Genomic DNA, 57671 nt, shown 5'->3' with positions numbered 1-57671 from the left:
ATTTAAAAACCTGTTTGAGTTGGAAATAAATAAATATAACTTACATGTAATTGATGCAACTGAGGGGGGGGCATATATACAACGCACCAAGAGAATGCCCTTAAAAGAAACTATTGATAGTTACTGTAATGTGCCGATTAATGTATACCAAACGCTTGAGAAAATAGAAAAATATAATATAGATTCTGAGGTAGTTGGAGAGAGATATAAAAAAGAGCTAGCCATTCTGGATGAAATTTGTACAGAAGCAAAAAGGATAGGAAGTATGTTAAAGTTAATAAAGATAAATAAAAGTGCATCTGTTTTAAAGTTGAAACAAGCCTTAGAAAAAATGAGTAAGACAGATTTACTTTTACAAACAGTAATGCGTCATCCCTTATACATGCACAACTTACAATCATATTTTGTTCTTACCTTTAATAAATTTAATGCAATTACAAATGAGCTTACATATCAAAATGTATCTCGGAATCTAGACATACAGTTAGATTTATGTGAGACAATAGAAACTGTAGGGGATTTGATGATTAAAACTATTGTATTAAATCAGAGCTTGATAAAGGAAGATTTATATACCGATTAATTCATTACTATTTATTAATTGGCAGTCTGTTTGAAATAAGTTTAAGGTGTGGATATTTATGATAAAAAATAAAACAATTTTAGTAACTGGTGGAACAGGTTCTTTCGGTAAAAAGTTCATCTCACGTATTCTTGCTGAAGACGTGAAAAAGGTAATTGTTTTTAGTCGGGATGAATTAAAACAATATGAAATGAAACAAGAATTCACAGACTCGCGGATTCGTTTCTTTATTGGGGACGTGCGTGATAAAGATCGGCTCTACCGTGCATTTGATGGCGTAGATATAGTAATTCATGCAGCAGCAATGAAACATGTCGATGCATGTGAATATAATCCTTTTGAAGCCGTAAAAACAAATATTCACGGGGCACAGAATGTAATTGAAGCAGCAATTGACAAAGGTGTGGAGAAAGTAATCGCCCTCAGTACTGACAAGGCAGCAAGCCCGGTTAATCTGTACGGTGCGACCAAACTAGCTTCAGACAAACTGTTTGTAGCCGCAAATGCATATGTCGGAGAAAAACACACAAAGTTCTCTGTCGTTCGTTATGGCAACGTCGTAGGGAGCCGGGGAAGTGTAGTGCCATTCTTTAAGAAGATTAGAGAGACAGGGAAGGTACCAATTACGGATCCACGCATGACACGCTTCTGGATTACGCTTGATCAGGGTGTACAGTTTGTAATAGATAATCTTCAAAGAATGCAGGGGGGAGAAATCTTTGTGCCTAAGATCCCGAGCATGAAGATCACAGATCTAGCTAAAGCAATTGCGCCAGATTGTGAAATGGAAATCGTGGGTATTCGGCCGGGGGAAAAATTGCATGAAGCGATGATTATGGAAGATGATGCTCGGCATACGGTTGAGTTTGAAACATATTATGTGATTCAGCCTGAATTTCCGTGGTGGTCTGACAGTATTAAAGCTGCAAAGAAACTTGACGATGGGTTTAGTTATAGAAGTGATTCTAATGGTGAATGGCTATCAATTGGTGAACTCAGAGATTTGGTGGATTTAATTTAAATAAGACTCGAGGGAAGTTTTTATGCATGTTCTTTCAGTGGGAGCAGGTCCTGAGCAAACTGCAATTATACAGTTTGCTAAAGACATTGGTTTATATGTAATAGCAATTGATGGACGTCAAGATGCTGAGGCGGCTCACATAGCAGATGAGTTTGTTTGTATTGATATCAAGGCAGAGAAAGAAGTTATTAAAGTAGCTAAAAGTTTTAATGTTAAATATGTTCTTCCGTCTCCTTTAGGCAGATATTTAACAACTGTAGGTGCTATTAATGACGCTTTGGTACTTCCGGGTCCATCTAAAAAAGATATTGAGAATTTTGTGATTAAAGATAAATTTATTGAATATTTACGTGATAATAATTTTTATACTCCTAGACAAGTAGTGGTGCCTTGGCATTGTCAAAATAGACTATTTAAAAAAATTGAAGAAATCGGGTATCCATGTATTGTGAAGCCTGTAGAAGGATCTGGAAGTCGCGGTGTATACGTTATAAAGGATTCCGCTGAAACAGCAAATGGTATTGAACAAATATTGCTTAGCTTAAAGAAAAATGAAGCAATAATAGTAGAAGAATTTGTAACAGGCAAGGAATTTGGTGTAGATGGCTTCTGCAAAAATTCTGAAGCTGTGATTGTTGCTATAAGAGAAAAAAGTATGACAGCTTTACCATATAGACAAGAAACAGGCTATGTGTATCCCCCAACATTATCTCTCAAAATGCAAGAAAAGATTTCAGAAGAAGTAATAAGGCTGTTTGAGTCTAAAGATTCCAATAACTATTATTTTCATGCAGATGTTATTGTTTGTGAAAATGAAGTTTTTATTGTAGAAGCTACAATGAGACCACCTGGTTTAAACATAACAAGTTTGATGTATAACCACATATTCGAGACGAATCCTTTGCATGATTTTATTCGTTCAAATACCTATGGAACTGAAATGCAAGTTGAATTTAATAGATTAAATAATAGTTACATTGGATTGTTTTTCTTTGATTTGCCTTTTGGTTCTGTTACTCATATCCCAGAATTCAGTGATTTTTATGATGAATCCGCTGAAGTAATTTATATAGAAAGTAAAATAACGAAAGATTTAATCTTACATCCTGTTAAAAATGGAATTGACCTAACCTCAAGAGGACATTTTATAATTAAAGCCGCAGAATGTAGCGATATGATTAAACTTAAAAATAAAATACTTAACTCATTTGATATTAGGAGATGAAATAAATGTATACACAAGACACATTGGACCAATTCAATAAAGACGCATGGGGAAAGGCCATTAGAAATAATCAGATGCTCTATCCTAGTGAAAAAGTAGTTGCATTCTTGGCTAGAAATTTTAAAGATTTAGCGAGTAATGCAAATAAGAAAGCCATAGATATAGGTTTTGGATCGGGAAGACATTTGAAAGTTCTTTTAGACTATAATTTTGAGACATACGGGATTGATTATAGTGAAGATAGTGTGAAAACAGCCAAGAGTTTATTGATGAAGGATGAGAGATTAATACAACTCAAACAGCAAGATTTAGCTAAAACAGACTTTGAAAATGAGTTCTTTGATGTGATTGTTTGTTATGGTGTGCTCTTTTTTAAACCTTTTGACGAAATGAAAGCAGATTTGAAACGGGTTTTCAAGCTACTAAGTCCCGGTGGTAAATTATTATTAAACTTAGCTACTAAAGAAGATAGCTTATACGGTAAAGGAGAAAAAATAGGCGATAATACTTTCTTGTTAGGAAAAGAAGCTAACGAATACGAAAATATGGTGTATACATTTTTTGGAGAGAAGGAAGCTGTTGAATTTGTAGAAGCAATTGGTTTTAGAGTTTCTTCTTTGGAACGGGAAGATTATTGGAAGAACAATCTGGAAAATCATCGTAGCTGGTGGATTATGTCTTTGGAGAAAGCGGCTATCCATGAAAATTGACGGTAAATCTATCGACTATTATTCACCTACATATATTGTTGCCGAAATAGGTGCAAATCATAATGGCGATATTGAATTGGCAAAAAAGACGATTGAAGCAGCAGCTGAAGCAGGTGTTGATGCGGTGAAATTTCAGACTTATTCTGCTGAGGAGCTGTTATCCGATCCAGAAAGAATTCTAGAGTATGGAGAAGAAGGACATATAGTTAAAGAAAAAATAGGGGGAATGTTCAATCGGATAGCATTACCGAGAGAGAAACATAGAGAACTTTTTTCATATGCTAATCAATTAGGTTTAGCAGCTTTTTCTACGCCTTTTAGTCCGAGAGGTGTTGATTTTCTTGAGAAATTAGATGTCCCTTGTTTCAAAATAGCGGCTTCTGACGTTAATTATGCAGAGCTATTAAAGAGTATTGCAGAAACAAAACTACCTGTAATGCTTTCACTTGGAAAATGCACTATCGGAGAAGCTGACCAAGCAATAACAACTCTTGAGAAATACGGGACAAAAGAATTAGTTGTTATGCATTGTATTGCTCAGTATCCTTCTCCAATGGAAGAAATGAATTTACGAGTTATCAGTACGTTGCATTCTATGTATCCTGAGCATATCATTGGGTTTTCTGATCATTCCCTCGGTGTTACAGCTGCTTTGGGTGCTGTAGTCCTCGGTGCCAGAGTAATTGAAAAACACTTTACTTTAGATAAAAAACTGGAAGGACCGGATCATTGGTTCAGCTTAGACCCAAAAGAAATGAAAACACTTGTAAATGAAATAAGAAATATCGAGCTGGCACTAGGCACATCACGGAAAATGGTTTTTCCTTCGGAAGTGGAAGAAAGACAAACTTCTATTCGATCTTTAGTACTGAAAAGAGAAATTAAAGCAGGAGAGAAAATAAAAGTTAGTGATCTGAAAGCTACTCGTCCGGGCGGCGGCATATCGCCTTTCGATGAAGACAAAGTTGTTGGGATGTCACCAACCTACGATCTAGATGTAAATACAGTATTGACTTGGGATCACTTTAAATGATAATCATTCATACTCTTGCTTCGGAGCAAGCTGGACTAGGTAACTACTTCCGATGCTATACTTTGTTTAGAGAATTAAAACTGAGAAAGCTTAAAGTTCTCTTATTTGTTCTCTTTGAGGATAGAGATATTGAGGTTATTAGTGAAAATGGAGTCATCTTTTTTACTGATATAAAAGAACTGTATAAGAGGATAAAATCATTTAGTGCTGAGATAAAAGTTTTTATAATAGATCTGCCTGTAGTGAGAACTAAAGATATAGAGTTTTATAATAATCTTTCTGGTCAACATTTAGTCACTTTAAACGACGCTCAAGTGAATGAGTTGAAACCGGATATATATATAAATACGGACCCTGTAGTTAACGGTAAGCTAAAAAATAGTAATGTTAAGTGTTATATTGGGGAAGATTTTCAAATTGTAAGAGAAGACTTGCAGGATTACCGACCAAATAGTTTTCAGGAATTAAAAAAAATCCAGAATATCTTAATTATGTTTGGCGGCAGTGATCCTGGTAATCTAACAGAAAGTTTTCTTGGGATAGTCGCATATCTACCTCTTGACTGTCAATATAAATTTGTTTTAGGACCTGGAATGGATATACGTAGAAAACAAAGCTTAATGGCAAAAGATTATAGGAATGTATATATGCTTAGCGATCCAGATATTCCAAAAACTCTCTCTTCTGCAGACATAGTGATCACAATGGGCGGCATGACCTCATATGAAGCTATGTATTTAGGTAAGCCTGTATTAGCGATTGAGTGGGAGTATATGGGGAAATATGTTGAGTACTTAGATTCATTGAAAATGCTTAAGTCATTAGGTAGTATCGACAGAGTTAACAGTAAAATTCTTACTCACGAATTATCTTCTATATTACAAATCAATGAGATAGGAAGGACAGGTTTTAACAAGATAGATGGTCAGGGACAGAAAAGAATTGCTGATATCATCGAACAAGCAATGCTGGAATAAAAGAGGTGATCTATTTTGAGATACGTAGTAATTATTCAAGCCAGAATGGGATCATCCAGGCTGCCTGGTAAAGTACTTTTGCCCTTAGGGAACAGTACGGTTCTATCATATGTGGTGGATCGCTGTAAAAATATTGAAGGAGTTTGTGATGTTGTGGTTGCTACTACAATATCCAAAAGTGACGATGTTATCTCTGAATGGTGTCACCAGAATAACATCAACTGTACACGTGGTTCAGAAGAAGATGTACTAGATAGGTATATTAAAGCTGCAGAGGAGTTTCATGCAGATTATGTAATAAGAGTAACGTCGGACTGCCCATTTGTAGACTACCAATTAGCTTCGCAAGCGGTAAAAAATATGGAAGAACGGCCAGCTGATGTTTTGCAGATTATTGGAGACTTACCTAGAGGTCTAGCTGTAGAGATAATTTCATTTTCTTCATTAAAAAAAATTAAGAAAGCTGCTTACGCATCTAGACACACGGAACATGTAACATATTATGCATATGAGCATCAACAAGATTTTACGTGGGTCAATTTAAAAGTCGCAGCTTTTCTAAACCAACCTGAATATCGAATTACTCTGGATACACAAGAAGACTACATTCTATGCAAAGAAATAGCCAATCGCTTTATCGGTGATAAATATGTTTCTTCTAGAGATATATTAAAATTTCTGTCAAAAAATCCAGAAGTCGCTTTTATAAATGCCCATATTCAACAGAAACCAGTAGAGTGAAGGTGTGTTTGAATGAAGAAACGCGATAGTTTTTTATCTTATAGTAAACAAAGTATATCTGAAAATGACATCGCGGCGGTAGTAGCTACACTACGGTCGCCTTTTTTGACACAAGGACCTAAAGTAGCAGAATTCGAACAGGCGGTGGCTGATTATGTCGGTGCCAAATATGCCGTCGCCTTCTCAAACGGCACAGCAGCTTTGCACGGCGCCTGCTATGCCGCAGGGATCAGCAAAGGTGACGAGGTGATCACTACGCCTATTACCTTTGCCGCCACCTCGAATGCGGTGCTGTATTGCGGTGGCACTCCGGTATTTGCCGATATAAATCCAGTGACCTACAATATCAATCCGGCAAGAATAGAGCAATCTATCACCGCGAAAACAAAAGCTATCATTCCTGTCGACTTCACAGGGCAGCCGGCAGATCTGGACAGCATAATGGAGATTGCTGAAACTCATGACCTGGTAGTCATTGAAGATGGAGCCCATTCACTTGGTGCGAGCTATAAAGGAAGAAAAGTCGGCTCACAGGCGGATATGACCATGTTCAGTTTTCATCCTGTCAAACCCATCACGACGGGTGAAGGCGGTATTATTACTACTAATTCAGAAGAATACTACGAGAGACTGAAATCCTTTAGAAGCCATGGAATTAACAAGACTCCGTATGCACGGGAGCAAGGTGACTGGTATTATGAGATGACGGATCTTGGTTACAATTACCGGATGACTGATTTGCAGGCGGCTTTGGGTTTGTCGCAGTTGAACAAGCTGGACAATTTTATAAAGCGGAGACGGGAAATAGCTGAGCTCTATAACAAAGCTCTTCGTAGCGTGCCGGGTGCCATTCTCCCTAAACAATTGCCGGATACAGAATCTGGTTGGCATTTATACATGATTCAGCTGGATGAAAATGTATTTAAGAAAAGTCGCAAAGAAATTTTTAATAAGATGCGTGAAATGAATGTAGGGGTACATGTTCATTATATTCCGGTTTATTGGCATCCATATTATCAGCAGCTAGGGTATAATAAGGGAATTTGTCCGATGGCAGAGCTGTGGTATGAGCATGCGTTAACGTTGCCTAATTTTCCGGGGATGAGTGATGAGGATGTTGAGTATGTGGTGGAGAGTCTAGCAAGTATTATTTAGCTAATAACTGAATCAGCCTGTAAGTAGCTAAGGTGAATATAAAGTAATTTTAGAATACTCAGCTAGTTTATTGGAGCTAATATTAACAAAATAACCCCTTTAAATGGGGTTATTTCACATTACGATTTAACGTTTTTTGTAACAAAAATTGGCTTGTCACATGCAGTGCAATGAGCTTGATAAGTTTCTTCCCTATACTTGCCATATTGACCTTTCTTGTCTTGTGAATCATAGTACATCCCAAAGTATTGATTATCACACGTATCACAAGAAACGATGACCTCTGTCAAATTAGTGTTCTCCTTTCTCAATTTGTATATTGCTAATATAACATAAAGTTACTTTGTAAACATGAAAGACAGTATTTTTAGATTTATGAGTTAATTTTATTATCCTATTCACTTAAGGTTTGAAAACATCAAAAAAGGAGTACCTCCCTAAGTCTTGTATAATGGTGTCCACTAAACCATCCCGAAAGAATGCAGTACTCTCGTTGCCCGTAATACGACATTAGAGCCAGCAGCTCATTTTTTCGCGGTTGAAATTCAATGTGTACAGTATGACACTCGGCATACAATAGACAGTCTGGTTGTGTTCATTAAACCGTAGGAAATCGTCAGGCTGCCGTCATCTAGATACAAGGCAGCAAGGAAAATAGGATGCGTGCAGCGGGTCAGGAAGAATTCTGTCAGTGTCTTTCGGACTTTATACAATTTGGCATGCAGTTGCTTGAAATACGTGTGGCTGGCAGAGCGCAAATAGTTGCCGTTGATACTGAATGGCAGATCGCTCAGCTGAGATAGCTTCCATTCACGATATTCTCTTCGACTTTCCCCGAAATGCTCTTGATAATGGTAATTCACACTCCTTGCTGCCCCTGTGCTGATATAGCCGTCACCGAGCAGGCTCCCTAATAGCAGTTGCTCCTGTATATCAGAAGGCTCCAACGATCCCATACTGCCCTCAAACCAGCAACGCCGGTCTTCGACGAGCTGCTTCTTTAACTGTTCTCTGTATAGTGGACACTTTTGTACTTGATGTTCTTTGCCAAAGAACGTACCTGAGTGATTGTCAGATTGACTGCTTTCGCCACGGATTCTGTCAGCGTGTTGGGGAAGTGGCTTTTTATATAGGCTATTGTTTCTTCGGTTGGCATATCGGTATACCCTTTTCAGAATTATTTAATGGAACATTTGTTTCTTTTATAGCATTCCTAGGCTGATTAAGTACATTCCTTGCCATAAATTAGCATCAAAAAAATCATAAAGTAAAAAACCCCCTTTTCCATCCGATATAATACCTATCAAGCAAACGTTCGTAAAGCCTGCAGTTAGAAAATTAACAACCAAGAAAGAAGGCATCCAGGCAATGATTATTAACAATGGACCATTCGGCTTTCAACGGAATATCAATCAAGCCAATTTACGTCTGGAAAAAGCTATGGGGAAACTGTCGAGCGGGAAACGGATCACTTCTGCAGCTGTTGATGCGTCCGGCTTGGCAATCAGTGAAAAGTTACGGGCATTACAGAGAGGTTCACAGCAGGCGATCCTTAACGTTCAAAATGCACAGTCACTCGTACAGACGGCGGATGCAGCCATGCAGGATCTTACGGATGTGGTTCAGAGAATCCGGGAATTGACGATACAGGCGATGAACGGTACAAATACAGATTTATCATCCGGTGATTCTGCAGATACACTTATCATTCAGAATGAGATCGATGAGCTGAAGAAAAATTTGGGGGATATCGTACATAACACGGAGTTTAATACAAAGAAAATATTAACGAATACGAATCCGGGTGAATATGTAACGGCAGACAGGAGTATATCGGTGAACCGGGCTGCACAGACTGTTGAATCTTCTGCAGCTGCATTGACAGGCATGAATACGGTTAGGACAGAACCTACCGATTATGTGAATTCGGCAAAAGTCGTATCTGCTTTAAGGGAGGTCAATGTCGTTCCTTCAACGTCCTCACCTCTCAGCGGGAAAGCGACAACCGTCAGGGATTATAATCCGCGTTGGTCAGCAGATGGCCAGACAATAGTGTTTGACTCTACCCGGGATAACGGCCGGTATAGTGTGCCTGCTGACAATAATAGTAACCCGATTGAAGACAGCAGTACTGCAACAGCAGCCACCCGTAAGGAAATGGGAGACTATCGATTGACAGTAGATCTATATGATCGCCTTGTACTGCAGGAAAGGTCAGGGAATGGATGGAGCACTAAAGCTTCTTACGATAATCTCAGTCTATCAGACAGGAACGGTTATTCATTCGCGCCTGTGACAGACCAAAACGGGAACCTGTCCTTTGCATATTCGAATTCAGACGGCAATATTTCCAAGGTGACGATTAATACAACAGACAATACAGTTGGCCCGTCCATCTCTGTCATTCCGAATACGGACAAACTGAACTTGCCGCCAGTCAATAATACGGTTTCTCTTAATGGTACTCCTGATCTGTATCGGATGAATGAAGCTAACCCTTCACTGATTGTGCATAAAGTGACGGACAGCGGTTCGCATCAACTAACTTACTGGGACGGTACGGGAAAAGAACCCGATACAGGATATTACACGGTGAACGAAGGCAATGTGACATTCCACAAAGATGCCATCATCGGTTTCGATTCGAACAGTGAGGACGATGCGCAAGACTATTATACGTTCGGCTATATAAGAGGGAATAGTTCTTCATTTCACACAGAAACCATTCCATCGTCTGCACAGCTATATAACATGCACGGAGAGCAGGGACCCATGTCTCTGCGGATTGAAATCGGCAGCAAGACAGTAGCCAGGGAACAGTATCTGTCTGAGCGGCCGGCTGATCACGGCGTTACGGGTGTCTATATCGATAAGCTATCCGGTAAAGCTGAGTTTTACGGTGATTTGCGGCCTGCCTATAATGAAACAGTGAGAATCAATTATGTGCCTGACAACGATCAGGACCGCACTGTGCAGACCTATGTACTGCCAGAGAAGATAGATACGTATAATCTGCAGTCCCATGATACCGGGTTGCCTAAATCCCTGGAAGTCTACGTAGGATCACGGAAGATCAGCTATGATGAAACGGGTACCAATGGGTATACGTATGACCCTGCTACCAGGCAGATCAGTATCTATGGAGACAGCCGACCTGATGTATTGAGCGGGAAAAAACTTCGATTTGAATACATCGCGGATACAAGCCAGACGAGCAATGAAGTGTATGGTATTTCACTAGGGACTACGAAACCGGAGATATTTAATCTTGGGGAAACTGGTGCGCCGAACTCGATCCGTGTTTTTCGCGGCAATGAGGAGATTATGTATTCGGCAACAGACGGCTTTCAATATAATGCTGAAACTAACACAATCGAATTGTTCGGAAACAGCCGTCCGAATGTTGGGGATGAATTTACTGTCAGAATGGTGGCAGTGCAGGAAGATCCGAAAAAACATGATAATAAATTAGAGATCAAACTGAACGGCAGGCCGGAACTTTATGATCCCGCTAACGCTGATTATCCTTCAACCTTACAGGTAAAAATCGGAGGAAGAGTCATTGCATACGACGAAACGAAACAGGATGGCTTCTACTATAATAAAGAAACAAACTCAATTGAAGTGTACGGCAACAGCCGTCCCGATGCGAATGATCTCCAACTTGTCAATCCTGAAGTCTCTGTAAAGTTTGTAACCGAAAGCGAAACGGTGAACCTTTATAACAATTCATATGATATCCGGCTTGCTCCCGGAGCTTCTTCCTATGGTATCGAAGGAGACGGCAATGTAAAGGGATTAAAAGTGTTTAAGAACGTCAGTGAGGAAATCCCTTATGACGCTGAAAACGGCTATACGTACGATCCAGACACAAAGTTAATTTCATTGCACGGCACATACCGGCCTACCAAAGACGACGCGGCAGCTGACATCCGTGTCTATGCTGTGCCAGAAGCTGCCCTCAGCCGTACAGTGCCGGCAGGTTCAACTGTCCACAAGGTGACTGTCAGTGGAAGAGAGATTCCTCCTGCGGAAGACGAAAACGGTAACGGGTATCTAGTCGAAGGGGGAACAGTACGGCTGGTGGGAGACGGAAGACCGGACGTCACTTTCGGAACACCTTCCTACAAAATGGAGGTATTGTATACCGAACCGCTCAGCCTGGACTTGCCGGTACATCCATTGCTCACAGGAGATCATTCATATTGCGACCATGAAACCGGCACGGCTCTTCCTGACGCTGAGATCGTTCCTGATTCTCAAGTCATCCGTCTCAATGGACAAATTCTTTCGCGGGATCAGTACGAAATCAACGGAGGTCATATCACACTGATTAACGAGGCAGTAGACCTCTCTGCTGGCAATCATACACTGAGCGCCGAGTATCAGATCCGACAAGGAATACATTACAAAGATAACTCCTACACCTTTCAAGTAGGCGGCAACGCAGGCAATCATAAAGTGCTGGATATCGCATCGTTCGATAACATGCTGGTAGATATGAGCGCAGTCTGTGTGCGTACAGCAGACCATGCGGCACAAGGACTTGAGATCATAGACAAATCAATGAATTTCATTTTGGGCGAACTTGGCAATATCGGAGCTGCCGAGAACAGTCTGGAGCATATTACAGCTAATTTGAAAATAGGCGAAGAGAGCTTAACCTCTGCGTTAAGCAGGATCGAAGATGTGGATATGGCGAAAGAATTAATGAACAGCACAAAACAGCAGATGCTGCTGCAAGTGGGGCAGACATTGGCAGGACATGAAAAGCAGAGAGCCGAGAGTGTGCTCAGCTTGTTGAAATAATTAGCCCGTGAAATATGTAAACGTCATAGGGAAGGTAATTGCTATGCTTCCTTCTGAATACATCAAAGAATTATTTTTCGCTGCTAATATTGGTCAGAGAATTTACATGAAACGAAAAGAACTCCAGAACTAATTTTGCTAAAAGGTTTAATATTTCAGCTCATACATTGGCTAAATATGAGAAATGTGAAGATGCTCCAGGACGGGGCGTGCTGGATACTATATTTGAAATTTTAGATATGAAAATTGAAGACTTCATGACAGAGAGGCATAAAAAAATATTGGAAGTCCGGTTGCTGTTAAAAGATGAAATTAAGATGATCAACGAGCGGATTAGCGAATTAGAAAGCATGACCAGATATTATGTAAAAGAAAATATAGAGCTCAGGAATTATTGGATGAAGATTGTTCTTTTGCAACTGAATATCCTGATGTAGCGGTAGAAGATCTTTTCTCTTGGGAAGATCACTGGGTGTCAGAAAAGATTTATTTACCAAAGGGTGTATATATCTTTGATTTGGAAATTGACTCCTCTGAAAGTAAATATGCTGAAATTAATTTGTATAATATCGTGAAGGCTAAAGAGCTGTCGGTTTTGTATGAAAAGGTGTCCGGACAACTGAAAATACCTTATATACTGGAGAACTCAGGGTATTATTTGCTGCAGATAAATCGTATACAAGAAAAGTGGAAGCTTAATTACCATAAAAAAGTTATCGGATGATATCCGCACTGTCGGAGTAAAAGGAAACTCTGGAAATCGATTTAGGAGGATCTCACATTGACAACAATTTTTAATCAACTGAAGGAAGCATTATCCGGCCGGGAAGGGCAGATAATCACGCGACAGGAAATTCATAAGTTAATGAAGGAGAAGTATGGATAGGCTACACTTAGTTGGACAGAAAAATTAAGGTCTTGTAGAATACATCTAACAGAAACGGAGAGATCTACAATGACTGAAAAAAGACCAAGAAGAACCTATACCCAAGACTTCAAAAAACAAATGGTTCAACTTTATGAAAACGGTAAGCCAAGAGCAGATATCATACGGGAATACGATTTGACCGCATCAGCTTTCGATAAATGGGTGAAGCAGTCTACAACCACCGGCTCATTTAAGGAAAAAGATAACCGGACACCGGAAGAGAATGAGTTGCTTCAGCTCCGAAAAGAAAACCAGCAGCTGCGGATGGAGAACGATATTTTAAAGCAAGCAGCGCTGATCATGGGACGAAAATAGATGTGATCCGCAATAACGCCCACCTCTATTCGGTATCAGCAATGTGCGACGTCCTCAATATTTCAAGAAGTACCTATTACGCCCGGATCCAGGCAGAAGCTCAAGTGAAACTAGAAGAAGATGAACAAAAACTGGTGAAACTGATCCGTGAGATCTTCTTTACGAGCCGAAAGAACTTCGGTACTCGAAAGATTAAGGTTGAACTAAAAAAGAAAGGTCATATTGTCTCCAGAAGGCGGATTGGCCGGATCATGCGCGAGGAAGGGCTTGTTTCAAATTACACGATCGCCCAATTCAAGCCGCATAAAAGCAAGTCTAATGAAGAAAAAGTGGAAAACGTTCTGAACCGGGAGTTTAACGGGCAAGAGGAACTGGCTGTCGTTGTCAGCGACCTTACATACGTCCGGGTCGGCTACAGGTGGCATTATGTTTGTCTATTCACCGACCTTTTTAACCGGGAAATCATCGGCTATAGTGCCGGTCCACATAAGGATGCCCAGCTTGTCTATAAAGCCTTGTCACGTATTGATCGTCCGCTCAATTCCATTCAACTGTTCCACACCGACCGTGGGAGTGAATTTGACAATCAACTCATCAGCGAAGTGCTGGAAACATTCAACATCAAGCGATCGCTGAGTATGAAAGGATGCCCTTATGATAATGCGGTCGCTGAGGCAATGTTCAATGTGGTAAAGACGGAATTTATCAAGCAAATGCGTTTTGAAAGCCAGCAGCAATTGGATCTGGAACTTGATGATTATGTGAACTGGTACAACAATTTTCGCATACACGGCACCCTTGATTATCTGACGCCAACGGAATACCGTAAGGCGGCCATAGGGAGCTAAGCGGATATCGTGCAAGGGGCGTTGCGCCTTTACAGTGAGGGGCAGGCATGATAGCCTTGGGGGCTTGGCCAGATACCTTTGAATCTGGCGTCCTGGCCGGAAAGTCATGCCTGCAGAGGCTCGCTGTCAAGTCGCAACATCAAATGGGCAAGGACCTTAAAAATTTTGTGCGGTTTAGTGTTGACAATCCAGTATGGAAGAAATCCTGACAGTGTGATGCCGACAGATTACTGTTATAACCGTTTGAATAAAGGGATTTCTTTTACGGAGCATCTATTTGAATATTTGACGCGCAGTACATATAAATATCTTGGTGATCACGCTTCTTATACGGGTGTGATTTACCAAAAAAGCCGCGAGACACATGAGGAAGAGGCTGTTGGGGAGTGGATAAACGGCGACAAGGTGCTATATGACAAAGACGGCAGTGAACGAATCAGTGGGCAGCAAATCCAACAGTTGTATGAGGAGTACTTGCGGATTTTGAGATATGAGCTATCCTTGCTAGGCTGCAAACCGACTGAACTCCGCCATCTGATTGGACGAATCGGTGAATTGCTGTGTGCGATACAAATCGGCGGACAACTGGCAAGGGAGACGAATCAACATGGATTTGACGTCATTAGCTCTGGCTCCCGGATTAGCGTGAAGACGACTGCCCAGCAAAACGGCGGTTTTGTGTCATTCAACCGAAACACGTTCCAGGAGATTGATGAAATATTTGTCGTTCAGTATAAACACGACGATTTCTACGTGATTTACCATGGTGAGAAAGAGCCGGTAGAGGAAATAGCTCGCATTTATGATGGAAGATATGAAGTAGATGTTGATAGGTTGAAAACGCTCGGGAAACACGCTGTATTAGCTTAGACACAGATGATAGAATAGGATTTGGGTTTTTTCATCAAGACAGCATTTAGTCCTTCTCGTTAGAGTGATGGCATGTTACCTTTCTACTGGCCAGAATATTAAGGTGCAGTATGTTAACACTCACTTCCTATGCACCTTAGAATAATTCGATGGTAATGGTTGAGTGTCAGGCAACGACACCCATTTAACAAGTAAGACGTGAGAGCACGATTTGAGTGCTCTTATTTTGCTTTTAAACATGCATTCGATCAAATCTCATCATATTTAATCTGGTAAATATATCTTTTTAATAACTACGACTACCTTAACCTTATGGCTCAATCACCTCCTGATCAACAACCGCCTCTATCTCTAACCTAGGCAAAAACTGCTCCTCCGATTGATTCACAATCCCTATACATCTTCACAAACCGCAGCTCGTCGATGCTGCATTCTCAAGTTCCATCTGCATGTGTTCATGATGCAACCTTTCCCTGCAAAACAAGTCAGATTAATCGAGTCTAGGATGGAAGTTAGGTTTTCAAATTCAGTAGGGGGCACATATGAGGAAATTGATTGATACCTATAAAGGGTTAGTGCTATTCATGTTCGGTTATTGGGGCGTCTGCTTTGTCATGTTTTTTCAGGAGCCCAATTTCCTCTATTTCATGCTGCCTTGGAATACGTTGTTAGCTTTGCTGCCATTGGTATTCATCATGAAAGCGGAAGCGGCCATGGGGCGGAGCAGAGGTGGCTGGACCGGATTCTGGGTGATTTGCTGGCTGCTCTTTTTCCCGAACTCGGTGTACGTGATTACGGATTTCATCCATATTACAAATGACAAGTTCTTGTGGCTGGCAGACGTTTCGCCGTATTCGGGGGAGTCACGGGTCGTGTACAGCCATGATAGCCGGCTGTGGGCTAAAATGTTCATCATCGGAGCAGGCTTCTTTTTTGCTTTGGTGGCAGGGCTGGAATCCCTCGTTATCGTAGAGCGGATGAGCCGGAGGAAGTTCTCAGTGTTGATCTGTTCAGCCGGATTGATCCTCCTCTCCCTGCTGACGGGGGTAGGTGTGTACATTGGCCGTTTTCTGCGTTTCAACAGCTGGGATGTGCTGGCCGATCCGGTTCAGCTTATAAAACAAGTCGTGTTCGGGTTGGATGCGTTTGCCATGCAGTTCATCCTCATTTTTGCCGGTTTTGTGGCTGGCGTGTATTTCCTATACAGGTCAATCAGGCGTCCGGCAAATTCAACGATTGACGGGTAGGTACGTATTACTGAGATTTCAACACAGTTAATCGCGATTAAGAACATAGGTTCGTATGTTTGCTGGACGTCCTACCGGTATTCGGGTATACTACAGGTACTACATTCAAGTAAGGAGGCTGTCCAGGTGGAAGAACGGATTTTGCAATTGCTTGAAGGATTGACGGTTGACGTGCAGGGGATAAAGGCTGACATGGGTGGCATGACTTCGGAAATGACTGACGTGAAATCAGGAATGAACGACATGCGGTCAGAGATGAATGACATGCGTTCAGGAATGAATGAGATGCGGTCAGAGATGAATGACATGCGGTCAGAAATGAATAACATGCAATCAGACATGAGTGGTATGAAGGTAGAGATGAGTGGCATGAAATCTGATATAGGCAGTTTGAAATCTGATGTAGGCAGTTTGAAGTCAGAGATGGCTAGCGTGAAATCGGAGGTAGCCCAGCTAGGTGGAAAAGTGTGACAAATTCGAAACGGACATGCATGGCAGGTTCGACAGAGTAGATGAACCGCTTGACGGGATTGGCGGGCAGTTTTGATGAACATGCCGCCCGCCGGATTGATGAATCGGATCTTGTAAAGAAAGAGTTCCAGGTGGTGAAATCCCGTATCTTTGATTTGGAATCAAGGACAGCGATTGGTCGTTAAACAATCGGCCTTATAAGATGAATTAAGCGAAACAAGAAGCCGATCAAGCGCCTGAAAGGCTTCTTTGCATAAGCTATATCCTTTTCTACTGTGGTTTCTTGCCACCAAGATCTAGCGCGACATTCAGCCTCTCCGTCTCTTCATCACCCATACCGCAACCAACAAACACGCAACCGCTGTCCCGGCCAAGTAGAGAACACTGAGCAGCGGCGTCACGGCGTGGCCGTGAATTTCGAAAGCGACGCCCATGTTCTGCCTGAACTCCTCGGCCATGCCTTCCGGTGCTCCTGCGAAGGCTTCCGTGATATACGGGCCCATGAGCACTTCGCGGAACAGGAGGGCGGCGTGCGAGACGGGGAGGTACTGGATGAGTGTCTGCAGGTAGCCGGGCAAGTTGCCGATCGGGATGTAGATGCCGGCGAGGAAGCCGATGGATGTGCCGATCAGGGTGCCTGCCGCGGCGAACGCGTTGGATGTCTTGAAGAATGAGACGAGCAGCATGACCATGGAGCCTGCGGACAGGACGGAGAGCACGATGACGCCTGCCGTCTTCAGCAGCTGGCTGGCCGTTAGGAGCGATTCTCCCGACAGCTTTAGCATCAGGACGGCGGCGAGGAGTGCGGCGAGGCACATGATGACTCCGACTGTGATCGAGCTGAGCAGGTAGCCGGCTGTCAGCGAGGATCTCTTGAGGGGAGTGACCTGGAAATCGAGCGCCGTCTTGCGGGCCCGGTCCTCGACCATGATGCCGAACGCGCCGAGCGTCGTTGTGACGCTTGCGACGGCTAAGATGCCTGCGATGATCCAGGTGAGCAGAAGCCCTTGTTTTGCCGGAAATTCAGGCAATCCGTCCGCAATCAGATCTCCGAGGAAAAATACATAGACGGCGATGAGGATCGCGACGGACAGCAGGGAAAAGAAGACGGCCGCTTTGTCGCGGAAATACAGCATCATATTACGCTTCGCAAGTGTCAGCATGGCGGGCGGCCTCCTTTCTTTCCTGCACGCGCAGGAATACGTCTTCGAGACTGGACTTTTTCACTTCGAAAGAGGTGATGAGCGGGCCGTATTGATTCAATAAAGGGACGGCTGCAAGCGTCGTAGCCAGTTCAATCGTGAAGATGCCGTTCTTTTCCTGGAAGGGAAGCTGGTCGCGGATGAAGCGGTCCCGCAGTTCACGGGGCGACGCAGCCGAGAGCAGCAGGCGGTCTGCGGAGTGCTGCGTCCTCAGGTCGTCCGGCGTGCCGCTTGCGATGATCTTGCCGGCCCGGAGGATGACGGCATAATCGGAGTTGTCGGCTTCTTCGATGTAATGGGTCGTGAGGAAGACAGTCAGGCCGGTCTCCTGCTGGAGCGTCGTGATCGTCTTCCAGAGGTTCTGCCGGCTTTCCGGGTCGAGGCCGGTCGTCGGTTCGTCGAGGATCAAGATTTTCGGCTGATGGAGCAGGGCTCTCGCGATATCGGTCCGCCGCTTCTGCCCGCCTGATAGTTTTCCGTACTTGCGAGCAAGGATGTCCGTGATGCCGGTGCTGTCCGCGGTGCGGCGGATGGCGTCCCGCGTCTCCTGTTTCCCCATTCCGTACAGCCTGGCGCGAACCGCCAGATTCTCCCGGACGGTCAGCAGCGGGTCGAGCAGGCTTTCCTGAAAGACGACGCCGATCTCGCGGCGCGCCTCCTCCCCATGTTTCCGCACGTCCTTGCCATTAATGAGCACGGTACCGGCGTCCGCTTCCAGCAGCGCCAGCAAAATCGAGATGGTCGTCGATTTTCCCGCGCCGTTCGTCCCGAGGAATGCAAACAGGCTTCCTTTCTTCACGTGGAAACTGATGTCGTCCACGGCACGCACTTTTCCGAACGATTTCTTCAGTCCGCTTACTTCAATGCTGTTCACCACTAGCCCCACTCCGTTTCTTCGCAATGACTTCATTGATTTTCCGTTCATCGGCTTTCGTGTTCAGGTAAATGAGCGCGATGACAAATGCATAGGCGAGCAGCCCCGACAGCAGGACCGTCGACCAGTGGTACAGGTCAAGCGGGAACATATCGAAAAAAGCTCCGCCGGCTGTCAACACCAGTACGATGCAGAGTACTTCCAGGAAATGGACGACGAGCGGCTGTTCAAACGGCAGCAGGTGCGTCAGGTACATGAAACAGGTGATGAGCGCGGACACGAGGAAGAGGGTGATGCTCATCCGTTCCGTAAGCGGCGGGAATATGCCGAGCTGGCGGAACAGGAGATAGAACAAGGAACTGAAGGTGAATGCGAAGCACGCTGCGCTGATGTAAATCAAATATTTTTTCATGTGAATCCTCCTTATTCCAGGAAATATGTCTTGAACGCTTTGGCGTAATGCCGGTTCACGACGGTCTTCTCGCCGTTTTGCAGGACGGCCTCGAAACGGCCGTTGATGAGCGCGCGGACACTTTCGATTTTGGCAGTGTTCACAATCAAGTGCTTGCTGATACGCAGGAAACGGGTATGCTTCAGCTGTTCTTCGTATTCGTACAGCTTCAAGGGGCTTTCGTACACGTCCTCTTCCGTGTACAGGAATGTCGCATTATCCACGGATTCGATGTAGTAGACGGATTCCGTTTCGAGCGTATGGTGGACGCCGTCTTTCTGGCCCGTGAAGGAGATCATCATCTGCTCGATCTGCCGGATGATGCCGCGCAGCCGGTCGTCCACTGCCGGGCATGTGATGGTGATTTCGGTCTCCGTGGCAGCCGGAGACTCTTGGATCGTCAGTCGGATGGTAGTCACCGCCTCTGTCTGTTCGTCTTGTTTGAATCGTATCACGCAGTTCCCTGTTCCACAATCACCCATCCGGTAAGTTGCACATGGGAGCTGGTAAGTTGCAGAGGGGGCCTCTTCTCGGGAATTTGAACTTGCTGCTTCCGCAGGAAAAGATCTTTTTCTTACATTCTTTTCTTTCTTACATTCTTTAGTAGTTGTTATCCGTCTGTTAGCGCTCTGTTGATGCTTTGTAAGTTTCTTTGCCAATAAGATACAGGCGAGTCACGCAAACGCCCCGTTACCAAGGGCTGGGAGCAATGATTGCTTTGTTGGGGACTGTGTCAGTTTTTCGATCTTCGTTTTTTCTTTTCCATTTGATGTTTTGCCTGTTTTTCATGAAATCTTTATGGTGCTTGCTATATTTCCTCCCTTATTAGATATATAGAAAGTTACAGATAAAAAGGATACATTTTGTTGAAAAATATTTTTATCGACGGCTGAAACACCTGACAGATTTCCACAATCCGTTACGCTTATTTCCGTTTTTATGGTAGAATGAACAGACGAAGTTGAATCTTTCTCGATTAGGATATATGACAACTGATGATTTGCATAGATAACATAAAATTAAGGAGGAGTGCGGCATGGGCCAGCCAGTCACGCAGGAAGTGATCCTGCAAGCGATTCTGGAATTGTCTACGCAAGTGAAGGAGAACAGGGAAGAGTGGAAGGCGGATATAGCCGAAATTAAAGAGTGGATGGTGAAGACGGACGAGCGTCTTGAAACGATCGATGCGAAAATGGACGTCTTCACGAAAGGGCTGCTGGATACGCAGGCGGAGGTTGTGAAACTGAAGAAGGCTGTGTTTTACAACTGAGGAACCTAGGTGTAAGGCAGATTGTAAATCGTTGAAACTTCTTTATCGAACACTATAAGAAACGAAAAAGCGGATTGCCCTCTACCCGGACAATCCGCTTTTCCTTATGCCTGTTTACCGCTCACACGCAAACCCATCCTTATCCCGGTCCATCTTCGCCTGGTATGCGGGATGGCCTTCGGGCACGCCGCTCGGATATTTCTTGCGCAGCTCGGTGCAGTTCTGGAACCATTCCGTGCCGCTCGCGTTCGCGACCGGCTTTTTCGTGCTTTCTGCTGGCTTGATCGCTGACGAAGATGCAGGCGGTTTAGCGGCTGGTTTCTTCACTGGAACCGCGCTGCTGTCAAAGCCTGAATCCGTCGCATAGTTCTCGACCGACCAGATGCCGATGCCTTTCTTTTTCGCCGCTGCCTGAGATTCCTCGAACGGCGTCAAGTGCCGGGTGTTCGGGGGGTAGACATACGCGACGCGGGCGAGGCCGGCTGCGAGCAACGATTTCTGGACGCTTTTGCCGTCGACATAGACATAGGCGAGGAGACGGTCATATTTGTCGAACCGTTCCCCGACGTCGAATTCGAGTGTCAGTTTGCCGCTGTTGACGAGCTGCCGGTTCATCTCTTTGGCTTCTTCGCCGAACGGCTGCTTGCCGAGGCGCGGGTGGTTCGTCTCCGGCGTGTCGATGAGCAAGTAGCGGACGTTCACTTCCTGCCCGTTGTATAACACTTTGATCGTGTCGCCGTCGATCGTTTTCACGAGTTTAACGGGGACTTGCGCAGTGGTCCCGGACGTCTCGACTTTCTGAGAGCTTGACGGTTTATCTGCTCCGGCTGATTTTTTGCTATCGGCAGACGGTGCAGCTGAGCCTGGCTGTTTTGACTGTTCTTCAGTGGCGGCAGGTATTTCTTCTTTTGTCTGTCCGTCCTGTTCTTCCTGCATGGAGGAAACTTCAGGTTTCCCTTGTATGTCGGCTGGAATGGAACAGCCGGCCAGAACTGCCAGCAGGCTGCTGCATAACAGGGCTGTTGCGCTTGCTCTCACGTTTTTTGATTTGTGTCTGATTCTCCATATTGCTGTCCAAACATAAAATAGGCTCATTAAGTCTTTCAATCTGTCATCCTCCTGGTTGCTGTCGTAAACCTATCTGAAATTCTAGCAGGGAATCCTATGTAAGTATAGCGTGAATGTATCTATGTGCGATCGGCTTCCGGCTAAATTAAGGATGGGGAAAGATCTTTATTAGCAAAAGATCTGGCTGCACTATATACTACATATAATAAGACATTGAGAACGGAACAGACAGAGAGGGGGTGTGCTGGATGGCTGACAAATTAAAGGTCAAATTAGAAGGACAACATCTGGATGGCGGGCGAATTCCAGTGGATATTCTGTCGAGAGTCCTCAAATCTGTTCAAACTGCCGTCTATGCACTCGGAGAGTATGAGCAGTCAGAGAATGCCTCGGTGCGCCAACGCGGGCCTGTACCTAAGAGAATAAAGGATCTTTATACACTTGAACTGATCAATACGGAGAAAGGATCGTTTATTGCTGAGCTGGACTTTCCGGCGGACGCGCAGGGCAGCAGTCATTCCGGCACGTTTTCCCTCTTTTATGATGCATGGGAAGCAGCCGGTTCAGCAGATCGAAAAAGGATGAGTGATCTATTGCCTGATCGTGCAGTGAGAGATCGCTTTACGAAGTCGGTCATTGAAATGCTGCCAGCGAATGATGACTATACTATTTCCTTCGCTCAAGGGCCGCGCGGATATACGGCTCCTCTTTCTGTTTCACGCAAAGCAGAAGTAAGTCGATTACTGAGCAAACCTCTTGAGGGGATACGTGAAGTTGTAGGTAAAATTGTTGAAATGAAAATCTTAGGCGACTCCTATATTGGTGTTTATCAAAACTCAAGAATCATAAAATGCTTTTCGTCCGACCTTGACAGTCCTGCATACCAGGCAATTGGGAAAGAGGCCATCATTAAAGGGGAAGCTCTCCTGAACCAGGACGGGACAATCAAGGAACTTATATCAGTTCAAGATATACTGGTAGCTGAACCAGGCAAGTTGCATATAGAGGATTTTATCCGAAATGGCAAGCACTATAAAATGTGTGAGAATTTCTTCGTTGAACTGGATTATTCCGAAGATTACTGGAATATTGAGCATGATCTTCTTGGCATCTATATCAGTGAGCCCAGTTTGTGTAACACAATGGATGCCCTTTATGAGGAGATCGAATTCTTGGTCAATGAATACTTGGATAGTCCTGAGGCAGAACTGACACTGGATGCTGTTCAATTGAAGGAGACCCTCCATCAGTTCGTGGAAAGCGTGGTGGAGATGCAGTGACCACTAGAAAAGTGAAAGAGATAGAAGCATCGTTAGGAAAGAAGGGGTTTCAACTCATTCAGTCCCATCATCGCTTTTACGTATTATATGTGGATGGTAAGAAAACGTCGATACGCACACGTTTGAGCCATGGAGCGAAAGAATATGATGATCACTTGCTCGGCCAAATGGCCAAGCAAGTGAAATTGCCGAAAGAGCAGCTGATTGCTTTAATCGACTGCCCATTAAGCGAAGAGGATTATAAAACGATTTTACTAGAGACCGGGAACTTGAAATTGAAATAGGACAAGCAAATCGCCATGCATTCGGTAGCACATCGCCGGATGCTTTTTCTTTTGTTTCGTAAGCCGAAATACCTCTATCCAACAACCTTGGAATCCATTATACTTAAAATAATCAAAACATTACATAACCGACTGGGGGAACTGCAAGTGGATTATTTATACAACCCGTATCCGACTGTCCGGCATGCCGCTTTTGCGCGCAAAGGGATGGTCGCGACATCACAGCCGCTAGCTGCACAGGCTGGCATCGAAATCATGCAGAAGGGCGGCAATGCGATTGACGCGGCGATCGGGGTGGCGGCCGCCTTGACGGTTGTCGAGCCGACGTCGAACGGCATCGGTGGAGATGCGTTCGCGCTTGTCTGGGTGAACAATGAGCTGCATGGGCTGAATGCTGCAGGGCCTGCGCCTGAAAAGATGACGCTGGAAGCCATGAAGGAAGCGGGGCACGAAAAGATCCCGACATACGGCTTCACGCCGATCACGGTGCCTGGGGTGCCGAAAGCATGGGCGGAGCTTGCGAAACGGTTCGGCAAATTGCCGCTCATCGAGTCGCTCGCCCCAGCCATCCGCTACGCGGAAGAGGGATTCCCGCTGACGCCGATCCTCGGAAAGTACTGGCGGATCGCCTACAATAAATTCAAGGCGCAGGAGTCCTCGGATTTCGATGAATGGTTCCGGACGTTCGCCCCGGACGGCAGACCGCCTGAGACCGGGGAGATGTGGAAATCGCCGGGACACGCGCGGACGCTGCGCTCGATCGGCGAGACAGGCGGCGAATCATTCTACACAGGAGAGCTTGCGGACAAAATCGCTGCCCATGTCGAGATGAACGGCGGATACTTGGCGAAGTCGGATCTCGAGACGTACAACGTCGAGTGGGTGAAGCCGATTTCGACGGATTACAAGGGGTATGACGTCTGGGAAATTCCGCCGAGCGGGCAGGGGATGATCACGCTTATGGCGCTGAATATCTATAAGGAATTAAGCCCCGCCGTCCCGAATACGGTGAAGACGCTGCATGAGCAGATCGAGGCGATGAAGCTCGCATTCATCGACGGGAAGGCGTTCATCACGGAAGAGGCGGACATGCCGGTTGAGACGGAGCATTTATTATCGAAGGACTATGCGGAGAAACGGGCGGCGCTCGTCGGGGAACGGGCGGCGCTGCCGGAGCCCTATGAGCTGCCGAAAGGCGGGACGGTGTATCTCGCGACAGCGGACGAAGAGGGCAATATGGTGTCGTTCATCCAGTCGAATTACATGGGCTTCGGCTCAGGCGTCGTCGTGCCGGGAACAGGGATTGCGCTGCAGAACCGCGGCGTCGATTTCTCGCTGGATCCTAGCCATCCGAATGTGCTGAGACCAGGCAAGCGTTCGTATAATACGATCATCCCGGGCTTTTTGTCGAAGGACGGGGAAGCGATCGGGCCGTTCGGGATCATGGGCGGTTTCATGCAGCCGCAAGGGCATTTCCAGGTCGTCGTCAATACGATCGATTATGGACTGAACCCGCAGGCGACGTTAGACGCGCCGCGCTGGCAGTGGGTGGAAGGCAACCGCGTGCATGTAGAACCGAATTTCCCGAACCACCTGGCGCAGGCGCTCGTGCGGCTCGGCCATGAAATTGTCCCGACGCTTGATAACGGCTCGTTCGGGCGCGGCCAGATCATCTGGCGCAACCCGGAAACAGGGGTGCTCGCCGGAGGGACGGAGTGCAGGACGGACGGAACGATCTCGGTCTGGTGATCGCTGTTGACTATTCCTCCCCTTCTATTATAGTAATAAGAACGTATGTTTCCGTTTTACATGAAGCGAAAGTATTCTTTTCGTGTTAAAATGGAGATACGGAAAAGGGAGAGGGAGGATCATTCATTGAACAATGAATTGAAAGAGATGCTGGAGTCGGTCATTCATACTGCCTTGGAACCTGTTATAGAACGTTTGGACAAACTGGAGGGCCGGTTTGATAAGCTGGAGGGCCGGTTTGATAAGCTGGAAGATCGCTTTGATGCGCTGGAAGGCCGCTTTGATAAATTGGAAGTTGAATTCAGCTCTTTCAGGACAGAAGTGAACACCCGCTTTGACAAGCTTGAAGAGAAAGTGGACGGCATTACGAAGCAGGTCGCTTCGAATACGGAAGTAATTAGCGAAATCCGAGGCCGGCTGGCGCAACACAAGGACCTGACAATCCCTTTTGAGAAAATGGAACAGCGGATGGACGAGTTCGCTTTGGATATGAAAGTATTGAAAAAAGCAGTCGCTTATTAAGCGGCGAGCCCGGAAAGGAGGGTGACGACGGTTGCAAGAGAACGTGAGCAATGAAATGATCCTGCAGGCAATCATGGAGCTGTCCGGCCAGATGAGTGAGATGCGGGCGGATATCACGGTTTTGAAACAGGACGTCGCCGAGCTGAAAGAGAACTACAACCGGCTTGACGAGAAGGTCTCCCGGTTCGATGATAAGCTAGAGCTATTGACGGATGATATTATCGAAGCGAGAGTCGAGATCAAACGCCTTAAGAAAGCGAAATGAAAAAATCCCGCCCGGCTGCTGCCGATGCGGGATTTTTCTCTATTACACAGTAAACCGTTCGATCGCTTTGCTCAGTTCCTCGCTCAGCTCCGTCAGCGTCACCGCTGCATCGGTCACCGACTGGATGGCGCGGAGCTGCTCGTCCGTCGATGCGCTCACTTCCTCGCAAGCGGCCGCCGCTTCCTGGGCTGCGGCTGCCATGCCTTGGATCGTGCCTGATACTTCGTCTTTATGGGACGAGATGTTTCCGATTCCGGCGTGGACCGCTTCGATCGACTCGCGCATGGACGCCATGAGGGAAGACAGTTTGCCGAACGTCGTTTCAGTGTCATGCACGACGATGCTCTGCTCATGGAACGTCTCTTTCGTCTCGGACATCTGGGTCGAGACGAGCCTTGATTCATGCTGAAGCTCCACCATTGCGGCTTTCACTTCCTCTGTCGCGCGTGCCGATTGTTCGGCGAGCTTGCGGACTTCGGATGCAACGACCGCAAACCCTTTGCCGTGTTCGCCGGCACGCGCCGCTTCAATGCTTGCGTTCAATGAAAGCAGGTTGGTCTGCGTGGAGATATCCGTGATCGTCTCCATGACGCCGCTGATCGCCTCGACTTTCACGTCAAGAGCTGCAATCACTTCTGCCATCGCAGCCATCTGATCTTCCCAGCTGCTGAAGGCGCCCTTCAGCTTGCCCATCTGCTGCTGACCTTCCTTGTTCATGCCGTCCGCTTCCAGGGCGATCGTCGACATCGTATCCGCTTTGCCGGCAATGTCGTTGATCTGCCAGCCGAGCTGCTCGGACTGGGCAGCCGCCGTTTCGCCGGATTCCGCAGAGTGGGCAGCGCCCCCAGCGATTTCACTGACCGCTTTGGACACTTCGGCGCTTGAAGCGGATGTCTCTTCAGCGACAGCGCTCATGTTCTCGGAGCTTGCGAGGACATTCTGCGCCGTGTCATTGACAACCCGGATGATGCTGTTCGTGTTTTCAACCATCGTATTGAAATCATTGCTCAAGTCGCCGAGTTCATCTTTTGTGCGGATCTCGGAACGGACTGTCAGATCACCGCCTGCGACCGCCTGCATATGCCCCTTCAACACGCCGACAGGGCGGAGCAGCCGGCTCGTCAGCAAGTACAGGATGACCGAGAAGAGGATGATGCAGATGAACCCCAGCACGTTCATGGAAACGAGGATGCCGTTCGCTAATTGATTGACATCTTTAAGATTATAGATTGCTGAAATCTTCCAGCCGACGCGGGGGATGGTTGTATACACATTCACCCGGTCGTTTCCGTCATGTGTGTAAAAGATCGAGCCGCTCTCTTTGTCCTTGTACATCTTCGCGATATACGGCAGGTCCATGAGGTTTTCGCCGACGAGGGAAGGGTGCACCATCGCGACGCCAAGGCTGTCGAACAGCACCGGATAGCCGTTGAACCCGAGATCGGTTCCCGTCAATGTTTTGCTGAGTTCATTCATTTTAATATCCAGGCCGAGCACGCCGACGAGCTGGCCGTCTTTTTGAACGGCTTTCATCAGGCTCACTTCATAGTCGCCGGAAAGACGGTCGATATGCGGGTCCGACCAGTGGACGGCCCCCGGTTCAGCCGCTGCTTCCTTATACCAGTCAAAGCTTGTCGGATCATAATCGCTGTCGAGCTCGACCACTGGCGACGTCAGCATCTCCTTCGTCGGCAAGGCGAGATACAGGAGGGACGCATCTGAATGGATGTTCAGGAATGACTTGAATTCATCGTTCAAGATGGATGGATTTTGCTTGTCTCCTGCCTGATATTCCTGAAGCCACGTCGCTTCGGACAGCTGCGTCAGCCCTTTCTCGTACGAATCGAGGAAGCGGTCGATATGCGCGCCCGTTTCGGTGACGAGCGCCTCGCTCTGCTGAATGAGGCTCTCCTGCGTGCCGTCTTTAATCTTCAGGTTCGTGTATGTCGTGATCGTCCACACGCTGATGATGAAGAGCAGGATGACAGTGACGATAATTTTGGTCTTGATGGATTTGAACATATGGGTCTCCCTTCGAAATGCATGTCATGCGTGATGCAGATAAATTACTCAGTTAGCTGTACTAAATATTTTTCGGATATAATGACAAGATATTTAGGGGTGTATAAATAAACTATTGTTCTTATTTTTTCCTCTTTTTCCTTCATTCACATAAAAAAGCACCAGGACGGATTGTCGCTGGTGCTAAGTTGGTTATACGTGGAAACGCTCAATCGCTGTATTCAGTTCTTCGCTCAATTCCGTAAGCTTGACAGCCGCATCCGTCACCGACTGGATGGCGCGGAGCTGCTCGTCGGTTGACGCGCTCACTTCCTCGCAGGCGGCCGCCGTCTCTTCTGACGTAGCAGCCATCGTCTGGATCGTGGACGCCACGCCGTCTTTTTGGGAAGTGGCTTGGCTGATGCCCTCTGTCACGGAAAGGATGGAGGCCTGCATGGATGCCATCAAGTTGGAAAGCTCCTGGAAGGTCGCTTCGGTCGCTTCGACGATTGTGCCCTGCTCGCGGAATGTGCTGACGGTCTCTTCCATCTGACGCGACACTCCGTTTGATCCGGTCTCCAGTTCCGTCACGGTCTTGCGGACTTCTTCGGTCGCCCGGACGGACTGCTCCGCCAGTTTCCGGACTTCCTCGGCGACGACTGCGAACCCTTTTCCATGCTCGCCTGCGCGTGCCGCTTCGATGCTGGCATTCAGCGCCAGCAGGTTGGTCTGCGAAGAGATCCCTGTGATTGTGTCCATGACACCGCCGATTGCCTGCACTTTCTCGCCAAGGTCGGAAATCACACCGATCATTGCGCGCATTTGATCGCCCGTTGTGTCAAATGACTGTTTCAGGCTGTTCATCTGGACTTGGCCGTTTTCATTCATCGAGACGGTCTGTTGCGTCATTTCAGCCATTTGTGCAGCTTTTTCATTGATATCATTGATCTGCCGGCCTAACTCATCCGCATTCTCCGCCACCGTTTCCGAGTCTTCCGCCGATTTCGCGGCGCCTCCGGCAATTTCCGCGACGGCGCTTGCGACTTCCGTGCTTGCGGCATTCGTCTCTTCCGCGACCGCACTTAGGTTTTCGGAGTTCTCGCGCACCTGGTCTGCAGAAGCCTGAACGACCGTGATGATGGAATTCATATTGTCGATCATGTGGTTAAAGTTCTTCGACAATGCACCGAATTCATCTTTCGATTTGACTTCGGAACGGACGGTCAGATCCCCTTGAGAGACCCGGTCCATCAGCTTCTGCAGTACGCCGACAGGTTTTGTCATCCGGCCAACTGTTACAAATAGTGCCGCCACAATGATCACAAGAACGATGAGCGAGATGACGAGCATCGTTAGCTGAAGATGATCCGCTAGGCCGTACAGGTTGTCCGTTTCATAGACGGCGCCCATTTTCCAGCCGTAGCCGGGTATTGTGTTGTAGGCAATGACTTTCTTGTGGCCATTTTCATCGGTGAAACGGGCCGTACCGCTTTCATTCGAATACATTTCCTTGAAATATGGCATATCTCCAAGGTTTTCGCCGGCTCTTTCAGGATGCACAAGGGCCGTCCCGTTTTCGTCCAGCATGATCGTATACCCTTCGTAGCCGACAGCGCTGTCCGCCATCTCTTTTGTCAATTGGGCGAGGTTGATGTCGGCTGCGAGGACGCCGGCCAGTTTGCCATTCTTCATGATTGCCTGAGAGGCGGTGATGACGTATTCGCCCGTAGTGAAGTCCTGGTAGGGTTCTGTCCAGTTCAGTTCGCCGTTGGCCTCAACTGCGTCCTGATACCATGGCCTCGTTGTCGGATCGTAGCCCGTCAGCTCTTTCTCAGGAACGAGCGCCGAGTATTTGGACGGGGTTGAATAATAGATGGCGGAGACATCCGGATAAATTGAGAGGAACTCCTGAAATTGCGTCTTGACGTCCGCCGGAATCGAATTTCCGGTAGCCGGCTCCCGGAATGATGTGATCAGATCCGAGGAAGCGATGAGACGGACGCCCGTCCCATACTTGTCCATGAAGTATTTCGTGCCGTAGCTCATCTCGCTTACAGTGCCCGCGGTCGTCTCCATAATGTCCTCGTAGGACTGCTTTTTTGTCTGGTCATTGATCATATATACCATCAATGAGATGCCGATGATGAACAGCAGCACGACCGTGCCGGTTATTTTTGTGCGGATCGAGGTAAACAAGGATATCAATCCCTTCTAGATTTCTTATATTTATGTCATATATTATTATTCGGCTGAAAATCTTAAAAGTGAATAGCATGCTTGATGAAATTTTACTTGGTACTGAACAGCCGTTCATGTGAAAGCGTTTGCAAGGTAATGTTAGAAGGAGAACTTTAGGATAATTGTTATTTTAATATAACGGACGAGTGAGAAATGTTGGAAGGGGGATGATAGGAAAAAGGCACCGGGGGATTCCCGATGCCTGGCAAGTCACACTGTAAAGCGCTCGATTGCTGTATTCAGTTCTTCACTCAATTCGGTAAGCTTGACGGCCGCTTCCGTCACGGACTGGATAGCGCGGAGCTGCTCGTCCGTCGACGCGCTCACTTCCTCGCAGGCCGCAGCTGTTTCTTCGGCGGTTGCTGCCATCGTCTGGATCGTGGAGGCGACTTCGTCCTTTTGGGATGCGGCACGGTCAATTTCCTGCGTCACCGCATCAATGGAATGCTGCATGGACTGCATCAGCGAGGTCAGCTCACGGAACGCGGTCTCCGTCTCATTGACAATCTGCCCTTGTTCCCTGAATGTCTCGATCGTTTCTTTCATCTTCATGGAAACGCTGCTTGAGCCTTCTTCGAGTTCTGTCACCGTCTTGCGGACATCTTCGGTTGCCTGCCGCGACTCTTCGGCCAGCTTGCGGACTTCCTCTGCGACAACAGCGAATCCTTTGCCATGCTCGCCGGCGCGCGCCGCCTCGATGCTGGCGTTCAGCGCAAGGAGGTTCGTCTGCGCGGAAATGTCAGTGATCGTGTCCATGACGCCGCGGATCGCCTGGATCTTTTCGCCAAGATCCGTGATCACTTCAATGGTGGACCGTAAGTTTTCTGCGGATGAATCAAAGGAGCCCTTCAATTCACCCATCTGTTTCTGTCCGCTATTGTTCATCTCGACGGTCTGCCTTGCGATGTCCGACATTGTTTCCGCTTTGCCGGTCACTTCGTTGATCTGTCTGCCGAGGTCGCTTGCCCGGTCTGCAGCCGACTCGGAATCTTCCGCTGACTTCGAAGCGCCGCCTGCGATTTCCGCCACCGCATTCGCCACCTCCGCGCTTGACGCACTGGTTTCCTCTGCGACCGCGCTCAGGTTCTCGGAATTCGACCGGACATGGTCTGCTGAAGAGCGGACGACAGAAATGATGGCGTTCATCTCTTCCGTCATCCGGTTGAAGTAGTTGCTCAACTCACCGATTTCATCTTTCGACTTGATCTCGGAACGGACGGTCAGATCGCCTTGCGCGACGATATCCATCAGCCCGCGCAGCGAAGCGATGGGCTTTGTCGTTTTCGTGATCGACACATACAGGCCGGCGACGATGATGGCTAGCGTGATCAGTGCGATGATGAATAATGAATTCCGGAGTTCATGGGCCATCGCATATAGTGCATCGACTTCATACACAGCCCCCATTTTCCAGCCTGCACCGGGAAGGGTCGTGTAGTTGACGACTTTCGATATGCCGTCTTCATCCTTGAATTGGACTGAGCCTTTTTCGTCGCTATACATCGCTTTGATAAATGGAAGATCGTTCAAGCTCTCGCCGGATCTCGTAGGATGCGAAATGGCGATGCCGTTCTCGTCTAGCATGATCGGATAGCCGCCGTAGCCCACTTGTCCTGCAGAGAGCTGCTCCGTCATGCTTGACAGGGCGATATCGAGGCCGACGACTCCTTGGAGCTGCCCATTTGCCAAGATCGCTTTGGAAGCGGTGATGACGAACTCGCCAGTCGCTTCATCGATGTATGGCTCCGACCATTGCACGGCATCCGGCGCTGCTGCTGCCTTTTCGTACCAGGGACGCACCGTCGGATCGAAACCGGAGAGGTCCACGTAGGGGTGGATGAACGTATATTTGGACGGCAGTGAATAATACACTGAAGTGGCGTCTTCATATACCGCAAGGAAATCGGTGAACTGTTCCTCCAGATCCGTTTCAGTGACAGGTGAGGAACGCAGACCGGAAAATTGATTCACTGTAGTGGATGTTGCCAAAAAGTCGATCCCTTTGCCGTATTGCTGTAAAAAGTATTCAGTCCCGTGACTCATTTCAGTTACTATCGCTTCACTGGAGTCCATTGCATTTGCGTACGATCTCTTTTTCGCCTGATCATTCGTCATGAAGATCATGAGCGCAATGCCAAGAAGAAAGAGGAGGACGACGGGCAAGGTGATTTTCATCCGGATGGAACGCAACATAAAGAGTTCCCCTTTCTATAGTAAGTTATCTATTTATTTATTCGGCTAGGAAAAGGGGAAGTGAATAGTATTTGAAAACATTTTATAGAAGGAGTGTTGTTAAATGAGACCAATTATTGGAATTACAACTGATAGAGATGGTGGATTGGGCAAAGTGATGTTGAACCAAGCGTATGTGGATGCAATTTGGCAGGCAGGCGGAATGCCGTTTTTGATTCCCGCGGGAGTGGAGGCGGACGCGGAGCGTGTGGTTGAGAAGCTCGACGGCCTGCTGCTGCCGGGTGGCGGGGACATCGATCCGGCGCTTTTCGGGGAGGAACCGTCATTGCACCTCGGAGCTGTCGCGCCAGAGCGGGATTCGCTGGAAAACGCAGTTGCGAAGGAGATGCTGGCTCAAGACAAGCCGGTGCTCGGCATCTGCCGGGGGATGCAGGTGCTCAATGTCCTGCTCGGCGGCTCCCTTTACCAGGACCTCGAGAGCGAATATGGCGGAAAACTCATCCAGCATAAGCAGAAAGCGCCGAGGAGCCATGCGACGCATACCGTGAAAATACGGCCGGGGAGCAGGCTGGAGAAATGGGGCGGAGCGGGCGAGATCCGTGTCAATTCATTCCACCACCAGGCGGTGAAAATGGTCGGCGAGCCGTTTGATGTATCGGCGAAAGCGCCGGACGGCATTGTCGAAGCGATTGAAAGTGCGGAACATCGATTCGCAGTCGGTGTCCAGTGGCATCCCGAAGAACTGGCTGGCGCCGGGGACAGGACGGCCCAAGCCATCTTTAAAGCATTCATAGAAGCATGCTCCGTGTAATGGAAGGCTTTTCGCCTTCCATTATTTTTGGTTATCCCCTTAACTTCATAAGGCATTTGCCGATACTAGGAATAACGAAGATCATTGCCAGGGAGGATTGGGAGTATGGTAGGTCGAATTGGGGGAACTTTGCCGCAGCCGGTCGCGTCAAAAGGGGAAGCGGGCGTGCAGGAAGCGGAGATGGCAGTTGCCAGCGTGCAGGCGATCAGCAACACGGAAAACCGCGGCGAAGAGGAACGGGCATTGCCGCTGGAGAAAGCGAGACAGATGATTGGCAGCATGAACAATTTCCTGGAGGGCGCAGGCACACAGCTCCGTTTCAGACTGCATGACGAACTGAACGAATACTACGTAACGATCGTCGACTCACAAACAGACGAAGTCGTCCGCGAAATCCCTTCCAAAAAGCTCATGGACATCCATGCAGCCATGAAGGAATTTGTCGGACTGCTCATCGACCGAAAGATCTAAGGAGGCTACATACATGCGAATCAGCGGACTCGCGACCGGGATGGACACCGAGCAAATCATCAAAGATATGATGAAAGCGGAGCGCATCCCGCTCGATAAGATTACACAGAAGAAACAGTACTTACAGTGGCAGTTGGATGATTACCGCAGTATTAACCGCAAACTGTGGGACTCTGCGAATAACATAGCGGACACAGTTGGACGCCAAGGGACTTTTATGAAAAAGTCTGTCAGTATATCAAATCCCGATGCGGTTAATATCAAAGGGCTTGGGGGCTCTAATGAGTTTTCGGGAACGATTGAAATAGGCCGTCTTGCTACTCAAGCGTCACTACGAAGTGGCGAATTGAAAAAAAATCTCTCTCCGGCAGATGTAGATAAGGAATCTCTTGGCTTAAGTGCTGATGGAAAGTTTACAATTCAAGCTCCAAATGGCGAGGAAACTGAGATATCCGTCACAACGGCAGACACAATCGGTTCTGTTCTGTCGAAAATCAATAAATCAAATGCAGGCGTTACCGCATTTTACGATTCATTTACAGGAAAGATTGCGATGACGGCTAAAGACAGTGGAAGCGGCAAAACGAATGGTGAAATAATAATAAAAGATCAAATCGGAGATGCCGCTGCCCAGCTGAAACTGACAACTGCTGAACACACTGCAGGGGTAAATGCTGAATTTACATTTAATGGGTTGACTACTGAGCGCAGTTCCAATACATTTACGATAAACGGTTTTGAAGTGAACCTTAAACAAGTCACAACAGGACCAGTCACTTTCAGCTCTGCTCCTGACACCGACAAAATCGTCGAAACAGTTGTTAAGTTTGTGGATGATTATAATAAAATGATTGATGAGCTGAATGCGAAAATTAGGGAACCGAAATATCGAAGCTACCAGCCGCTCTCTGATGAACAAAAGAAGGACATGAAAGAGAAAGAGATTGAACTATGGGAGGAAAAGGCAAAGAGTGGTACCCTGCGCAATGATCCTTCTATCTCAAACCTTTTGACCACTCTGCGTCAGGCGGTAAGCGAACAGGTGAAACTTTCTGATGGCACGTCTATTAGCTTGAAAGATATCGGAATTGAACAGATTAAGGATTTCAAAGAGAATGGGAAGCTTCAAATCAATGAGGATAAGCTTCGCGAAGCCATTACGGAAAATCCTAACCGGGTAGCTGAGCTGTTCTCCAAGTCATCGACTGAAACGGATAAAGGCGGCATTGCTCAACAGTTCAAGAAGGCTATGGACGACACGAGGAAAGTTCTTACCGAAAAAGCCGGTACGAGCGGTGCAGTCAGCGATACGTTCGCACTCGGCCGTACAATGAAAACAATCAATAAACAAATCGAGCGTTTTGAAGAACGCCTGAAGATGACAGAAGACCGCTACTGGAAGCAGTTCACGGCAATGGAACGTGCGATCCAGCGGGCAAATGCACAGTCAGCAAGCTTGATGAATGCATTTGGCGGCGCGTAATTGATTCCTTTAAATCCATGGAATTCCCTTTAGAAGGAGACAAGCAATAATGGCAATTAACAATCCGTACGCAACGTACCAGAACAACTCGGTGAACACATCGACGCCCGGCGAATTGACGCTTATGCTGTACAACGGTTGCCTGAAGTTCATTCAGCAGGCGAAGAAGGCGCTCGAGTCAGGCTCGATCGAGGAGAAGAATACGGCGACGCAGAAGGCGCAGGCGATCATGTCGGAGCTGATGGTGACGCTTGATACGTCGGTGCCGGTCGCTGAGAACATGATGGTGCTCTATGAGTTCGTGAACAACCGCCTGCTCGAGGCGAATATCCAGAACAACATGGCGTACTACGATGAGGCGGCTACGATCGTCACGGAGTTCCGCGACACGTGGAAGCAAGTGATCCAGATCAACCGGACGAAGCAGTACGCCGGCATGGATGAAGTATGATCCGCCCTGCGATGGAGCAGTGGCGCGGGATTTCACTGGAGCTGCTCAAGCTTGCGCAAGACGTGTCAGATGACCGCCGGGATGCGGTGATCGAAGATGTCGACCGGCTTCTTGATGAGCGGGACCGCCTGCAGCAGGACATCCAGCCCCCGTTCACGCCGGAAGAGGAAGCGCTCGGCAAGGAGCTCGTCGGGCTGGAGCAGCGCGTGCTTGCGGCGCTGACCGATTTCACGAAGGCGATCCGCTCGGATATCACCGCGGCGCAGTCGAAGAAGGAAAATATGAAGAGCTATGTCAATCCGTACGCCAAAGTCGGCCGGGACGGCATGTTCTATGATACGAAGCAATGACGAAGAGCGGCGGGAATCCATCTGATTCTCCGCCGCTGTTTGTATTTATCCGAGCAATGTCGCCATCAGGTTGCGCGCTTTCCCTGTGTCTTTCATCCCGTGCACGAGCACGCGGCCGTCTTTGAACAGGACGATGCGGCTGTTTTGGAATTCGAATGCGGCCAGGTGGCTGTTCACTTTCAATCCTTGGACGACCGGGCGGATGCTGGCGGCTACCTTGTTCAAGTCAAACTGCCGGCTTTTCGGATAGGTGAGTTGCACGGTATCCCGGCCGCAAAGCACCGCGGTGCGTGTTACCGTTCCTTCATTTAGAAACGGATAGACAGGGTCCGCCGAGCAGCTAGGGCAATCCGGTTTCCGGAGCGCGTCCACATAGATTGAAGAACGCTCGCCATTCCATAGATCGCTGCTCTCAAGCCGTGGCTCAAAACTTTCGCCCGCCGCGTATTTCAGCACATCCGCCACTTGCCGGGCAGCGACGGTGACGACGATCGGGCTGATGACGCCTGCGCTGTCGCACGTCATCATATGGGACGGCAATGTGTCAATCAGGCAATGGAGGCAGGGCTGTCCGTCTCTTATGCCGAACGGGTAGGTGAGCCCGTAGCTTCCGACACAAGCGCCCATAAAATAAGGAAGGCCGCGCTGGATCGCCGCGTCGTTCAACAGCAGCCGGATCTCCATATTGTCCGTCCCGTCGACGATCACGTCATGGCCTTCCAGGAGGTCAAGGATGTTTTCCGCCGTGACATCCGCCACGATGCCTGTCACGTCAGTGTCCCGGTTGATCGCCCGCAAGTGCCTTTCTGCGGCAACGGCTTTCGGCAGCTGGTCGATGACGTCCTGCTCCGTGTACAGCTGCTGCCGGTGCAAGTTGGTCCAGTCGATGATGTCCCGGTCGACGATGGTCAGTTTCCCGGCGCCCGCCCGGACGAGCATTTCGGAACTCGCTGAACCGAGCGCTCCCGCCCCCATGACGAAGACGCGCAGCTCCCGGAGTTTCTCCTGGCCCGCTTTCCCGATCGGCTGGAACAATTCCTGCCGCGAATAGCGGCTGTTCAATTCGGGATCAACCCTTCCATCGGACTGCTGGCGACAGCGTAATCGCGCTCCGGCATCCGCCCCGCTTCATATCCAAGACGGCCTGCTTCGATTGCCAGTTTCATTGCGTGCGCCATTTTGACAGGATCTTCCGCTGCCGAAACGGCGGTGTTCAGCAATACGCCGTCCGCGCCGAGCTCCATCGCATGCGCCGCGTCTTTCGGCGAGCCGATGCCCGCGTCGATGATGACAGGGACGTTTGACTGCTCGATGATAAAGGACAGGTTGAGCGAATTCAAGATGCCGCGGCCTGAACCGATCGGGGAAGCACCCGGCATGATCGCATGGACGCCGAGTTCCTCAAGTCTTCTTGCGAGCACGACGTCGTCCGACGTGTACGGCAGGACGATGAAGCCTTCTTCCAGCAGCATTTCACTCGCGCGGAGCGTCTCCACCGGATCGGGCAGCAGCGAACGGTCGCACCCGATGATTTCCACTTTCACCATATCGCAAAGTCCTGACGCTTTCGCGAGTTTCGCGATTCGCACGGCCTCTTTCGCCGTTTTGGCGCCTGCTGTGTTCGGAAGCAATGTGTATTTCGACAGATCGAGCTGCTCGAGGAAATTCGGCTGCGACGGTTCGAAGATGTTCATTCTCCGGACCGCGAATGTCAGGATTTCGGCTTCTGAAACGCGGACCGCCTCTTTTTGGGTTTCAAATGAAGGGTATTTCCCTGTTCCGAGCAATAATCTTGATGTGAATGTCTTATCGGCTATTGTTAGCATCTTATCCGCCTCCTACAAAATGGATGATTTCAATTTGGTCACGGTCTTTGATTGGCGCATCATACTTGCTTTTATCCAGGATCTCCCGGTTTTGCTCGATGACCATGATGCGGTCCGAAATCGCTAGATGATCCAGCAGTTCGTGGATAGTCCCCACGTCGGCCGGCAGTTCGCGCGGCAATCCGTTCAATGTGATCGTTTTCATTCCTCGCTTCCCTCCCATTGATGTCGATAAGAAAGGGCGGAGCGGACTGGATCGGGGGCACCGAAAATCGATGACATGACCGCGATGCCCGCCACCCCGATTTCCTGAAGGTGTTTCACATGGCCCGGCTGGATTCCGCCGATCGCGTACACCGGAATGCTGACGGCCTTTATGAGCTCCGCCAATTCATCCGTCCCTCTCCCCGCAAGGCCCTCTTTCGACCGCGTTTTGTACAGATGGCCGTACAGGAGCCAGTCCGCCCCGCCGGCCTGCGCCTGCTCCGCCTCCTCGGTAGAATGGACGGAAGCGCCGAACCGGATGCCGGGAAAATGCTCCGCGGCAAGCGGCAGCGGAATACCGTGCCCAGGCATCTGGACGCGCGGCATCTTGAAGATTTTCGCAATATCGGCCCGGCCGTGGACAATCAGCTTGTCTTTAGGAACCTGGTTGTCCAGAAGTGTTTCAATCAACCCCGCCAGCTCGCGGTCCGTCTTTGATTTCTCCCGCAAAATGACCCTGTCCAAATAGGGGCCCGCTTCGGATAGCACCTCAGCCAACCTATGGGCGGGCAGACGGTCGTTCGTCACGCCGATCAGCTCCATAACACCCCTCCTTAAACATACAAAAAAGACCACTTGCTAAAAGAAGCGAAGTGGTCGGCGGATCTGTATAAAAAGCGCCTGAAAAAAGCCACTTCCCTCCGCAGGTACAGACCTGTTCAGGTGATAAGGGTATCAGAGCCGCACTCTTCTCTCAGTCCTTGTAAAGGATTCCCCTAATGGTCAATTATGTATGGAGTTCAATTCGTCTACTACCATAGCATTCAATTGGATAGGCTGCAAGAGGAGTCTGACGATCAATGGCGGATAGGTGTTTCTCATCGTTAATTGGTAAGGAATGACTATATGAATGACTGTTCAGTAATGATACGATTTACATACAAGATAAGGAAAAAGTAGCTGCTCTAAAGAATGTTGCAGCTGGAAAGAGGGAGAACAATGGAAGATGTGCAGGTGCTGCAGCGGAAGCGTTATGCTCAAAAGAATACAATCTTATTTTTGACGCTGGGGGCTTCCAGCCTGATTGGAACGCTCTTTTATCTAGCGACAGGCCAGGACGGTCTGAAGACGGCCAGCATGGCAGTTCCGGTGACGGGTGCGCTGATTCTGTATCTGCTTGCGCTGAAATCCAAACCGCTGGAAGTGGCATATCCGTGGGCGGTGTTCGCCTTCACGGCAGGTGCCGCCATCTTTAACGGCTGGATCGGGGACCCGTCGATCGCAACGGCGGGCATCGCCTTTTTCATGCTTGGCCTGGCTAGCGTGCATATTTCAGCCGCCATCATGGGATATGGATTTGCACTGTCTTTGCTAGTCTTGCTTACATTTCTCGCCCGGTATCCGTACCAGGAGCAGATTGCGGAAAGCAAGGGGAGCCTGATGCTGGTTTTCCTGCTGCTTGGCGCCGGGCTGTTCATCCAGATCAGGCAGACAAAGAAACTGGAAGCGCAAGTTGGCGTGTTCACGGCGGAGCAGAACCGCAGGGCGGAGGAGGAGAGGAAAAAGCGTCGTGAATTGAATGACGGCGTTGAACAGGTAGCCGGCGACTTGCATGAGATCGGCCTGGCCGCAAAAAGGAACCTGGAATCGCAGCATGAATTGCTTGAAGTGATGGATGTGATTGCAGCGTCCGTGGAGCGGGAATCCGGCCAGATCTCGGATATTGCACAGAAAACGGATCGGGCGAAGGCGGCATTGCTGGAGATGCAGGAAGAGAGCCGGGATATGAATCACTCTTCCGCCCAGATGCAGAGCCACTCAGGCGGGGTCGTCAAGGATGTGCAAGGCGTGCGGGCTGGCATGGAAGGGGTTGGCTCGATGCTGGAAGGCCTGAATGGTTCCTTTGATTCGCTGACGGCAAATATCAAGAAGACGAATGAACTCGCGAAGTCGATTGCGGCAATCACGAACCAGACGAACCTGCTGGCGCTGAATGCCTCTATTGAAGCGGCTCGCGCAGGGGTCCACGGGAAAGGGTTTGCGGTTGTCGCAGAGGAAATCCGGAAGCTCGCCGCCCTTACATCTGAGACGCTGGAAGAGATCAATGCGAATTTGACGGACGTGAATCAGACAAACAGCCAGTCCCGGCATGATCTAGAGGAGAGCATGGGCAGGCTGCAGGAGCAGTCCAGGCGCACAGTCGAGGCAGAACGGAAGATCAACGGCATGCACGAGACGCTGGGGGCGTTCCATGAGCAGTTCGAGAGGTTTGATTCTAAAATGAAGCTGGTGGCGGAAGAGACGGCGGATATCGGCAGGATGACAGGGTCGTTCGCCGACCTGCTTGCGCAGTCAAGCGCGTCCGTCGAGGAAGTGAATGCGACGGTACATGCGGCAGTCAGTGACAACGAGCAGATCACGAGGACGCTTGCAGGTACGGTGGAGCGGACGCGGGGACTCGTGGAAGGGTCCGAACTGCAAAACTAGTTCGTCTTTGGTATAATGAAGTCAGCAGGACCGATGGAATGGAGCGTGTTGACCGTGTTATACAAGCGGACGGAATATTTCAGGCATACGTTTTCAGAGCCTCTTGAAGCGGAGTTCAAAATCTTCGTCGGCGCAGACCGTTCCGCCATGTCAAGCCCCGGAAAGTGCCGGCTGCTCGATATCAGTTCGGGCGGCGCGAAACTGGAAGCGGCATACGACATCCCGGGCGGTCCGGGTGATGTGGACCTGCACCTGACGTTCACGCTGTATGAACAGCCGATTACGCTCGACGGCACGATCCAGTGGAAGAAACGGGCCGATGACCACTTCACGTACGGGTTTCATTTTGCGGAAGACGCGGCGACGTCAAAGCTGATCGTCGACGAGCTGAAGCTCCGGATCAAGTCGGGGAAAGAGAAGAAAACGAAGCCGTGACGCCATTTCGCCACATTTCGACTTTTTTCTGAAAAAATTCTTTGTTTGAAGAAGGATTTGAAAGGCAATATGGAGAAGTATATACCAACGGATCATAAAAGGAGGAGTTCATATGCTAGACTTTAACATCCGCGGGGAAAACATTGAGGTTACACCAGCTATTCGGGAATACGTCGAGAAGAAAGTGAACAAGCTCGAGCGCTACTTCACTGAAGGGGCGAACGCGACAGCGCACGTCAACCTGAAAGTCTATAACGACAGACAGACTAAAGTGGAGATTACCATCCCGATGAAAAACCTGACTTTGCGGGCGGAAGAGCGCCACGACGACATGTATGCGGCCGTCGACTTGATCGTCGACAAGCTCGAGCGCCAAATCCGCAAGTACAAAACAAGGGTGAACCGCAAATTCCGCGAACGTGAAGGCGTTGCAGCATTCCTTCAATCCGTCGAGAGGGAGCGTGAGGACGAAGACATGGCGCAGGATGATCACGAGTTCAACGTCGTCCGCACAAAACAATTCGACCTCAAGCCGATGGACCAGGAAGAGGCCATCCTCCAGATGAACATGCTAGGCCATAACTTCTATATCTTCACCGATGCCGAATCAGACGGCACGAACATCGTCTATAAACGAAGAGACGGCAAGTACGGCCTGATCGAGACAAATTAATGAATCAGCAAGCCCCCGGGGAGCAATCCCGGGGGGCTTTTTGATGTGTTCGGCGGACGGGTATGTGAAGTGAGCAATGACCCGGCCGAACGAAGCAACCAGCCGGCTGAAGTGAGCAATCGCTCGGCAGAAAGAAGCAACGAGGCTGAATAGTAAGCAATGTCTTGCGTTTTCGGAGCAATCAGGACTTGTTAGTAAGCAATCAACCGATGAAACTCGTTTTGAAAAGTTGCCTGCTTGCGAAGTGAGCAATGACCAAGCCAAACGAAGCAATCAGCCGGCTGAACTAAGCAATCGCTCCGCAGTAAGGAGCAATGAGGCTGAATAGTAAGCAATGTCTTGCGTTTTCGGAGCAATCAGGACTTGATAGTAAGCAATCAAATAAAGAACCTCGTTTGTAAAGTTGCCGGCTTGCGAAGTCAGCAATGATCAGGCCGAACGAGCAATCAGCCGGCCTAATGAAGCAACCGCCCGCCAGAAAGAAGCAATCAGACTCCAAAGTAAGCAATTTCTTGCTTTTGCGAAGCAACAACAGCGTGTTAGCAAGCAATCTCTCTTGTGAAAAACGCGCTATCCGCCAAGTAAGCAATCATCCGTTCAATCGAAGCAATCAACCGCCAATAATAAGCAACGGCCCAGCTAAACAAAGCAATCTAACAACAAAAACAAGCAATCACCCAGCGAAAGTAAGCAACACCCCGCACGCCGAAGCGATCAGCCTGATAAAAATCAGCAAACACTCCACAGCCTTGCGCAGCTTTCCGAAATGCCGCAAAATCGGACCCGACCATTTGCGCGCGTGTGTATAGAATGATAAAATGAAGGGTGAACTCAATGAGGATGTGACTATATGCTTGGCGTATTGAATAAAATGTTTGATTCCAATAAAAGAGATTTGAAGCGACTTGAAAAAATCGCGGACCAGGTGGAAGCGCTGGCGACAGAGATGGAGCGTCTTTCGGACGAGCAGCTGAAGGACAAGACGGCGGAGTTCCAGGAGCGTGTCCAAGGCGGCGAGACGCTGGATGCGATCCAGCCGGAAGCGTTCGCAGTCGTGCGGGAAGCGTCCCGCCGCGTGCTCGGGATGTATCCGTTCCGCGTGCAGATCATTGGGGCGTCCGCACTCCATGAAGGCAATATCGCAGAGATGAAAACCGGTGAGGGTAAGACATTGACGTCGACTCTCGCGGTCTATTTGAATGCGCTTGAAGGCAAAGGCGTCCATGTCGTGACGGTGAACGAATACCTCGCCAGCCGTGACGCGACGGAGATGGGCCAGCTGTATGAATTCCTTGGCCTGACGGTCGGCCTCAACTTGAACAGCTTGTCGAAAGAGGAGAAACGGGAAGCGTATAACGCGGACATCACGTATACGACGAACAACGAACTCGGCTTCGACTATTTGCGTGACAACATGGTGCTGTACGCGGAGCACCGCGTGCAAAGGCCGCTGCATTATGCGGTCATTGACGAAGTCGACTCCATCCTGATCGACGAAGCGCGGACGCCGCTCATCATTTCCGGGCAGGCCGCGAAGTCGGCGGAATTGTACCGGCTCGCGAACCGTTTTGTCATCACGCTGAAAAAAGAAGAGGATTATTCGTATGATGAGTCGACGAAAGGCGTCGTGCTCACAGAATCCGGCGTAGACAAAGCGGAGAAGGCGTTCGGCATCGACAACTTGTTCGATCTCAAGCATGTCACGCTCAACCATGCGATCAACCAGTCGCTGAAGGCGCATGCGAGCATGCATATTGACGTAGACTACGTCGTGCAGGAAGGCGAAGTCGTCATCGTCGACTCGTTCACGGGCCGTCTGATGAAAGGCCGCCGTTATAGCGACGGGCTCCACCAGGCGATCGAGGCGAAGGAAGGCCTCGAGGTCCAGAATGAAACGATGACGCTCGCGACGATCACGTTCCAGAACTTCTTCCGGATGTACGACAAGCTGTCCGGTATGACGGGTACGGCGAAGACGGAAGAAGAGGAATTCCGCAATATCTACAATATGAATGTCATTGTCATCCCGACGAACCGTCCGATTGCGCGTGACGACCGTCCGGATCTGATCTACGCATCGATGGAAGGGAAATTCAAGGCGGTTGCTGAGGATATCCGCGACCGGCATAAAGCCGGCCAGCCGGTCCTTGTCGGAACTGTTGCGATCGAGACATCGGAAATCATCTCGCAGTACTTGAAAAAGTACGGCATTCCGCATAATGTATTGAATGCGAAGAACCACGGCCGTGAAGCGGAAATCATCCAGGAAGCGGGCCAAAAAGGCGCGGTTACGATCGCGACGAACATGGCAGGCCGCGGTACGGACATCAAGCTTGGCGAAGGCGTGCAGGAACTGGGCGGCCTGGCTGTCATCGGCACCGAGCGCCATGAATCGCGCCGGATCGATAATCAGCTCCGCGGACGTTCCGGACGTCAGGGAGATCCAGGGGTGACGCAGTTCTATCTGTCGCTTGAAGATGAACTGATGCGCCGTTTCGGATCGGAACAGATGAAGAATATGATGACAAAGCTCGGCATGGATGACACGACGCCGATCCAGTCGAAAATGGTGTCGCGCTCCGTCGAATCCGCCCAGAAACGGGTGGAGGGCAATAACTTCGACTCACGGAAACGCCTCCTTCAGTATGATGATGTATTGCGCCAGCAGCGCGAAATCATCTATAAGGAACGGAATGAAGTGATCGACAGCGAGAACATCCGCGAGGTGCTCGTGAATATGCTGGATAATGTGGTGGAACGCGTTGTCGGCATGCACTCGGATGAAGAAGGCAAGACGCTCAACGCAAAAGGCCTTGAGGACTTCCTCGGCGCGAACCTCTTGCCGGAGGACCGTTTGACGGCAGCAGACTTCGAGGGCAAGACGCCTGAAGAAGCGGCCGGTTTGATCAAACAGGCAGTCATGGAACGCTATGACGAGAAAGAAGCGGAAATGTCCGAAGACCGCATGCGCGAGTTCGAGAAAGTCGTCCTCTTGCGGGCGATCGACTCGAAGTGGACCGACCATATCGACGCGATGGATCAGCTGCGTCATGGTATCCACCTCCGCGCGTACGGTCAGACCGATCCGCTCCGCGAGTATCAGGCGGAAGGCTTTGCCATGTTCGAGGAGATGGTGACATCGATCGAGAACGACGCGTCGAAATATGTCATGAAGGCTGAAATCCGCAACAACCTCGAGCGCGAGGAAGTGGCGAAAGGCCAGGCCGTCAACCCGAAAGAGGACGGCGAGAAAGTGACGAAGAAGCCGGTGCGCCGCGCCGTCAACATCGGACGCAATGATCCGTGCCCATGCGGCAGCGGAAAGAAATACAAGAACTGCCACGGCCAAGGCTGAGTGGCAGAAATGGCGAGGCGGCATTGAGCCGCCTTCGTCCACTTTATTTTCAGGAGGAACTTTTATGATGGAATTATCCGATGTTCGCAACGAACTCGACAAAACAGCTAAGAAATTAGCGGACTTCAGGGGGTCTCTTTGACTTAGAAAACAAAGAGGCACGAATCCAAGAACTTGATGAAATTATGCTGGAACCGGGATTCTGGGATGACCAGGATGCCGCGCAGAAAGTCATTTCCGAATCAAATGCGCTGAAATCGACAGTCGGCGATTACAATGACTTGAACGACACGCAGGAAAACCTTGAAATGACGCTCGAGCTTCTCAAAGAAGAGGCCGACGAGGATCTTCAGGAAGAGCTCGGCAATGAACTGAAGGACTTTAAGAAGAAAATGGATGATTTTGATCTTCAGATGCTCCTCAGCGACGAATTCGACAGCAGCAATGCTGTCCTTGAAATCCATTCAGGCGCAGGCGGCACGGAGTCCCAGGACTGGGCGTCGATGCTGCTCCGCATGTACCAGCGCTGGGCGGATGACCAAGGATACAAGGTCGAGACGCTTGATTACCAGGCGGGGGACGAAGCGGGCGTGAAATCGGTCACCCTTTCCATCAAAGGCCATAACGCATACGGCTATTTGAAAGCGGAAAAAGGCGTCCACCGTCTCGTGCGGATTTCGCCGTTCGATTCATCGGGCCGCCGCCATACGTCGTTCTCGTCCGTTGAAGTCATGCCGGAGTTTGACGGCGATATCGATATCGACATCCGTACGGAAGACTTGAAAATCGATACGTACCGCTCAAGCGGCGCGGGCGGACAGCACGTCAACACAACCGATTCCGCAGTCCGGATCACGCATATCCCGACAGGCGCGGTCGTCACATGCCAGACGGAACGTTCGCAGATCAAGAACCGCGAGCGGGCGATGAATTTATTGAAAGCGAAATTATACCAGCTCAAAGTGGAAGAGGAAGAAGCACGCCTAGCGGAAATCCGTGGCGAGCAGAAGGAAATCGGCTGGGGAAGCCAGATCCGTTCCTACGTATTCCATCCATATTCGATGGTCAAAGATCACCGCACCAACGAAGAGACGGGCAATGTCGGCGCTGTCATGGACGGCGAAATCGATATGTTCATCAATGCATACCTGCGTTCCAAAATTTCATAAGTCGACAGAAGAAAGCGTACAGCCGTGCGCTTTTTTCTGTTTTTTGGCAGGATATGCGCAGGTTTTAAAAACGGGAAGATGTGTATAGTAAAAGGTGAAGACATGTTTGCGCGCCCTGAATGTCATCAATTCGATGAAAAAAAGGGATTTCCAGCAGAGGAAGCGCTGCATGACTTTGGTATACTTAGGCAGGAAGCACAACTTATTTACGATAGGAGGAAAACAGATGAAGAACAAGCTTTTGGCCGTTCTATTCGGATCCGTCCTCGTTCTCGGTGCTTGTGGCGGAAATAAAGACAACAACGAGAATGCATCCGGCGGCGACACAGGCGGCACGGCGTCAGTCGATGCTGAAAAGATCATCAACACGAACTGTATCACATGTCACGGCAGCAACCTGGAAGGTAAAGGAAACGCGCCGGCTCTTGCCAACATCGGATCAGAGCTCGATGCGAACCAGATCCATGATATCGTGACAAACGGCCAGAACGGAATGCCTCCATTCAAAGGAACGCTCAGCGACGAGGAAATCACAGCAGTCGCAGACTACTTGGCAGCAAAGAAATAAAATGCAACGGACCGCATCGCTTCGGTGATGCGGTATTTTTGTGGCGATTACTAGGCGAGCGGCTGCTTAAGCTATTGCTTGCAGTGGAGCGATCATTGTTGACTTTTGAACGTTGTTGCTTGCTTTGAAGTGCTCATTGCTGACTTTTGAACGTTGTTGCTTGCTTTGAAGTGCTCATTGCTGACTTTTGAACGTTGTTGCTGCTTTGAGGTGCTCATTGCTGACTTTTGAACGTTGTTGCTCGCTTTGGGATGATCATTGCTGACTTTTAAACGTTGTTGCTTGCTTTGAAGTCATCGTTGCTGACTTTTGAACGACATTGCTTACTTTAAAGTGTTTGTTGCTGACTTTCGAATGTTATTGCTTACTTCAAAGCAGGCGTGACTTACTTTGAAGCCATTGCTTACTTCAAAGCAGGCGTGACTTACTTTGAAGCCATTGCTTACTTCCGAGTGGCCATTGCTGCCTTTCCGCTTTTATTGCTCACTTTGCAGCGGCCGTTGCTCACTTAGGGACCTTCATTGCTCATTCCCCGAATTTATTGCTTATAAACGGCCGTTCATTGCTTATTCATACACCCCGCTTCCCGAGATGTCCCCCTTTTCAATCGTATTTCAATGCCTAGTACTCTCAAAATCCAATTGAAACATATCTGTAATACTTACCAAGCCCACTCGTGCTATAATGGGCTTGTTGAGTGAAAAAAATGCAGATACTTGTAATCAGGTGGTTTTAGAATGATTGTCATGAAAGATGTGTACAAAAAATACCCGAACGGTGTCGTCGCAGCGAATGGAATTTCTGTCGAAATCGCGCGCGGCGAATTTGTGTATGTCGTCGGACCGAGCGGGGCGGGGAAATCGACATTCATTAAGATGATGTACCGGGAGGAAACTCCGACGAGCGGCGATATTTTAATTAACGGCATCAATTTGAGGACGCTCCGCAGCAAGCGCGTTCCTTTTTTGCGCCGGCAGATCGGCGTCGTCTTCCAAGACTTTAAATTGCTTCCTAAATTGAATGTTTATGAGAATGTGGCGTTTGCCCTTGAAGTGATCGAGGAATCGCCGCAGCAGATCCGCAAGCGGGTGAACGAAGTGCTGGCGCTTGTAGGCTTGACGCAGAAAGCCCGGATGTTCCCGAATGAGCTGTCGGGCGGCGAGCAGCAGCGCGTATCGATTGCGCGATCGATCGTTAATGTGCCGAAAGTCGTCATCGCCGATGAGCCGACCGGAAATCTGGATCCCGAAACATCGTGGGAGATCATGCGGATTTTCGAGCAGATCAATTCGCTCGGCACGACGATCGTCATGGCCACGCATAACAAGGAGATCGTCAACACGATGCGCCACCGCGTCATCGTTGTCGACGGCGGATTGATCACACGAGATGAAGACGAAGGAGTATACGGTTATGAAAGCTAGGACAGCGGGACGCCATTTTCGGGAAAGCGTCAAGAGTCTTGGCCGGAACAGCTGGATGACCTTCGCTTCGGTCAGTGCGGTCACTGTTACGCTTCTATTAGTCGGTGTGTTTATCGTCATCATGATGAACCTCAATCAGCTGGCGGATAATCTAGAGAATGATGTTGAAATCAAAGTCATTGCAGATCCGGCCGCGGATGACGCGGCGGTGCAGGAACTGGTGAAGGAAGTCCGGGCGACCCCGGGCGTCCTCGAAGTGCTCTATTCCTCCCGGGATGAGGAGCTGGACAAGATGATCCAGTCTTTCGGGGACGAACTCAGCCTTTACAAACAAAGCAATCCACTCGGAGACGCGCTGTATGTGAAAGCGGCAGACCCTCATGAAACAGAGGCGGTTGCGAAGGAAATCGGTACATATGACAACATATCCTCCGTCGTCTACGGCGAAGGGAAGATCGATAAGCTCTTCAAAGTGCTGAATATGAGCCGGAATATCGGAATGGTGCTGATTTTGGCATTATTATTCACTGCGATGTTCTTGATTTCCAATACGATCCGCCTGACGATTGTGGCGCGCGGACGGGAGATCGAGATTATGAAACTCGTAGGCGCGACAAACAGTTTTGTGCGCATCCCGTTCGTGCTGGAAGGGATCTGGCTGGGCATCCTCGGATCGATCATTCCGATGGCGGTCATCTCCTTCGCGTATTACGAGCTGTACGAACAATGGGAACCGAAACTGCAAAACGAATTATTCCAGCTGATGAATGCGATGCCTTTCATCCTGCAAGTGAATGGACTCCTGCTCTTCATGGGCGTGTTCATCGGGATGTGGGGAAGCTTCATGTCGGTCCGGAAATTCCTGAAAGTCTAAGAAAATCGTAAGGGGGAACTAGGATTTTGCTGAAACGTAAATGGGTAGTGGGAAGTTTCATTGCCGTCCTTCTCTTTTCTACATTCCTTGGAGGAACAGGCGTATTTGCGAGCACGCTGAAAGATTTGAAGCAAGAACAGAAAATGAATGAGCAGAAGAAGAAGAATCTGGATGCGACCATTCAGAATAAGAACAAAGCGATCGAGACGACAAAGAATGAGATCCAGAAGTTCCTTGATCAAATCACGAAAGTGAACAATGAAATCACGGAGACGAACGACAATATCAACCGTGTCATCACAAAGATCAATAATACGCAAGATGAGATCGACGAACTGAAGAAATCCATCAAGGACCTGGAGCAGAAGATCGCAGACCGCGATATCGTGCTGCGCGACCGGGTCCGTGCGATGCAGGCGAAAGGCGGCAATGTCAATTACATAGACGTGCTGCTCGGTGCGAACAGCTTTTCCGATTTCATTGACCGGTTCTCCGCTGTCTCAACGTTGATGGATGCGGACCGGGATATTATGAAACGGCAGAAAGAGGACATTGAACGCCTGGCAAAAGAGAAATCGTTAGTCGAGCAGAAGCTGGAAGAACTCGAAGCGGACAAAGCGAAGCTTGATAAGCTGAGGGCGCGCCTGCTTGAGAAGAAAAAGGAAAAGCATAAGGTGATCGATCAGCTGGAGGCGGAGGAAGAGCGCCTTTCCAAATCGAAAAAAGCCGCTGAGCACGAATACCACGAAACTATCGAAATCGGCGCAGACCTTGAAAAGAAAGTGATCGCCGAGCAGAAGCGGATTGCGGAAATCGCCCGCCAGGAAGAGGAGAAGCGCCGGAAAGCCCGAGAAGCGGCACGGGAAGCAGCCCGCAAAGCTGCCCAGTCATCATCGAGCACACCGAAAATCCCTCAAGTTTCAAACGGATTCTGGACGAAGCCGGTTGTCGGTACGTATACGTCGTCATTCGGCTGGCGGTACCACCCGATCTACCATACGCAGCGCCAGCACCGCGGGATTGACCTGGCGAATGCGATCGGCACGCCTGTCTTCGCAGCAGCGGACGGCGTCGTCTCGTATGCAGGTCATATGGGCGGATACGGCAATGTCGTCATGATCACCCACTCGTCGGACGGCCAGATCCTGACAAGTGTGTATGGCCATATGTCACGCGTGGATGCGCATGTCGGACAAGTTGTCGAGAAAGGCAAGACGCAAGTAGGGGCGATCGGAAACACAGGCGCCTCTACGGGACCGCATCTTCACTTCGAAATCCATATCGGGCCTTGGTCGGCATCCGGACCGAGTGCGGTGAATCCGCTCCGTTATATTTCGTTATAAAAAGTTCAAGAAACCGTCTCATTCCGAGGCGGTTTTTTCATATACATGAAGCACATTCGTCGCGATGCGCCCCGATTCCGTATACAGTAGAAGCAGCAGGAAAGGGGGGGACGGGATGAACGTTACGGCATATTACCGGATCGGCAGCATGTCGGTGCCTTCCGCGTGGATCGCGGTGATCGGGGCATGTCTCATTACATATATAATAATCAGGCGCTTCTATGGGAAGCAGATCGCAGGCGCAGTCCTTGATCCGTTTTTCACCGTCCTGGCCGTCTGGAAACTGTCGGTCGTGCTGCTCGATTTCCCGATTGTTGCACAATCCCCGATGGCTGTCCTGTATTTTGACGGGGGACTTCCCGGTTTCTGGCTTGGTCTGGCAGTCGCAGCCTTTCTTCTTTTCAATAAAATACGGAAAGGCAGGACGATCCCCGGGGAGATCGGGGCTCTGTTATGCGGCATCCTGCTGGCCCAGTCGTTTTATCAGATGCTGATGGCCTTGCTCAATGAAGGGCCGCTGTTTCCGCGGATACTGACACTGCTGTTGTTCGCCGTATTTTTAGCGCTGGCAGCCAAGCGTCAATTAGGGACAGGCCGCCAGCTCGGGCTGCTGTTCATCGCCTTGCATCTGTTCGTGTCTTCATTTCAGCCACAAGGCTTCATGAATGGCGCACTGTCCGTTTCGCTGCTCGCCGTCCTCTTATGGATCTGGCTGGAATTGGAAGGGACACGAAAATCGCATGAGACTTCGGAGGGTTGATTATGAATAAAAAATTGATAGGATACGTCATTGCGGCTTTGATTATCGGAGCGATGGTCGTCTATATGATCCGCTCGAATATGGACCAGGCGGAGCCGATCGACGAGGTCGGGGTGGCCGATGAGTCCGCAGTCGTCGACGGCGTCCAAGGTCTCGCCGAAGGGGATGTCCCGCCTGACTTTAACCTCGAGACGCTGGACGGCAAATTCCTCAAGCTATCGGAGCTGAAAGGAAAGAAAGTGATCCTGAATTTCTGGGGTTCGTGGTGCCCGCCGTGCAAGGCGGAGATGCCGCATATGGAGAATTACTATAAGAATTACGCGGAAGACGATAATGTGGAGATCGTGGCGGTGAATCTGACGTCCGGTGAAAAGCTTGGTTTGCAAGCGGTCGAGGACTTTGTTGATTCGTACGGTTTGACGTTCCCGGTGCCGCTCGATAAAACAGGGCATTTATCCGATGTGTACCAAGTGTATTACATACCGACCACGTATTTCATCGGGACGGACGGCAAGATCGCCTACCAGCTGATCGGGCCGATGGATGAAAAGAAAATCAGGGATATGGTCGACATGGTTGATTGAAGAAAGCGGCTTTCTGCAGTCGTAACGACGCTTTTCCGTTCATATAGTGGATGGAGAGGGGGAGACGTATGCGGAGAAGCCGCTTTTTGTTGTTTGCATTTCTGACGGTGTTCACAATTGGGCTGATTTTGCTGCTGGATGGCTGCGGCGCAAAGGAGAAAGGGAAACCGGACGGGGCGGCGGCAAGTTCGATTCCGGTCATAGATGAGGCATATAAAATGATCCAGGAGCTGGCGGTGTATGAGGTGAAAGGGGACGAGCTCGTCGAAGGGGCGCTGCGCGGCATGGCGGATGTCATCGATGATCCGTACTCCACGTATCTGTCGAAAGAGGAGGCGGAATCCCACCGCGAATCGCTTGCCGGCGAGCGGGTCGGGATCGGAGCGGAAATCACCCGTTCGAACGGTAAATTCATCATTGTCGCCCCGGTGAAAGGGTCGCCTGCCGAGAAGGCGGGGCTATTGCCATACGACGAAATCATCCGTATTAACGGGGAACGGCTGGAAGGCTTGACGCTCCAGGATGTTGTCCGGAAAATCCGCGGGAAGAAGGGGTCTTCCCTCACCATGACGGTGTATCGTCCTGAACTGACAAAACACCTTGAATTGACAGTTGTCCGTGATGTGATTCCTGTGAAAACGGTCAGCTCGGAAATCATGGAAGAGCGGGGCCAGACGTTCGGGTACATAGCACTCACGATGTTTGGCGATGAAAGCGCGGAAGAATGGAAAAAGGCGACGGATGAATTGGTCAAAAACGGGGCGGACGGATTGATCATCGACCTAAGGGGGAACCCGGGCGGCTACTTGCGCGCGGTCGGTGCGATTGCGGGCAGCCTGCTGAAGGATGAATCGGTCTACGCCTATATGCAGGATCCGAAAGGGAATTTGACGCCGCTCACCGTCGAAGCAGGCAAGCTGGAGTTTGATCCGAAATTGAAAAAGATGCCGGTCGTCCTTTTGCAGGATAAAGGAAGCGCATCCGCAAGCGAAGTGATGAGCGGCGCGGTGAAAGATCTGAAGCGCGGGACGATCATCGGGACGACGAGCTTCGGAAAAGGGACCGTGCAGGATACGATGGACCTCTCGAATGGCGGCGAGATGAAGCTGTCGACGCATAAATGGCTGACGCCGAAAGAGAAATGGATCCACGGCAGCGGCATCGAACCGGAAATCGAGACGGAGCAGAATAAGCTGTTCACGGAACATATCCGGATTGTGACGGATGTATACAGCGCCGGCAACTTCCATGATGACATTGCATATGCACAGCGGCTGCTCGGCGGCCTCGGCTACAAAGTCGACCGGACGGACGGTTTCTTCGATGAAGCGACCGCCCTTGCCGTCCAGCAATTCCGGACGGATGTGCTGAGCGACGCGGAGGACATCATGGACCGGAAATTCTTCAGTGCCGTCCGCGAAAAGGTGGAGGCGTACCGCAACGAGCGGAAGAACGACATCCAGCTTCAGATGGCGATCGGGTATATGCATCATGTGCTGACGGAATAGGTGGCTGTACCGCAGGCAGGGCTCTTGATGCCGGCCAGCATGGAGCATTGCGTAGTTTTGAGCCTTGCTTGCTTCCTTTTGGCGGAAGTTGCTTTGTCCGCATGCCGGATTGCTTCGTTACAGAGGACATTGCTTGTTTCAGAGGCAAGATTGCTTCTTTTAGACGGAAGTTGCTTCGTTCGCATGCCGGATCGCTTTTCAGCCAGAGATTGCTCGTTTCAGAGGCCGGATTGCTTCCTTTTGACGGAAGTTGCGTCAATTGGATGCCCGATTGCTTCGTTACAGAGGACATTGCTTGTTTCAGAGCAAGATTGCTTCTTTTTTGACACTGGTTGCTTCGTTCGCATGCCGGATCGCTCTTCAGCCAGAGATTGCTCGTTTCAGAGGGCAGATTGCTTCCTTTTGACGGAAGTTGCGTCAATTGCGTGCCGGATTGCTTCTTAACAGAAGATATTGCTGATTTCAGCGGCCGGATTGCTTCTTTTTGCGGGATATTGCTGATTTCCTGATCATCTGGCAGCTCCTCATCCGTTGAGGGGCTGTTTTTCATTTCTGTTAAAAAATCAATCAGTCTACCACGTGCGGCGATTCTTTTGATACAATAGTGGATAAACAATAGCAGGGGATGGGATGGTGGTGGACCGTGTCTGAACAAGATTGGATAGCGATCGGGAAGAGTATCGGCTCTTTTTTTGTCAATCCGTTGTTATGGGCCGCAATTCTGGCGGCAATCGCGCTTGGGTACTTCCGCGTGAAGCGGGAACGGCGTGACTTCACGATCCGGCTGCTGCCGGGATTGACGGAGATGCGCAGGCTGCTCGCGGAGTCATGGCTGCCGGCGCTTCTCGTGTCGGTGATTGTCTCGGGGGTCGGCCTTGCCGTTGATAAAGGGTGGCTTGTGCTGTTTATGGCAATCATGCTTATCATGCTCGTTACATTTTATTATCAAGCGATGTCACCTGTATATGCTATAGCGGGTGCCGTCCTCGCGCTGTACGGAGTCAGTCTGTTGAGTCCGGACTTTTCCTATCGGGGCTGGTTCATCGCTAATGTTGACTTGTTCGGCGGCCTTACGGTAACCGTGCCTGTCATTGCGGGCCTGCTGCTCATTGCGGAAGGCTTTCTCGTCAGGCGCCATGCGGAAAAATATGCGTCTCCGTATCTGGAGCCGACGAACCGGGGCCTTCGTGCCGCTGTATTCAAGGCGAAACGGCTTTGGCTGCTGCCTGTCGTGTTCCTGATCCCCGGCGACTTCATTACGGCTTACGTGCCCTATTGGCCGCAATTTACGCTCGGCGGGACCGCCTTCACGCTGTTGCCAGTGCCGATTTTGATCGGCTTCTCGCAAGTCGCGCGCAAGACGTATCCCGAGGAGCTGTTCCCGAGAATGGGACGGGCCATCGCATGGACAGGCATCGCCGTTGCGTTAATCGGCATCGCGGCGCTCTGGATGCCGATCCTCGGCTGGGCGGCACTGATCATCGGCGTTGCCTGCCGGGCAGCGATCTCGATCCAGGTCGCTGTGCGTGAACGGAAAGGACGCTATGTCGCGGCGCCGCAGGCAGGAGGCGTTGTCATCGCGGGCATCTTGCCGGATTCTCCGGGCGACCGTCTTGGCCTGATGCCGGGCGAATGCATCCGCTCCGTGAACGGCATCCAGGTGATGAACGAGAAGGAATTGTACGACGCCATCCAAGTGAACGCGGCCCATTGCCGGCTGCAAGTGATCGGGCGGGACGGGGAAGTGCGGCTCATGCAGCAAGTGCTGTATCATCATGACCATCACCGGCTCGGTCTGCTCGTCGTCAGGTAAGGAAGGGGGCTTCATTCATGGATGAATTCTGGACAAAACTGGTGCTCGCCCTCTTCATGCCCGGCCTGCTCGTCATCTTCTTCACGAGGGTGACGTTCCACCATATCGTCGGCCTCATCTTGACGCTCGCGCTCATTGCTGCGTCCGTCTATGCAGGCTACACCCATAATTTCTGGCTGTACGCGGCCGATGCCCTTTCGCTCACCCTCGGATTCTTCTACGCGGTGCGCATGGTGAAGCGGGCACGGCGGCATCCGGCCGGAGATGAGGAATAAAAAATCGCAAGCATAGGCTACAGCCCTGCTTGCGATTTTTATTGATTCACATAAAAAGACTATACACCGCCAGCACCCCGACCGTCCCGAGCACGACGGTCATCAGCCCGCCGCCGAGAAGAGCGATCAGGAACGCGGCCGCAGCCCCGATGATGCCGAACAGTATATTCCCTTCCTGGACGAACAGGATGGCCGGGAAAATGAGGGCGCCGAGCACCGCGTAGGGGATATTCGCGAGAATCCCTTTGACGAGCGGCGGCAGCTCTTTTCCGTCGAGGAACGTCAGCGGCACCATGCGGGGAAGGTACGTGACGAGCGCCATGCCGAGCAGCATCCACCAATATACCGGAGTTCCGATCATGACGAACTCTCCTTTCCTGCGGGTGCGGCTGTCGCCAGCTTGCCGCTTTTTGCGTAAAGCATTTCAATGAGGACGGATGAAACGAGGGTCGATACGAGAATCGACCAGCCCGTCGACAGCCATCCGGTGAAGTGGAACAGCGAACTGAGCAGCGCCGCCGTTCCCGCAAGCAAGACGACTTTCCGGTTCCCTTTCATCGAAGGGACCAGAAGACCGACAAACATCGCGTACAGCGCGATCGACATGGCGGCTTGCAGGAATGCCGGCAAATTGGCGCCGATCACATGACCGACTGCTGTGAAGACGACCCAGCTGCCATAGGCGATCAATGCGACGCCGAACGCGAAAGATGTCGCCACTTTGCCTTCTTTCCTAGTCGCGATGACCGAAAAGGTTTCGTCGGTAATGCCGAATGCATAGACCGCCTTCACCCATTTCGGCGCGCGGTGCATCTTTTCATTCAATGACGCCGTCATAAGGAAGTGGCGGATGTTGACAATGAAGGTGTTAAGCACAATCAGCACGGGATCGACTTTTGCAGCGATCAGCTGAAGCGATATGTATTGGGCGGCGCCCGCGAAGACGAACAGGCTCATGGCCGTCGCCTCGATCAGGGACAGGCCGGTCGTCTTGGCGAGCAAGCCGAACGTCAGAGCGACGGGGAAATAGCCGATCGCGATGCTTGTGCCTGCTTTCAGGCCCGCCTGGAATGGTTGAGTAGACATGCGTTCACCTTTCTCTATTTGTTTCTGCAATTATATAATAAATGTGCGGATGATGGTATTCTATGAGTAAAACGGGAATACTCGAAAAAAGCGGGCGACTGCCTGATGAGTGAAAAGAGATTGTTTCATAGATGGGACGGGGTTCAATGGGAGACTGGTTCAGCGTTGAAAAACTGGAGATGTATGCAGAACATTATAAGGCGTTCGGTCCGCTGCTCGGCTTATTGCTGCCGTTCATCGAATCGTTTCTGCCGTTTTTGCCGCTTTTTGCGTTTGTCGTAGCAAATACGATCGCTTATGGCATCGTGTATGGATTTGTCCTGTCATGGGCGGGCACGGTGGTGGGCTCCTATTGTGTGTTTTTGATCATCCGCAAATACGGGCGCAAGCGGTTTCTCCGCTTCCTTACCAAACATGACCGCGTCCAGCGGCTGATCCAGTGGGTGGAGCGCAACGGATTCGGCCCGCTCTTCCTCTTCATATGCTTCCCGTTCACACCGTCTGCACTTGTCAATCTGGTTGCGGGACTTTCGAACATGAAGAAGAAAACATATCTGCTCGTCCTCATGGCAGGGAAATTTGTCATGATCTTCACGATGAGCTTTGTCGGGTCGGATATCAAAGCGCTGTTCACCCAGCCGATCCGGACCGCCCTCGTCGGCCTGCTGATTTTCCTGCTGTGGGTCGTCGGCAAATGGTATGAAAAACGGCTGGACAAGCGGGTCGAACGGGAATCGAGCAATTTTCAAGGGACGAACGAGGAAAAAGAGGAAAATGATACAGATGATGGCCGGCATGATTGACTGCTTGGCCGTCTTTTTTATTGTTCGGGGAAGCTTGCATGTTTAGTTAGCCGCCGATGTTTTCATTTACAAAAAACTGGATTCCTCTTCAGGAAGCTATCAGTTCCGGTCCGCCGCTTCTTTCGGTACAATAGGAAGATAGGGAACTTATATTGATCGAGAGACAGAGAGGGGTTGGAAGTCTATGACGCTGAGGTTCATTTCCGGACGCGCGGGAACAGGGAAGACGACGTTCATCGAGCGTGAAATCGCGGCCAGTCTCGCAGAGGAGCCGCTCGGACCTGCAATTGTGTTGCTCGTGCCGGATCAGATGTCGTATTCGATGGAGCATAGCCTGTCGGTCAATTTCGGGCTGAACGGGATCATCCGGGCGCAAGTATCGACGTTCAAGCGGCTCGCATGGCGGATTTTGCAGGAGACGGGCGGCATCACCCGCAAGGAAGTCGACGGATTTGGCTACCGGATGCTCGTGCGCAGTGTGCTCGAGGAGAACAAGGACGAGCTGAAACTGTTCAGGCAGGCGGCGAACAAGAAAGGCTTCACGGAGAAGATCGGCGGGCTCATGAAAGAGTTCAGCCGGTATTGCCT

58 protein-coding genes and 1 riboswitch (2 of these 59 cut by a window edge) are annotated in these 57671 nt (G+C 49.5%); of the genes, 43 read left to right on the top strand and 15 right to left on the bottom strand.

Translation table 11 applies throughout. The features are described from left to right. The 8 genes in view from ACZ5FK_RS05710 to pseC are tightly spaced (at most 58 nt apart) and all read left to right on the top strand, a layout consistent with a single transcriptional unit that may run on beyond the window. Window positions 1-583: the 3' end of a motility associated factor glycosyltransferase family protein gene (locus tag ACZ5FK_RS05710; RefSeq protein ID WP_464806941.1), read on the top strand. 1226 nt of this gene lie to the left of the window's left edge; 583 of the gene's 1809 nt are visible here — the last part of the coding sequence; the start codon falls outside the window, past its left edge; it ends in the stop codon at window positions 581-583. Window positions 584-641: 58 nt separating this feature from the next. After that, entirely contained in the window at window positions 642-1604 is a 963-nt protein-coding gene (pseB, locus tag ACZ5FK_RS05705; protein WP_464806940.1) for a UDP-N-acetylglucosamine 4,6-dehydratase (inverting), read from the top strand. Between the two features lie 22 nt (window positions 1605-1626). Beyond that, window positions 1627-2829 (top strand): ATP-grasp domain-containing protein, encoded by a 1203-nt coding sequence (locus ACZ5FK_RS05700; protein ID WP_464806939.1) that lies wholly within the window; start codon window positions 1627-1629, stop codon window positions 2827-2829. A 5-nt stretch (window positions 2830-2834) separates the two neighbouring features. Further along, complete coding sequence (locus ACZ5FK_RS05695; RefSeq protein ID WP_464806938.1) at window positions 2835-3539, top strand: class I SAM-dependent methyltransferase; 705 nt, start codon at window positions 2835-2837, stop codon at window positions 3537-3539. After that, the gene (locus tag ACZ5FK_RS05690) at window positions 3529-4572 is read left to right on the top strand and encodes an N-acetylneuraminate synthase family protein (protein WP_464806937.1); all 1044 of its coding nucleotides are present in this window, start codon (window positions 3529-3531) and stop codon (window positions 4570-4572) included. Before ACZ5FK_RS05695 ends, ACZ5FK_RS05690 begins: the two co-directional genes overlap by 11 nt. Beyond that, a complete protein-coding gene (locus tag ACZ5FK_RS05685) occupies window positions 4569-5549 on the top strand; it encodes a hypothetical protein (protein ID WP_464806936.1) in 981 nt (326 codons plus the stop codon). Before ACZ5FK_RS05690 ends, ACZ5FK_RS05685 begins: the two co-directional genes overlap by 4 nt. Before the next feature lie 15 nt (window positions 5550-5564). Next, window positions 5565-6290, top strand: a complete 726-nt coding sequence (locus ACZ5FK_RS05680; RefSeq protein WP_464806935.1) for a cytidylyltransferase domain-containing protein — start codon at window positions 5565-5567, stop codon at window positions 6288-6290. A 12-nt stretch (window positions 6291-6302) separates the two neighbouring features. Then, the gene (gene pseC / locus ACZ5FK_RS05675; protein ID WP_464806934.1) at window positions 6303-7445 is read left to right on the top strand and encodes a UDP-4-amino-4,6-dideoxy-N-acetyl-beta-L-altrosamine transaminase; all 1143 of its coding nucleotides are present in this window, start codon (window positions 6303-6305) and stop codon (window positions 7443-7445) included. Window positions 7446-7990: 545 nt separating this feature from the next. Here the strand turns inward: pseC and ACZ5FK_RS05670 are convergent. Continuing rightward, on the bottom strand, window positions 7991-8401 hold the full coding sequence (locus tag ACZ5FK_RS05670) for a hypothetical protein (RefSeq protein ID WP_464806933.1): 411 nt from the start codon (window positions 8399-8401) through the stop codon (window positions 7991-7993). Window positions 8402-8813: 412 nt separating this feature from the next. Here ACZ5FK_RS05670 and ACZ5FK_RS05665 point away from each other — a divergent pair, with 412 nt between their 5' ends. From ACZ5FK_RS05665 to ACZ5FK_RS05630, 8 genes are all read left to right on the top strand, one after another. Continuing rightward, the gene (locus tag ACZ5FK_RS05665; protein WP_464806932.1) at window positions 8814-12254 is read left to right on the top strand and encodes a flagellin; all 3441 of its coding nucleotides are present in this window, start codon (window positions 8814-8816) and stop codon (window positions 12252-12254) included. A gap of 167 nt (window positions 12255-12421) precedes the next feature. After that, window positions 12422-12691: a hypothetical protein gene (locus ACZ5FK_RS05660; RefSeq protein ID WP_464806931.1), complete on the top strand. Its 270-nt coding sequence runs from the start codon at window positions 12422-12424 to the stop codon at window positions 12689-12691. Beyond that, window positions 12649-12978 (top strand): hypothetical protein, encoded by a 330-nt coding sequence (locus ACZ5FK_RS05655; protein WP_464806930.1) that lies wholly within the window; start codon window positions 12649-12651, stop codon window positions 12976-12978. Before ACZ5FK_RS05660 ends, ACZ5FK_RS05655 begins: the two co-directional genes overlap by 43 nt. Before the next feature lie 231 nt (window positions 12979-13209). Further along, a protein-coding gene (locus ACZ5FK_RS05650; protein WP_464806929.1) for an IS3 family transposase occupies window positions 13210-14345 on the top strand; the annotation gives its coding sequence in 2 pieces (ribosomal slippage) (window positions 13210-13462 and window positions 13462-14345; 1137 coding nt in all). A gap of 165 nt (window positions 14346-14510) precedes the next feature. Further along, complete coding sequence (locus tag ACZ5FK_RS05645) at window positions 14511-15215, top strand: DUF7225 domain-containing protein (protein ID WP_464806928.1); 705 nt, start codon at window positions 14511-14513, stop codon at window positions 15213-15215. A 542-nt stretch (window positions 15216-15757) separates the two neighbouring features. Further along, window positions 15758-16462 carry a DUF1361 domain-containing protein gene (locus ACZ5FK_RS05640; protein WP_464806927.1) on the top strand — a complete coding sequence of 235 codons (705 nt, stop codon included), beginning with the start codon at window positions 15758-15760 and terminating at the stop codon, window positions 16460-16462. Between the two features lie 126 nt (window positions 16463-16588). Beyond that, window positions 16589-16933: a hypothetical protein gene (locus ACZ5FK_RS05635; RefSeq protein ID WP_464806926.1), complete on the top strand. Its 345-nt coding sequence runs from the start codon at window positions 16589-16591 to the stop codon at window positions 16931-16933. Between the two features lie 41 nt (window positions 16934-16974). Beyond that, on the top strand, window positions 16975-17118 hold the full coding sequence (locus ACZ5FK_RS05630; RefSeq protein WP_464806925.1) for a hypothetical protein: 144 nt from the start codon (window positions 16975-16977) through the stop codon (window positions 17116-17118). Window positions 17119-17241: 123 nt separating this feature from the next. Here the strand turns inward: ACZ5FK_RS05630 and ACZ5FK_RS05625 are convergent, their stop codons facing one another. The 4 genes from ACZ5FK_RS05625 to ACZ5FK_RS05610 are packed head-to-tail and all read right to left on the bottom strand — an operon-like array spanning window position 17242 to window position 19915. Continuing rightward, on the bottom strand, window positions 17242-18096 hold the full coding sequence (locus tag ACZ5FK_RS05625; RefSeq protein ID WP_464806924.1) for an ABC transporter permease: 855 nt from the start codon (window positions 18094-18096) through the stop codon (window positions 17242-17244). Then, window positions 18074-19012 (bottom strand): ABC transporter ATP-binding protein, encoded by a 939-nt coding sequence (locus ACZ5FK_RS05620; RefSeq protein ID WP_464806923.1) that lies wholly within the window; start codon window positions 19010-19012, stop codon window positions 18074-18076. The genes ACZ5FK_RS05625 and ACZ5FK_RS05620 overlap by 23 nt, the downstream gene beginning before the upstream one ends. After that, the gene (locus ACZ5FK_RS05615) at window positions 18996-19421 is read right to left on the bottom strand and encodes a hypothetical protein (RefSeq protein WP_464806922.1); all 426 of its coding nucleotides are present in this window, start codon (window positions 19419-19421) and stop codon (window positions 18996-18998) included. The genes ACZ5FK_RS05620 and ACZ5FK_RS05615 overlap by 17 nt, the downstream gene beginning before the upstream one ends. A gap of 11 nt (window positions 19422-19432) precedes the next feature. Next, window positions 19433-19915 carry a LytTR family DNA-binding domain-containing protein gene (locus tag ACZ5FK_RS05610; protein WP_464806921.1) on the bottom strand — a complete coding sequence of 161 codons (483 nt, stop codon included), beginning with the start codon at window positions 19913-19915 and terminating at the stop codon, window positions 19433-19435. 581 nt (window positions 19916-20496) lie between these two features. On the opposite strand from ACZ5FK_RS05610, the gene ACZ5FK_RS05605 reads away from it, so the two are divergent. Further along, window positions 20497-20730, top strand: a complete 234-nt coding sequence (locus ACZ5FK_RS05605; protein WP_464806920.1) for a hypothetical protein — start codon at window positions 20497-20499, stop codon at window positions 20728-20730. Window positions 20731-20844: 114 nt separating this feature from the next. Here ACZ5FK_RS05605 and ACZ5FK_RS05600 read toward each other — a convergent pair whose 3' ends face one another. Further along, the gene (locus ACZ5FK_RS05600) at window positions 20845-21837 is read right to left on the bottom strand and encodes a thermonuclease family protein (protein WP_464806919.1); all 993 of its coding nucleotides are present in this window, start codon (window positions 21835-21837) and stop codon (window positions 20845-20847) included. Between the two features lie 209 nt (window positions 21838-22046). Between ACZ5FK_RS05600 and ACZ5FK_RS05595 the strand changes: the two genes are divergently transcribed. The 5 genes from ACZ5FK_RS05595 to ACZ5FK_RS05575 all read left to right on the top strand — a co-directional run bounded on the left by ACZ5FK_RS05595 (window position 22047) and on the right by ACZ5FK_RS05575 (window position 25898). Next, entirely contained in the window at window positions 22047-23078 is a 1032-nt protein-coding gene (locus tag ACZ5FK_RS05595; protein WP_464806918.1) for a hypothetical protein, read from the top strand. After that, window positions 23075-23362: a hypothetical protein gene (locus ACZ5FK_RS05590; RefSeq protein ID WP_464806917.1), complete on the top strand. Its 288-nt coding sequence runs from the start codon at window positions 23075-23077 to the stop codon at window positions 23360-23362. Before ACZ5FK_RS05595 ends, ACZ5FK_RS05590 begins: the two co-directional genes overlap by 4 nt. Window positions 23363-23509: 147 nt before the next feature. Beyond that, entirely contained in the window at window positions 23510-25111 is a 1602-nt protein-coding gene (locus tag ACZ5FK_RS05585; RefSeq protein ID WP_464806916.1) for a gamma-glutamyltransferase family protein, read from the top strand. Window positions 25112-25237: 126 nt separating this feature from the next. Then, window positions 25238-25633, top strand: coding sequence for a hypothetical protein (locus ACZ5FK_RS05580; RefSeq protein WP_464806915.1), 396 nt, complete (start codon window positions 25238-25240; stop codon window positions 25631-25633). A gap of 31 nt (window positions 25634-25664) precedes the next feature. Next, window positions 25665-25898, top strand: a complete 234-nt coding sequence (locus ACZ5FK_RS05575) for a hypothetical protein (RefSeq protein ID WP_464806914.1) — start codon at window positions 25665-25667, stop codon at window positions 25896-25898. 42 nt (window positions 25899-25940) lie between these two features. Here the strand turns inward: ACZ5FK_RS05575 and ACZ5FK_RS05570 are convergent, their stop codons facing one another. The 3 genes from ACZ5FK_RS05570 to ACZ5FK_RS05560 all read right to left on the bottom strand — a co-directional run bounded on the left by ACZ5FK_RS05570 (window position 25941) and on the right by ACZ5FK_RS05560 (window position 32330). Then, window positions 25941-27920 carry a methyl-accepting chemotaxis protein gene (locus tag ACZ5FK_RS05570; RefSeq protein WP_464806913.1) on the bottom strand — a complete coding sequence of 660 codons (1980 nt, stop codon included), beginning with the start codon at window positions 27918-27920 and terminating at the stop codon, window positions 25941-25943. Window positions 27921-28112: 192 nt separating this feature from the next. Continuing rightward, window positions 28113-30095 carry a methyl-accepting chemotaxis protein gene (locus tag ACZ5FK_RS05565; protein WP_464806912.1) on the bottom strand — a complete coding sequence of 661 codons (1983 nt, stop codon included), beginning with the start codon at window positions 30093-30095 and terminating at the stop codon, window positions 28113-28115. A 252-nt stretch (window positions 30096-30347) separates the two neighbouring features. Next, window positions 30348-32330: a methyl-accepting chemotaxis protein gene (locus tag ACZ5FK_RS05560; RefSeq protein ID WP_464806911.1), complete on the bottom strand. Its 1983-nt coding sequence runs from the start codon at window positions 32328-32330 to the stop codon at window positions 30348-30350. A gap of 103 nt (window positions 32331-32433) precedes the next feature. Here ACZ5FK_RS05560 and ACZ5FK_RS05555 point away from each other — a divergent pair, with 103 nt between their 5' ends. The 5 genes from ACZ5FK_RS05555 to fliT all read left to right on the top strand — a co-directional run bounded on the left by ACZ5FK_RS05555 (window position 32434) and on the right by fliT (window position 35896). After that, complete coding sequence (locus ACZ5FK_RS05555; RefSeq protein ID WP_464806910.1) at window positions 32434-33141, top strand: gamma-glutamyl-gamma-aminobutyrate hydrolase family protein; 708 nt, start codon at window positions 32434-32436, stop codon at window positions 33139-33141. Window positions 33142-33246: 105 nt separating this feature from the next. Next, window positions 33247-33612: a flagellar protein FlaG gene (gene flaG / locus ACZ5FK_RS05550; RefSeq protein ID WP_464806909.1), complete on the top strand. Its 366-nt coding sequence runs from the start codon at window positions 33247-33249 to the stop codon at window positions 33610-33612. A gap of 13 nt (window positions 33613-33625) precedes the next feature. Then, on the top strand, window positions 33626-35095 hold the full coding sequence (locus tag ACZ5FK_RS05545) for a flagellar hook-associated protein 2 (protein WP_464806908.1): 1470 nt from the start codon (window positions 33626-33628) through the stop codon (window positions 35093-35095). 49 nt (window positions 35096-35144) lie between these two features. Continuing rightward, the gene (gene fliS / locus ACZ5FK_RS05540; RefSeq protein WP_464806907.1) at window positions 35145-35546 is read left to right on the top strand and encodes a flagellar export chaperone FliS; all 402 of its coding nucleotides are present in this window, start codon (window positions 35145-35147) and stop codon (window positions 35544-35546) included. Continuing rightward, the gene (gene fliT / locus ACZ5FK_RS05535) at window positions 35543-35896 is read left to right on the top strand and encodes a flagellar protein FliT (protein ID WP_464806906.1); all 354 of its coding nucleotides are present in this window, start codon (window positions 35543-35545) and stop codon (window positions 35894-35896) included. The genes fliS and fliT overlap by 4 nt, the downstream gene beginning before the upstream one ends. Before the next feature lie 45 nt (window positions 35897-35941). Here the strand turns inward: fliT and ACZ5FK_RS05530 are convergent, their stop codons facing one another. From ACZ5FK_RS05530 to ACZ5FK_RS05515, 4 genes are read right to left on the bottom strand one after another with little or no spacing between them, the layout of a single operon-like run. Beyond that, the gene (locus ACZ5FK_RS05530; RefSeq protein ID WP_464806905.1) at window positions 35942-36958 is read right to left on the bottom strand and encodes a ThiF family adenylyltransferase; all 1017 of its coding nucleotides are present in this window, start codon (window positions 36956-36958) and stop codon (window positions 35942-35944) included. Continuing rightward, window positions 36955-37722, bottom strand: coding sequence for a thiazole synthase (locus ACZ5FK_RS05525; RefSeq protein WP_464806904.1), 768 nt, complete (start codon window positions 37720-37722; stop codon window positions 36955-36957). Before ACZ5FK_RS05525 ends, ACZ5FK_RS05530 begins: the two co-directional genes overlap by 4 nt. Before the next feature lies 1 nt (window position 37723). Beyond that, window positions 37724-37927 carry a sulfur carrier protein ThiS gene (gene thiS, locus ACZ5FK_RS05520; protein WP_464806903.1) on the bottom strand — a complete coding sequence of 68 codons (204 nt, stop codon included), beginning with the start codon at window positions 37925-37927 and terminating at the stop codon, window positions 37724-37726. After that, entirely contained in the window at window positions 37924-38529 is a 606-nt protein-coding gene (locus ACZ5FK_RS05515; protein WP_464806902.1) for a thiamine phosphate synthase, read from the bottom strand. Before ACZ5FK_RS05515 ends, thiS begins: the two co-directional genes overlap by 4 nt. 76 nt (window positions 38530-38605) lie before the next feature. After that, window positions 38606-38714: riboswitch (TPP riboswitch) on the bottom strand. A 211-nt stretch (window positions 38715-38925) separates the two neighbouring features. Between ACZ5FK_RS05515 and ACZ5FK_RS05510 the strand changes: the two genes are divergently transcribed. The 14 genes from ACZ5FK_RS05510 (at window position 38926) to ACZ5FK_RS05445 (ending at window position 55194) form a co-directional block, all read left to right on the top strand. Further along, window positions 38926-40413 carry a methyl-accepting chemotaxis protein gene (locus ACZ5FK_RS05510; protein WP_464806901.1) on the top strand — a complete coding sequence of 496 codons (1488 nt, stop codon included), beginning with the start codon at window positions 38926-38928 and terminating at the stop codon, window positions 40411-40413. A gap of 33 nt (window positions 40414-40446) precedes the next feature. Continuing rightward, entirely contained in the window at window positions 40447-40848 is a 402-nt protein-coding gene (locus ACZ5FK_RS05505) for a PilZ domain-containing protein (protein WP_464806900.1), read from the top strand. Window positions 40849-40960: 112 nt separating this feature from the next. Continuing rightward, the gene (hpf, locus tag ACZ5FK_RS05500; RefSeq protein ID WP_464806899.1) at window positions 40961-41521 is read left to right on the top strand and encodes a ribosome hibernation-promoting factor, HPF/YfiA family; all 561 of its coding nucleotides are present in this window, start codon (window positions 40961-40963) and stop codon (window positions 41519-41521) included. A gap of 850 nt (window positions 41522-42371) precedes the next feature. Then, on the top strand, window positions 42372-44876 hold the full coding sequence (gene secA / locus ACZ5FK_RS05495; RefSeq protein WP_464806898.1) for a preprotein translocase subunit SecA: 2505 nt from the start codon (window positions 42372-42374) through the stop codon (window positions 44874-44876). A gap of 67 nt (window positions 44877-44943) precedes the next feature. After that, window positions 44944-46045 (top strand): peptide chain release factor 2 gene (gene prfB, locus ACZ5FK_RS05490; protein ID WP_464807374.1). Its coding sequence is split into 2 segments (ribosomal slippage): window positions 44944-45015 and window positions 45017-46045, totalling 1101 coding nucleotides; the frame shifts between segments, so codons are not numbered across the junction. A gap of 226 nt (window positions 46046-46271) precedes the next feature. Next, complete coding sequence (cccB, locus tag ACZ5FK_RS05485) at window positions 46272-46613, top strand: cytochrome c551 (RefSeq protein WP_464806897.1); 342 nt, start codon at window positions 46272-46274, stop codon at window positions 46611-46613. A gap of 737 nt (window positions 46614-47350) precedes the next feature. Continuing rightward, complete coding sequence (ftsE, locus tag ACZ5FK_RS05480) at window positions 47351-48037, top strand: cell division ATP-binding protein FtsE (RefSeq protein WP_464806896.1); 687 nt, start codon at window positions 47351-47353, stop codon at window positions 48035-48037. After that, on the top strand, window positions 48027-48911 hold the full coding sequence (ftsX, locus tag ACZ5FK_RS05475; RefSeq protein WP_464806895.1) for a permease-like cell division protein FtsX: 885 nt from the start codon (window positions 48027-48029) through the stop codon (window positions 48909-48911). The genes ftsE and ftsX overlap by 11 nt, the downstream gene beginning before the upstream one ends. A gap of 26 nt (window positions 48912-48937) precedes the next feature. Further along, window positions 48938-50254, top strand: coding sequence for a murein hydrolase activator EnvC family protein (locus tag ACZ5FK_RS05470; protein WP_464806894.1), 1317 nt, complete (start codon window positions 48938-48940; stop codon window positions 50252-50254). Window positions 50255-50369: 115 nt separating this feature from the next. Beyond that, window positions 50370-51014, top strand: a complete 645-nt coding sequence (locus ACZ5FK_RS05465) for a hypothetical protein (protein ID WP_464806893.1) — start codon at window positions 50370-50372, stop codon at window positions 51012-51014. Window positions 51015-51016: 2 nt separating this feature from the next. Further along, the gene (locus ACZ5FK_RS05460) at window positions 51017-51598 is read left to right on the top strand and encodes a redoxin domain-containing protein (RefSeq protein ID WP_464806892.1); all 582 of its coding nucleotides are present in this window, start codon (window positions 51017-51019) and stop codon (window positions 51596-51598) included. Window positions 51599-51666: 68 nt separating this feature from the next. Further along, window positions 51667-53106, top strand: a complete 1440-nt coding sequence (locus ACZ5FK_RS05455) for a S41 family peptidase (RefSeq protein WP_464806891.1) — start codon at window positions 51667-51669, stop codon at window positions 53104-53106. Window positions 53107-53749: 643 nt separating this feature from the next. Then, window positions 53750-54919 carry a PDZ domain-containing protein gene (locus ACZ5FK_RS05450; RefSeq protein WP_464806890.1) on the top strand — a complete coding sequence of 390 codons (1170 nt, stop codon included), beginning with the start codon at window positions 53750-53752 and terminating at the stop codon, window positions 54917-54919. Window positions 54920-54936: 17 nt separating this feature from the next. Further along, window positions 54937-55194: a CsbA family protein gene (locus tag ACZ5FK_RS05445; RefSeq protein ID WP_464806889.1), complete on the top strand. Its 258-nt coding sequence runs from the start codon at window positions 54937-54939 to the stop codon at window positions 55192-55194. Between the two features lie 46 nt (window positions 55195-55240). On the opposite strand, the gene ACZ5FK_RS05440 is transcribed toward ACZ5FK_RS05445, so the two are convergent. Together ACZ5FK_RS05440 and ACZ5FK_RS05435 are read right to left on the bottom strand one after the other, a co-directional pair. Further along, a complete protein-coding gene (locus ACZ5FK_RS05440) occupies window positions 55241-55555 on the bottom strand; it encodes an AzlD domain-containing protein (protein WP_464806888.1) in 315 nt (104 codons plus the stop codon). Beyond that, window positions 55552-56280: an AzlC family ABC transporter permease gene (locus tag ACZ5FK_RS05435; protein ID WP_464806887.1), complete on the bottom strand. Its 729-nt coding sequence runs from the start codon at window positions 56278-56280 to the stop codon at window positions 55552-55554. Before ACZ5FK_RS05435 ends, ACZ5FK_RS05440 begins: the two co-directional genes overlap by 4 nt. Window positions 56281-56426: 146 nt before the next feature. Between ACZ5FK_RS05435 and ACZ5FK_RS05430 the strand changes: the two genes are divergently transcribed. Next, window positions 56427-57083: a TVP38/TMEM64 family protein gene (locus ACZ5FK_RS05430; protein WP_464806886.1), complete on the top strand. Its 657-nt coding sequence runs from the start codon at window positions 56427-56429 to the stop codon at window positions 57081-57083. Between the two features lie 184 nt (window positions 57084-57267). Continuing rightward, window positions 57268-57671, top strand: the start of a protein-coding gene (addB, locus tag ACZ5FK_RS05425; RefSeq protein ID WP_464806885.1) for a helicase-exonuclease AddAB subunit AddB. Its footprint extends 3088 nt past the window's final position; 404 of the gene's 3492 nt are visible here — the first part of the coding sequence; the start codon lies at window positions 57268-57270; its stop codon lies beyond the right edge, outside the window.

It is taken from the genome of Sporosarcina sp. GTC18466 (genome assembly GCF_055389225.1).
This window is presented reverse-complemented; position numbering and strand designations above follow the sequence as displayed.

Bases quoted from the DNA above. Each gene is read 5' to 3' on its own strand.
- ACZ5FK_RS05505 (WP_464806900.1), top strand. From the start codon at position 40,447: ATGGAATGGAGCGTGTTGACCGTGTTATACAAGCGGACGGAATATTTC.
- ACZ5FK_RS05555 (WP_464806910.1), top strand. From the start codon at position 32,434: ATGAGACCAATTATTGGAATTACAACTGATAGAGATGGTGGATTGGGC.
- pseC (WP_464806934.1), top strand. From the start codon at position 6,303: ATGAAGAAACGCGATAGTTTTTTATCTTATAGTAAACAAAGTATATCT.
- ACZ5FK_RS05515 (WP_464806902.1), bottom strand. From the start codon at position 38,529: ATGGAGCTGATCGGCGTGACGAACGACCGTCTGCCCGCCCATAGGTTG.
- ACZ5FK_RS05440 (WP_464806888.1), bottom strand. From the start codon at position 55,555: ATGATCGGAACTCCGGTATATTGGTGGATGCTGCTCGGCATGGCGCTC.
- ACZ5FK_RS05625 (WP_464806924.1), bottom strand. From the start codon at position 18,096: ATGCTGACACTTGCGAAGCGTAATATGATGCTGTATTTCCGCGACAAA.
- ACZ5FK_RS05430 (WP_464806886.1), top strand. From the start codon at position 56,427: ATGGGAGACTGGTTCAGCGTTGAAAAACTGGAGATGTATGCAGAACAT.
- ACZ5FK_RS05560 (WP_464806911.1), bottom strand. From the start codon at position 32,330: ATGTTGCGTTCCATCCGGATGAAAATCACCTTGCCCGTCGTCCTCCTC.
- ftsX (WP_464806895.1), top strand. From the start codon at position 48,027: ATGAAAGCTAGGACAGCGGGACGCCATTTTCGGGAAAGCGTCAAGAGT.
- ACZ5FK_RS05445 (WP_464806889.1), top strand. From the start codon at position 54,937: ATGGATGAATTCTGGACAAAACTGGTGCTCGCCCTCTTCATGCCCGGC.
- secA (WP_464806898.1), top strand. From the start codon at position 42,372: ATGCTTGGCGTATTGAATAAAATGTTTGATTCCAATAAAAGAGATTTG.
- ACZ5FK_RS05605 (WP_464806920.1), top strand. From the start codon at position 20,497: ATGGGCCAGCCAGTCACGCAGGAAGTGATCCTGCAAGCGATTCTGGAA.
- ACZ5FK_RS05665 (WP_464806932.1), top strand. From the start codon at position 8,814: ATGATTATTAACAATGGACCATTCGGCTTTCAACGGAATATCAATCAA.
- ACZ5FK_RS05700 (WP_464806939.1), top strand. From the start codon at position 1,627: ATGCATGTTCTTTCAGTGGGAGCAGGTCCTGAGCAAACTGCAATTATA.
- pseB (WP_464806940.1), top strand. From the start codon at position 642: ATGATAAAAAATAAAACAATTTTAGTAACTGGTGGAACAGGTTCTTTC.
- thiS (WP_464806903.1), bottom strand. From the start codon at position 37,927: ATGAAAACGATCACATTGAACGGATTGCCGCGCGAACTGCCGGCCGAC.
- ACZ5FK_RS05630 (WP_464806925.1), top strand. From the start codon at position 16,975: ATGAACCGCTTGACGGGATTGGCGGGCAGTTTTGATGAACATGCCGCC.
- ACZ5FK_RS05570 (WP_464806913.1), bottom strand. From the start codon at position 27,920: ATGTTCAAATCCATCAAGACCAAAATTATCGTCACTGTCATCCTGCTC.
- ACZ5FK_RS05695 (WP_464806938.1), top strand. From the start codon at position 2,835: ATGTATACACAAGACACATTGGACCAATTCAATAAAGACGCATGGGGA.
- ACZ5FK_RS05545 (WP_464806908.1), top strand. From the start codon at position 33,626: ATGCGAATCAGCGGACTCGCGACCGGGATGGACACCGAGCAAATCATC.
- ftsE (WP_464806896.1), top strand. From the start codon at position 47,351: ATGATTGTCATGAAAGATGTGTACAAAAAATACCCGAACGGTGTCGTC.
- ACZ5FK_RS05690 (WP_464806937.1), top strand. From the start codon at position 3,529: ATGAAAATTGACGGTAAATCTATCGACTATTATTCACCTACATATATT.
- cccB (WP_464806897.1), top strand. From the start codon at position 46,272: ATGAAGAACAAGCTTTTGGCCGTTCTATTCGGATCCGTCCTCGTTCTC.
- fliS (WP_464806907.1), top strand. From the start codon at position 35,145: ATGGCAATTAACAATCCGTACGCAACGTACCAGAACAACTCGGTGAAC.
- ACZ5FK_RS05670 (WP_464806933.1), bottom strand. From the start codon at position 8,401: ATGGGATCGTTGGAGCCTTCTGATATACAGGAGCAACTGCTATTAGGG.
- ACZ5FK_RS05640 (WP_464806927.1), top strand. From the start codon at position 15,758: ATGAGGAAATTGATTGATACCTATAAAGGGTTAGTGCTATTCATGTTC.
- ACZ5FK_RS05595 (WP_464806918.1), top strand. From the start codon at position 22,047: ATGGCTGACAAATTAAAGGTCAAATTAGAAGGACAACATCTGGATGGC.
- flaG (WP_464806909.1), top strand. From the start codon at position 33,247: ATGGTAGGTCGAATTGGGGGAACTTTGCCGCAGCCGGTCGCGTCAAAA.
- ACZ5FK_RS05465 (WP_464806893.1), top strand. From the start codon at position 50,370: ATGAACGTTACGGCATATTACCGGATCGGCAGCATGTCGGTGCCTTCC.
- fliT (WP_464806906.1), top strand. From the start codon at position 35,543: ATGATCCGCCCTGCGATGGAGCAGTGGCGCGGGATTTCACTGGAGCTG.
- ACZ5FK_RS05455 (WP_464806891.1), top strand. From the start codon at position 51,667: ATGCGGAGAAGCCGCTTTTTGTTGTTTGCATTTCTGACGGTGTTCACA.
- ACZ5FK_RS05525 (WP_464806904.1), bottom strand. From the start codon at position 37,722: ATGCTAACAATAGCCGATAAGACATTCACATCAAGATTATTGCTCGGA.
- hpf (WP_464806899.1), top strand. From the start codon at position 40,961: ATGCTAGACTTTAACATCCGCGGGGAAAACATTGAGGTTACACCAGCT.
- ACZ5FK_RS05460 (WP_464806892.1), top strand. From the start codon at position 51,017: ATGAATAAAAAATTGATAGGATACGTCATTGCGGCTTTGATTATCGGA.
- ACZ5FK_RS05615 (WP_464806922.1), bottom strand. From the start codon at position 19,421: ATGAAAAAATATTTGATTTACATCAGCGCAGCGTGCTTCGCATTCACC.
- ACZ5FK_RS05435 (WP_464806887.1), bottom strand. From the start codon at position 56,280: ATGTCTACTCAACCATTCCAGGCGGGCCTGAAAGCAGGCACAAGCATC.
- ACZ5FK_RS05685 (WP_464806936.1), top strand. From the start codon at position 4,569: ATGATAATCATTCATACTCTTGCTTCGGAGCAAGCTGGACTAGGTAAC.
- ACZ5FK_RS05510 (WP_464806901.1), top strand. From the start codon at position 38,926: ATGGAAGATGTGCAGGTGCTGCAGCGGAAGCGTTATGCTCAAAAGAAT.